The 56,830-nt window shown below is 63.2% G+C and carries 54 protein-coding genes (1 of these 54 cut by a window edge); 30 read left to right on the top strand and 24 right to left on the bottom strand.

What is annotated here, in order from left to right; all coding sequences use genetic code 11:
- On the bottom strand, positions 1–945 hold the 5' portion of the coding sequence (gene gorA / locus SMA01S_RS12625) for a glutathione-disulfide reductase (protein WP_066822416.1). 405 nt of this gene lie to the left of the window's left edge; 945 of the gene's 1,350 nt are visible here — the first part of the coding sequence; the start codon lies at positions 943–945; the stop codon falls past the left edge of the window.
- A gap of 85 nt (positions 946–1,030) precedes the next feature.
- Positions 1,031–2,521 (bottom strand): glucose-6-phosphate isomerase, encoded by a 1,491-nt coding sequence (gene pgi / locus SMA01S_RS12620; protein ID WP_066822412.1) that lies wholly within the window; start codon positions 2,519–2,521, stop codon positions 1,031–1,033.
- A gap of 120 nt (positions 2,522–2,641) precedes the next feature.
- Here pgi and lepB point away from each other — a divergent pair, with 120 nt between their 5' ends.
- Genes lepB through era form a run of 3 tightly spaced genes read left to right on the top strand, consistent with a single transcriptional unit; the run spans position 2,642 to position 5,123 of the window.
- Positions 2,642–3,532 carry a signal peptidase I gene (gene lepB / locus SMA01S_RS12615; RefSeq protein WP_066822594.1) on the top strand — a complete coding sequence of 297 codons (891 nt, stop codon included), beginning with the start codon at positions 2,642–2,644 and terminating at the stop codon, positions 3,530–3,532.
- 29 nt (positions 3,533–3,561) lie between these two features.
- Positions 3,562–4,233, top strand: a complete 672-nt coding sequence (gene rnc, locus SMA01S_RS12610) for a ribonuclease III (RefSeq protein WP_245649265.1) — start codon at positions 3,562–3,564, stop codon at positions 4,231–4,233.
- Positions 4,230–5,123 carry a GTPase Era gene (gene era, locus SMA01S_RS12605; RefSeq protein WP_066822406.1) on the top strand — a complete coding sequence of 298 codons (894 nt, stop codon included), beginning with the start codon at positions 4,230–4,232 and terminating at the stop codon, positions 5,121–5,123. Before rnc ends, era begins: the two co-directional genes overlap by 4 nt.
- Before the next feature lie 129 nt (positions 5,124–5,252).
- Here era and SMA01S_RS12600 read toward each other — a convergent pair whose 3' ends face one another.
- Positions 5,253–5,951, bottom strand: coding sequence for an NAD-dependent deacylase (locus SMA01S_RS12600; protein ID WP_066822403.1), 699 nt, complete (start codon positions 5,949–5,951; stop codon positions 5,253–5,255).
- Between the two features lie 89 nt (positions 5,952–6,040).
- Here SMA01S_RS12600 and SMA01S_RS12595 point away from each other — a divergent pair, with 89 nt between their 5' ends.
- The 3 genes from SMA01S_RS12595 (at position 6,041) to kynA (ending at position 8,452) form a co-directional block, all read left to right on the top strand.
- Entirely contained in the window at positions 6,041–6,283 is a 243-nt protein-coding gene (locus SMA01S_RS12595; protein WP_066822401.1) for a hypothetical protein, read from the top strand.
- Between the two features lie 139 nt (positions 6,284–6,422).
- Entirely contained in the window at positions 6,423–7,616 is a 1,194-nt protein-coding gene (gene kynU, locus SMA01S_RS12590) for a kynureninase (RefSeq protein WP_066822400.1), read from the top strand.
- Positions 7,613–8,452, top strand: a complete 840-nt coding sequence (gene kynA / locus SMA01S_RS12585) for a tryptophan 2,3-dioxygenase (RefSeq protein WP_066822399.1) — start codon at positions 7,613–7,615, stop codon at positions 8,450–8,452. Before kynU ends, kynA begins: the two co-directional genes overlap by 4 nt.
- Before the next feature lie 170 nt (positions 8,453–8,622).
- Here kynA and SMA01S_RS12580 read toward each other — a convergent pair whose 3' ends face one another.
- The 4 genes from SMA01S_RS12580 to SMA01S_RS12565 form a co-directional block, all read right to left on the bottom strand.
- Positions 8,623–10,071, bottom strand: coding sequence for an ATP-binding protein (locus SMA01S_RS12580; RefSeq protein WP_066822591.1), 1,449 nt, complete (start codon positions 10,069–10,071; stop codon positions 8,623–8,625).
- A gap of 112 nt (positions 10,072–10,183) precedes the next feature.
- Positions 10,184–11,593 (bottom strand): efflux transporter outer membrane subunit, encoded by a 1,410-nt coding sequence (locus SMA01S_RS12575; protein WP_066822588.1) that lies wholly within the window; start codon positions 11,591–11,593, stop codon positions 10,184–10,186.
- The gene (locus SMA01S_RS12570) at positions 11,593–12,708 is read right to left on the bottom strand and encodes an HlyD family secretion protein (RefSeq protein ID WP_066822398.1); all 1,116 of its coding nucleotides are present in this window, start codon (positions 12,706–12,708) and stop codon (positions 11,593–11,595) included. Before SMA01S_RS12570 ends, SMA01S_RS12575 begins: the two co-directional genes overlap by 1 nt.
- A 1-nt stretch (position 12,709) precedes the next feature.
- Positions 12,710–14,374 (bottom strand): efflux MFS transporter permease, encoded by a 1,665-nt coding sequence (locus SMA01S_RS12565; protein WP_245649264.1) that lies wholly within the window; start codon positions 14,372–14,374, stop codon positions 12,710–12,712.
- Between the two features lie 95 nt (positions 14,375–14,469).
- On the opposite strand from SMA01S_RS12565, the gene SMA01S_RS24850 reads away from it, so the two are divergent.
- Complete coding sequence (locus tag SMA01S_RS24850) at positions 14,470–14,820, top strand: hypothetical protein (RefSeq protein WP_169804230.1); 351 nt, start codon at positions 14,470–14,472, stop codon at positions 14,818–14,820.
- Positions 14,821–14,846: 26 nt separating this feature from the next.
- On the opposite strand, the gene kdsA is transcribed toward SMA01S_RS24850, so the two are convergent.
- Complete coding sequence (gene kdsA / locus SMA01S_RS12555) at positions 14,847–15,695, bottom strand: 3-deoxy-8-phosphooctulonate synthase (RefSeq protein ID WP_174543134.1); 849 nt, start codon at positions 15,693–15,695, stop codon at positions 14,847–14,849.
- Positions 15,696–15,852: 157 nt separating this feature from the next.
- Here kdsA and SMA01S_RS12550 point away from each other — a divergent pair, with 157 nt between their 5' ends.
- The 5 genes from SMA01S_RS12550 to SMA01S_RS12530 all read left to right on the top strand — a co-directional run bounded on the left by SMA01S_RS12550 (position 15,853) and on the right by SMA01S_RS12530 (position 21,269).
- A complete protein-coding gene (locus SMA01S_RS12550) occupies positions 15,853–16,848 on the top strand; it encodes a KpsF/GutQ family sugar-phosphate isomerase (protein ID WP_066822394.1) in 996 nt (331 codons plus the stop codon).
- The gene (locus SMA01S_RS12545) at positions 16,841–17,671 is read left to right on the top strand and encodes a 3-deoxy-manno-octulosonate cytidylyltransferase (RefSeq protein ID WP_066822585.1); all 831 of its coding nucleotides are present in this window, start codon (positions 16,841–16,843) and stop codon (positions 17,669–17,671) included. The genes SMA01S_RS12550 and SMA01S_RS12545 overlap by 8 nt, the downstream gene beginning before the upstream one ends.
- A complete protein-coding gene (locus SMA01S_RS12540) occupies positions 17,662–18,270 on the top strand; it encodes a histidine phosphatase family protein (RefSeq protein ID WP_066822393.1) in 609 nt (202 codons plus the stop codon). Before SMA01S_RS12545 ends, SMA01S_RS12540 begins: the two co-directional genes overlap by 10 nt.
- Before the next feature lie 495 nt (positions 18,271–18,765).
- Positions 18,766–20,076 (top strand): capsular polysaccharide export protein, LipB/KpsS family, encoded by a 1,311-nt coding sequence (locus tag SMA01S_RS12535; RefSeq protein ID WP_369405668.1) that lies wholly within the window; start codon positions 18,766–18,768, stop codon positions 20,074–20,076.
- Positions 20,076–21,269 carry a glycosyltransferase family 4 protein gene (locus tag SMA01S_RS12530; RefSeq protein ID WP_066822583.1) on the top strand — a complete coding sequence of 398 codons (1,194 nt, stop codon included), beginning with the start codon at positions 20,076–20,078 and terminating at the stop codon, positions 21,267–21,269. The genes SMA01S_RS12535 and SMA01S_RS12530 overlap by 1 nt, the downstream gene beginning before the upstream one ends.
- Before the next feature lie 39 nt (positions 21,270–21,308).
- Here SMA01S_RS12530 and SMA01S_RS12525 read toward each other — a convergent pair whose 3' ends face one another.
- Positions 21,309–21,866 carry a sterol desaturase family protein gene (locus SMA01S_RS12525; protein ID WP_245649262.1) on the bottom strand — a complete coding sequence of 186 codons (558 nt, stop codon included), beginning with the start codon at positions 21,864–21,866 and terminating at the stop codon, positions 21,309–21,311.
- Between the two features lie 200 nt (positions 21,867–22,066).
- Between SMA01S_RS12525 and SMA01S_RS12520 the strand changes: the two genes are divergently transcribed.
- A complete protein-coding gene (locus SMA01S_RS12520) occupies positions 22,067–22,843 on the top strand; it encodes an SDR family NAD(P)-dependent oxidoreductase (RefSeq protein ID WP_066822579.1) in 777 nt (258 codons plus the stop codon).
- Here SMA01S_RS12520 and SMA01S_RS12515 read toward each other — a convergent pair.
- Positions 22,824–24,203, bottom strand: a complete 1,380-nt coding sequence (locus SMA01S_RS12515) for an LTA synthase family protein (RefSeq protein ID WP_245649261.1) — start codon at positions 24,201–24,203, stop codon at positions 22,824–22,826. The genes SMA01S_RS12520 and SMA01S_RS12515 overlap by 20 nt on opposite strands.
- Before the next feature lie 322 nt (positions 24,204–24,525).
- On the opposite strand from SMA01S_RS12515, the gene SMA01S_RS12510 reads away from it, so the two are divergent.
- Positions 24,526–25,842, top strand: coding sequence for a capsule polysaccharide biogenesis protein (locus SMA01S_RS12510; protein ID WP_245649260.1), 1,317 nt, complete (start codon positions 24,526–24,528; stop codon positions 25,840–25,842).
- 39 nt (positions 25,843–25,881) lie between these two features.
- Here the strand turns inward: SMA01S_RS12510 and SMA01S_RS12505 are convergent, their stop codons facing one another.
- From SMA01S_RS12505 to SMA01S_RS12470, 7 genes are all read right to left on the bottom strand, one after another.
- Complete coding sequence (locus tag SMA01S_RS12505) at positions 25,882–26,673, bottom strand: DUF5672 family protein (RefSeq protein ID WP_157093926.1); 792 nt, start codon at positions 26,671–26,673, stop codon at positions 25,882–25,884.
- On the bottom strand, positions 26,655–27,860 hold the full coding sequence (locus tag SMA01S_RS24200; protein WP_169804229.1) for a glycosyltransferase family 2 protein: 1,206 nt from the start codon (positions 27,858–27,860) through the stop codon (positions 26,655–26,657). Before SMA01S_RS24200 ends, SMA01S_RS12505 begins: the two co-directional genes overlap by 19 nt.
- 351 nt (positions 27,861–28,211) lie before the next feature.
- Positions 28,212–29,087 (bottom strand): glucose-1-phosphate thymidylyltransferase RfbA, encoded by an 876-nt coding sequence (gene rfbA, locus SMA01S_RS12490; RefSeq protein ID WP_066822382.1) that lies wholly within the window; start codon positions 29,085–29,087, stop codon positions 28,212–28,214.
- The gene (gene rfbD, locus SMA01S_RS12485) at positions 29,084–29,986 is read right to left on the bottom strand and encodes a dTDP-4-dehydrorhamnose reductase (protein WP_066822379.1); all 903 of its coding nucleotides are present in this window, start codon (positions 29,984–29,986) and stop codon (positions 29,084–29,086) included. The genes rfbA and rfbD overlap by 4 nt, the downstream gene beginning before the upstream one ends.
- Entirely contained in the window at positions 29,983–31,041 is a 1,059-nt protein-coding gene (gene rfbB, locus SMA01S_RS12480; RefSeq protein ID WP_066822375.1) for a dTDP-glucose 4,6-dehydratase, read from the bottom strand. The genes rfbD and rfbB overlap by 4 nt, the downstream gene beginning before the upstream one ends.
- A 6-nt stretch (positions 31,042–31,047) precedes the next feature.
- A complete protein-coding gene (gene rfbC / locus SMA01S_RS12475; protein ID WP_066822372.1) occupies positions 31,048–31,611 on the bottom strand; it encodes a dTDP-4-dehydrorhamnose 3,5-epimerase in 564 nt (187 codons plus the stop codon).
- A 143-nt stretch (positions 31,612–31,754) separates the two neighbouring features.
- Positions 31,755–32,876, bottom strand: coding sequence for a polysaccharide biosynthesis/export family protein (locus SMA01S_RS12470; protein WP_245649259.1), 1,122 nt, complete (start codon positions 32,874–32,876; stop codon positions 31,755–31,757).
- Positions 32,877–33,121: 245 nt separating this feature from the next.
- Between SMA01S_RS12470 and SMA01S_RS12465 the strand changes: the two genes are divergently transcribed.
- The 9 genes from SMA01S_RS12465 (at position 33,122) to SMA01S_RS12425 (ending at position 42,323) form a co-directional block, all read left to right on the top strand.
- Positions 33,122–34,288 carry a KpsE/RkpR family capsule polysaccharide export protein gene (locus SMA01S_RS12465; RefSeq protein WP_245649258.1) on the top strand — a complete coding sequence of 389 codons (1,167 nt, stop codon included), beginning with the start codon at positions 33,122–33,124 and terminating at the stop codon, positions 34,286–34,288.
- Entirely contained in the window at positions 34,288–35,070 is a 783-nt protein-coding gene (locus SMA01S_RS12460; RefSeq protein WP_066822366.1) for an ABC transporter permease, read from the top strand. Before SMA01S_RS12465 ends, SMA01S_RS12460 begins: the two co-directional genes overlap by 1 nt.
- Positions 35,067–35,714: an ABC transporter ATP-binding protein gene (locus SMA01S_RS12455; RefSeq protein ID WP_066822363.1), complete on the top strand. Its 648-nt coding sequence runs from the start codon at positions 35,067–35,069 to the stop codon at positions 35,712–35,714. The genes SMA01S_RS12460 and SMA01S_RS12455 overlap by 4 nt, the downstream gene beginning before the upstream one ends.
- Before the next feature lie 296 nt (positions 35,715–36,010).
- Positions 36,011–36,199 carry a hypothetical protein gene (locus SMA01S_RS12450; RefSeq protein ID WP_066822360.1) on the top strand — a complete coding sequence of 63 codons (189 nt, stop codon included), beginning with the start codon at positions 36,011–36,013 and terminating at the stop codon, positions 36,197–36,199.
- Complete coding sequence (locus SMA01S_RS12445) at positions 36,196–37,488, top strand: phytanoyl-CoA dioxygenase family protein (protein ID WP_157093925.1); 1,293 nt, start codon at positions 36,196–36,198, stop codon at positions 37,486–37,488. Before SMA01S_RS12450 ends, SMA01S_RS12445 begins: the two co-directional genes overlap by 4 nt.
- Positions 37,485–38,162 (top strand): SDR family NAD(P)-dependent oxidoreductase, encoded by a 678-nt coding sequence (locus SMA01S_RS12440; protein ID WP_084250274.1) that lies wholly within the window; start codon positions 37,485–37,487, stop codon positions 38,160–38,162. Before SMA01S_RS12445 ends, SMA01S_RS12440 begins: the two co-directional genes overlap by 4 nt.
- A 213-nt stretch (positions 38,163–38,375) precedes the next feature.
- Complete coding sequence (locus SMA01S_RS12435; protein ID WP_084250273.1) at positions 38,376–39,350, top strand: phytanoyl-CoA dioxygenase family protein; 975 nt, start codon at positions 38,376–38,378, stop codon at positions 39,348–39,350.
- 66 nt (positions 39,351–39,416) lie between these two features.
- Entirely contained in the window at positions 39,417–41,234 is a 1,818-nt protein-coding gene (locus tag SMA01S_RS12430) for a glycosyltransferase family 2 protein (protein WP_066822354.1), read from the top strand.
- Between the two features lie 354 nt (positions 41,235–41,588).
- Complete coding sequence (locus SMA01S_RS12425) at positions 41,589–42,323, top strand: class I SAM-dependent methyltransferase (RefSeq protein ID WP_066822352.1); 735 nt, start codon at positions 41,589–41,591, stop codon at positions 42,321–42,323.
- Positions 42,324–42,530: 207 nt separating this feature from the next.
- Here SMA01S_RS12425 and SMA01S_RS12420 read toward each other — a convergent pair whose 3' ends face one another.
- The 3 genes from SMA01S_RS12420 to SMA01S_RS12410 form a co-directional block, all read right to left on the bottom strand.
- Complete coding sequence (locus SMA01S_RS12420; RefSeq protein ID WP_218016890.1) at positions 42,531–43,454, bottom strand: hypothetical protein; 924 nt, start codon at positions 43,452–43,454, stop codon at positions 42,531–42,533.
- A gap of 104 nt (positions 43,455–43,558) precedes the next feature.
- The gene (locus SMA01S_RS12415; protein WP_157093924.1) at positions 43,559–45,442 is read right to left on the bottom strand and encodes a glycosyltransferase family protein; all 1,884 of its coding nucleotides are present in this window, start codon (positions 45,440–45,442) and stop codon (positions 43,559–43,561) included.
- Positions 45,443–45,464: 22 nt separating this feature from the next.
- Positions 45,465–47,354, bottom strand: coding sequence for a hypothetical protein (locus SMA01S_RS12410; RefSeq protein WP_066822343.1), 1,890 nt, complete (start codon positions 47,352–47,354; stop codon positions 45,465–45,467).
- Between the two features lie 761 nt (positions 47,355–48,115).
- Between SMA01S_RS12410 and SMA01S_RS12405 the strand changes: the two genes are divergently transcribed.
- The 4 genes from SMA01S_RS12405 to SMA01S_RS12390 all read left to right on the top strand — a co-directional run bounded on the left by SMA01S_RS12405 (position 48,116) and on the right by SMA01S_RS12390 (position 51,222).
- Positions 48,116–48,862 (top strand): class I SAM-dependent methyltransferase, encoded by a 747-nt coding sequence (locus SMA01S_RS12405; protein WP_084250272.1) that lies wholly within the window; start codon positions 48,116–48,118, stop codon positions 48,860–48,862.
- Positions 48,863–49,306: 444 nt separating this feature from the next.
- Entirely contained in the window at positions 49,307–49,786 is a 480-nt protein-coding gene (locus tag SMA01S_RS12400) for an Hsp20 family protein (RefSeq protein ID WP_066822333.1), read from the top strand.
- A 106-nt stretch (positions 49,787–49,892) separates the two neighbouring features.
- On the top strand, positions 49,893–50,489 hold the full coding sequence (locus tag SMA01S_RS12395) for a hypothetical protein (RefSeq protein WP_157093923.1): 597 nt from the start codon (positions 49,893–49,895) through the stop codon (positions 50,487–50,489).
- A 100-nt stretch (positions 50,490–50,589) separates the two neighbouring features.
- Complete coding sequence (locus SMA01S_RS12390; protein WP_066822327.1) at positions 50,590–51,222, top strand: MarC family protein; 633 nt, start codon at positions 50,590–50,592, stop codon at positions 51,220–51,222.
- Positions 51,223–51,231: 9 nt separating this feature from the next.
- Here SMA01S_RS12390 and SMA01S_RS12385 read toward each other — a convergent pair whose 3' ends face one another.
- Genes SMA01S_RS12385 through SMA01S_RS12375 form a run of 3 tightly spaced genes read right to left on the bottom strand, consistent with a single transcriptional unit; the run spans position 51,232 to position 52,120 of the window.
- The gene (locus SMA01S_RS12385) at positions 51,232–51,618 is read right to left on the bottom strand and encodes a hypothetical protein (protein ID WP_066822324.1); all 387 of its coding nucleotides are present in this window, start codon (positions 51,616–51,618) and stop codon (positions 51,232–51,234) included.
- On the bottom strand, positions 51,615–51,884 hold the full coding sequence (locus tag SMA01S_RS12380) for an usg protein (RefSeq protein WP_066822321.1): 270 nt from the start codon (positions 51,882–51,884) through the stop codon (positions 51,615–51,617). The genes SMA01S_RS12385 and SMA01S_RS12380 overlap by 4 nt, the downstream gene beginning before the upstream one ends.
- Complete coding sequence (locus SMA01S_RS12375; RefSeq protein WP_066822319.1) at positions 51,881–52,120, bottom strand: hypothetical protein; 240 nt, start codon at positions 52,118–52,120, stop codon at positions 51,881–51,883. Before SMA01S_RS12375 ends, SMA01S_RS12380 begins: the two co-directional genes overlap by 4 nt.
- A gap of 268 nt (positions 52,121–52,388) precedes the next feature.
- Here SMA01S_RS12375 and groES point away from each other — a divergent pair, with 268 nt between their 5' ends.
- Positions 52,389–52,703, top strand: coding sequence for a co-chaperone GroES (gene groES / locus SMA01S_RS12370; protein ID WP_066822316.1), 315 nt, complete (start codon positions 52,389–52,391; stop codon positions 52,701–52,703).
- Positions 52,704–52,755: 52 nt separating this feature from the next.
- Positions 52,756–54,375, top strand: coding sequence for a chaperonin GroEL (gene groL / locus SMA01S_RS12365; RefSeq protein WP_066822310.1), 1,620 nt, complete (start codon positions 52,756–52,758; stop codon positions 54,373–54,375).
- Positions 54,376–54,456: 81 nt separating this feature from the next.
- On the opposite strand, the gene SMA01S_RS12360 is transcribed toward groL, so the two are convergent.
- Positions 54,457–56,538: an NHL repeat-containing protein gene (locus SMA01S_RS12360; protein ID WP_066822308.1), complete on the bottom strand. Its 2,082-nt coding sequence runs from the start codon at positions 56,536–56,538 to the stop codon at positions 54,457–54,459.
- A 30-nt stretch (positions 56,539–56,568) separates the two neighbouring features.
- Here SMA01S_RS12360 and SMA01S_RS25005 point away from each other — a divergent pair.
- Positions 56,569–56,830: hypothetical protein (locus SMA01S_RS25005; protein ID WP_218016889.1), on the top strand; the 262-nt coding region annotated here is incomplete at its 3' end.

Here is a 56,830-nt window from a genome sequence, read left to right as displayed (position 1 = left end):
GACCGGGGTCAGCTGGATGCGGTCGGTGACGTCGCCGACCGCATAGATGCTCGGCACGCTCGAGCGATTGTCCTCGTCGACCCTGATCGCACCTTTTTCATTGAGCTCGACTCCTGCCGCGTCGAGGCCGAGATTCTCCGTATTGGGCACGCGGCCGGTCGCGAACATCACGCAATCGACCTCGATCGGCGCGTGGTTCGACATCGAGACCTTGAGGCTGCCGTCGGCCTGCTTCTCGATCCCTTCGAACTTGGCGTTGAAGCGGAAATCGATCCCCTTCATCATGCTGATCTGGAGCAGGCGGTCGCGGATCTGCTCGTCATAGCCGCGCAGAATCTGGTCGCTGCGGTTGATCAAGGTCACCTTGGCGCCGAATTCGTGGAAGATGCCGGCGAATTCGTTGGCGATATAGCCGGCGCCCGCGATCAGGATGCGCTTGGGCACGCTCTCGAGATGAAACGCCTCGTTCGAGGTGATGCCATATTCGTGGCCCGGACAGGTTGGGACGTGCGGCCGCGCGCCGGTCGCGATCAGGATGTATTTCGACGTGACCTCGCGCCCCGACGCCAGGCGGATATTATTGGGGCCGGTCAGCTCGGCGCGCTCGTTGATGACCTCGACCTTATGGCTGTCGAGTGTGGTGTTGTACGCCTTGCTGATGCGGTCGACTTCCTCGAACACATTGCCGGTCAGCGTCTTCCAGTCGAACTTGCAGTCGGCGGGGACATCCCAGCCGAAGCGCCGCGCGTCCATCAAATCCTCGGCGAAATGCGCGCCATAGACGAGCAATTTCTTGGGCACGCAGCCGCGAATCACGCAGGTGCCGCCGACGCGATATTCCTCCGCCGCCGCCACGCGAGCGCCATGCGCCGCCGCCACCCGCGCCGCACGCGTGCCGCCCGATCCGATGCCGATGACGAACAGGTCGTAGTCGTATTCAGCCATTCCAAAACTCCGTTCGCCCTGAGCTTGTCGAAGGGCGTGTGTCCAAACCGTGCTTCGACAGGCTCAGCACGAACGGGGAAAGGGGTCAGCCAAACGCCCGCTTGATCAAATCCTGGGTCGAGGCGTCGAAGTCGCCGCCGCCCTTGGCCGCCGCCTTGGCCATTTCCTTGCCCAATTCGACCCCGAACTGGTCGAACGAGTTGATCCCGAGCAGCACGCCCGACACGAATACGCGATGCTCGTGATAGGCGATCAGCGCGCCCAGGGTCCGCGCGTCGAGCTCGTCGAGCAGCAAGGTGGTCGATGGCCGGTCGCCTGGATAGGCGCGAGCGAGGTCGTCGGGATTCTCCTTGCCCTTCATCAGCGCAGCGCCTTGCGCGAACATGCTGTTGAGCAGGGTCTTGTGGTGGTCCTCGCTCAGCGTGTCGGCCTGCTCGATCACGCCGATGAATTCGAGCGGGACGAGATGCGTGCCCTGATGGAGCAGCTGGAACACGGCATGCTGTTGGTCGGTGCCGACACCACCCCAGGTGATCGGCGCGGTCGGACGGCCGACGGGTTTGCCTTCGATCGTTACGCCCTTGCCGTTCGATTCCATCTCGAGCTGCTGGAGGTAGGAGGGCAGCAACCGCAGCCGCTCGTCGTAGCAGAACACGCCGCGCGTCTCGCAGCCGAACGCCTGGGTGTAGAGCAGGTCGGTGAAGGCGGCGAGCGCGGGGACATTTTCGTGCAGCGCCGACAGCCGGAAATGCCGGTCCATCTCGGCCGCGCCCTCGAGCAATTCGGAGAAAGCGTCCCAGCCGAGCGCCATCGCGGCGGGAAAACCGATCGACGACCAGAGCGAATAGCGCCCACCGACGGTGTCGGCGAACGGCAGCACCCGCGTCTCGTCGACTCCCCATTCGATCGCCTTGTCCGGATCGGCGGTCAGCGCGACGACGCGGCCATAGGGGTCCTCGACCCCGCCCGCCTGCATCCACTCGACGACGCTTTCGGCATTGAGCATCGTCTCGGTGGTGGTGAAGGTCTTGGACGCGATCGCCAGAACGGTCGCACTCGGATCGAACCGCTTGAACGCTTCCTCAAGTGCCAGCCCATCGACATTGGAGACGATCGCCACGTCATAGCGGTTGGAATCGCGCCCCAGCGCATCGACCAGCAGATCGGGACCGAGCGCCGATCCGCCGATCCCGACATGGAGGATATTGCGGATCGGGCCCAGCGCCTCGGCCTCGATCGCGTCGATCAGCGCGCGCATCCGGGCGTGGAGCGCCTGTGCGCTGGCGACGTCGTCCTTAGCGCCTTCGCCGCGTTCGGCGGTATGGGTGACGGCGCGGTTCTCGGTGACGTTGATCACCTGGCCGGTGAACAGGGCTTCGCGCTTGCCGGCCAGGTCGCTTGCCTTGGCCAGTTTCTCGAACGCCTTGATCGCCTCGTCGGTCAGATGCGTTTTCGACCAATCGAAATGGATGCCGCAAACGTCGGCCGAATATTTGCCCAGCCGCTCCGGATCGTCGGCGAACAGCTTGGTCAGGGGGATGCGCTTCAGCGCCTCGATCTCGCTCCAATCGGCCATATTTGGGTTCCTTATTCGACTCGGGGGTCTCAATGGGCGTTCCGGCCGTCCCGTTCAAGGAACCACGCCTGCCCCGAGCTAAGCTTGACGCGCGCAACGCGGATGCGCAAACCGCGCGCCATGACCGATACACCTCAGGCGACCCCGTCCGACGCCGCGCCCGATCCCATTGTGGCGCCCACCGGCACGCCTGCGCCCGCCGCGAAGAAACCCAAGAAGGAAGAGGATTGGAAGGACACGTTCAGCTTCATCATCAAGCTGGTCGTGGTCGTGGTGATCTTCCGCAGCTTCCTGTTCTCGCCTTTCTCGATCCCGTCGCAATCGATGCTGCCGCGGCTCTATGTCGGCGACTATCTGTTTATCTCGAAATGGAATTACGGCTTTTCTAAGCATTCGCTGCCGTTCAGCGTGCCGCTGATCCCGGGGCGGATCTTCGGCCGCAACCCGACGCCGGGTGACGTCGTGGTGTTCAAGGCGCCGCCGGGCAATGACCAGGATTACATCAAGCGCGTCATCGGCCTGCCCGGCGACACGATCCAGATGCGCCACGGCCAATTGATCCTGAACGGCGTCGCGGTGCCCAAGGTGCGCGTCGCGGACTTCACTATCCCGCTGACTCCCAATTATCCCGCCGGCAAGGAATGCCCCGCAGAATTCCAGGCGACCGACAGCGCGGGCAAGCCGATCTGCCGCTACATGCAATTCAAGGAAACATTGCCCAACGGGGTCAGCTACACTGTGCTCGACCGCGGCGAATTCCCCGACCGCGACGATACCGATGTCTATACGGTTCCCGCCGGCCACGTGTTCATGATGGGCGACAATCGCGACGATTCGGGCGACAGCCGCTTCCCGGCGCAGGAGAATGGCGCGATCGGCATGGTCCCGCTGGAGAATCTGGAAGGCAAGGCCGTCGTCACCTTCTGGTCGACCGACGGTAACGCGCAATGGCTGCTGCCCTGGACATGGTTCACCGCGGCGCGCTGGAGCCGACTGGGACAGGGCTTTTGACCACTGCCCCTCGATCGGGGAATAGCCAGGTGACGACCAAGGAACTTGCCGGCTGGATCGTCGCGACCTTTGGACGTGCGCCCGGCGACCTTGCGCGGTTCGAGCGCGCCTTGACGCATGGCAGCCAGGCGAGCGCGAATTACGAGCGGCTCGAATTTCTCGGCGACCGCGTGCTCGGGCTCGCCATGGCCGAATGGCTGTACGAATTGTTCCCCGACGAACCCGAAGGTAGCCTGTCGAAACGCCTCAACGCGCTCGTCACCGGCCCGGTCTGCGCCGATATCGCCCGCGAGATCGGGGTGCGGCCTTTCCTCGGACTGGGGAAGCAGGCGCGGGACGATGGCGCCGCCGACAGCGACAATGTGCTGGGCGACGTGATGGAGGCGCTGATCGGCGCGCTCTATCTCGATGGCGGGTTCGCGCCGGCGCGCGACTTCGTCCGCGCGCGCTGGGCCGATCGTGTCCATGCCGATGCTCGTGCGCCGCAACACCCCAAATCGGCGCTCCAGGAATGGGCCGCCGCGCACAACCGCAAGTCCCCGGTGTACGAGGTGGTGACGCGATCGGGGCCGCAGCACGCGCCGCGCTTCACCGTGCGCGTATCGCTCGGCAGCTACGCCAGCGCGGAGGCGGAAGGATCGAGCAAGCAGGAAGCGGAAACTGCTGCCGCTCGCGTGCTGCTCGCGCAGGTGCAACCATGACGCAGCATTGCGGTCTCGTCGCCGTGCTCGGCGCGCCCAATGCGGGCAAGTCGACCCTGGTCAATGCGCTGGTCGGGCAGAAGGTCGCGATCGTTAGCCCCAAGGCGCAGACCACGCGGACGCGGCTGCTCGGCGTCGCGATCGAGGGCGAGACGCAGATTCTGCTGGTCGACACGCCGGGCATCTTCGAACCGCAGCGCCGGTTCGACCGTGCGATGGTCGCCGCGGCCTGGGGCGGGACGGAAGGCGCCGACGTGACCGCTTTGGTGGTCGATGCCAAGGGCGGGCTCGGCCCCAAGGTGATGCCGATCGTCGAGAGCATCGCCGGCCGCCCCGAACGCAAATTCCTGATCCTCAACAAGGTCGATATCGCCGACAAGGCGCGGCTGCTGGTCCATGCCGAAAAGCTGAACGCGGCGGCGCATTTTGACGAGACGTTCTTCGTGTCGGCGTCGACCGGCGACGGGCTGGCCGAGCTCAAAAAGGCGTTGAGCTATGCCATGCCCGAGGGGCCGTGGCATTTCCCCGAGGACCAGGTCAGCGACGCGACCGAACGCGCGCTGGCGGCCGAGGTGACGCGCGAGCAACTCTATCTCCAGCTCCACGCCGAATTGCCCTATGCCAGCGCGGTCGAGACCGAGGCCTTCACCGAGCGCGAGGACGGATCGGTCGAGATCCGCCAGCAGATCCTGGTCGAACGCCCAACGCAGCGCGCGATCGTGCTGGGCAAGGGCGGTAGCCGGATCAAGGAGATCGGGGCGCGGGCGCGGGCGCAATTGAACGAATTGCTCGACCGCCCGGTGCATCTGTACCTGCACGTTAAGGTGAAGCCGGGCTGGGACGAGGACCGCGAGGTCTATCGCGACATCGGGCTGGATTGGGTCGACTGATCCTCCGGTCACTCCGGCATACTTCTGTCGCCGCAGCGTACCCTCCCGTCACCCCAGCGAAAGCTGGGGTCTCCAGCGGGTACGCGATGCTGCTTGAGATCCCAGCTTGCGCTGGGATGACGGAGTGGGTCAGGCGAGCATCTGACCCACCCACTCCGGCACCAGCGCCCCCGCCGGCCCCAACCGGCTCTCGTGAAACCACCCGCTCCCCTCCGACCGATCGAGGTTGAGCTCCAGCGTCCGCGCCCCATGATATTTGGCCGTCTGGACGAACCCTGCCGCCGGATAGACCGCACCCGACGTCCCGATCGACACGAACAGATCGGCCCGCGAAATGGCCCGCTCGATCACGTCCATCGCGTACGGCATCTCGCCGAAAAAGACGATGTCGGGCCGAACCGCCGCCGACCCGCACGAAGCGCAGATCGTCCCCGGTGGCATGTCGCCGTCCCACGCCTGCCGGTGCTCGCACGCCGCGCACAGCGCCGACTTCAACTCTCCATGCATATGGAGCAATCGCTTCGCGCCCGCGCGCTCATGCAAATCGTCGACATTCTGCGTGACGATCAGCAACTCGCCCGGCCATTCGGCGTCGAGCCTAGCCAGCGCTCGATGCGCCTCGTTGGGCTCGACCCCAGCCAGCGCCGCGCGCCGGAGGTCGTAAAATCGGTGCACCAATTCGGGATCGCGCGCCAGCGCCTGCGGCGTACACACATCCTCGACGCGATGCCCTTCCCACAACCCGCCCGGCCCACGAAACGTCGCGATGCCGCTTTCGGCGGAGATGCCCGCGCCGGTCAGGATCACGATGTTGCGGATGTCGGTCATTCCGCCACAGTAAGCGATGGCCGTTTTGACCGCTATTGGTGGAACGCTGTCATTGCCACGAAGCGACGGCCGACCGATAGTGCGATGCGATGAAGCCTTACTGGATTACCACTAACCAGCCGATGACGCTCGGCTACGGCATTACCGCGCATTCCGCCGAAGACGCTGAGACATTGCTGCGGCTAGTCGTTCCAGCCGAATATGCCATCAACGACATAATCTGGGTCCGCGATGTCCGGTCGCTCGATCAGGGTCACGTCGTTCCGAATATGGGCAACCTGCTAAAGCGGGGCATTTGGTTTCCCCTCGGACACGATCATTTAGCGGGCTGACAGGTCCGCCCAGCAATTGGGTCTATAAAGGACTTGCCGGTCACTCCTTCACGAAGTCGCCGGCCTCCGCCGTTGGCGATCAGGGTAGGCGGCCGTGCAATCCCTTTACAAAGCGGCGATTTCCGCGTGACACGGCACAATGACTGATTTCGCGACGACCCGGCGGCTGTTCCACCTGCCCGAGGGTCTAATCTATCTCGACGGCAATTCGCTCGGGCCGCTGCCCGTGTCGGCGGAGGCGCGGGCGCGCCACGTGATGATCCGCGAATGGGGCGATCAGCTGATCAAGGCGTGGAACACCGCGGATTGGATCGGGCTGCCGCGCCGCGTCGGCGATCGCATCGGCCGGCTGATCGGCGCGCCGGAGGGCAGCGTCGCCACCGGAGATACGCTGTCGGTCAAGGTGTTCCAGGCGCTCGCCGCGGCGCTGGCGTTGCGGCCCGAGCGCAGGGTCGTGCTGTCGGACACCGGCAATTTCCCCTCCGATCTCTATATCGCCAGTGGGCTGCTCCAGGCGCTCGGTGGCGGGTTCGAATTGCGGCTGGTCGCGCCGGAAGACGTCGAGAGCGCGATCGACGAAAGCGTCGCGGTGACACTGATCACCGAAGTCGATTACCGCACCGGTCGCCGCCATGACATGAAGTCGCTCACCGCCAAGGCGCATGCGGTGGGCGCGGTCACGGTGTGGGACCTCGCGCATTCGGCGGGAGCGGTGCCGGTCGACCTGACTGCCGCGGATGCCGATTTCGCGGTCGGCTGCACCTATAAATACCTCAACGGCGGCCCCGGCGCGCCCGCCTTCATCTATGTCGCGCCGCGCTTTGCCGAGAGCGCGCGGCCGATCCTGTCGGGCTGGATGGGGCATGAGGCGCCGTTCGCCTTCGATCTCGATTACCGCCCCCATGCGAGCGTCGAGCGGATGCGCGTCGGCACCCCGCCGGTGCTGGCGCTTGCGGTGCTCGATGCCGCGCTCGATGCGTGGGACGGGGTCGACATGGCCGATGTCCGCGCCGCCTCGATCCGCTTGAGCGAACGCTTCATCGCCGAGGTCGAGGCGCGTTGCCCTGACCTCACGCTCGCATCGCCACGCGATCCGCACGGGCGCGGCAGCCAAGTCTCGTTTCGTCACTCGCAAGGCTATGCGATCATGCAGGCGCTGATCGCCAACAATGTGATCGGCGATTTCCGCGCGCCCGATCTGATCCGCTTCGGCTTCACCCCGCTCTATCTGTCGGAGGAGGATGTCGTGGCGGCGGCGGCGGTGCTCGAACGGGTGATGACCGAGCGCTTGTGGGACGACCCCGCCTATGCCACGCGGTCCAAAGTGACATGACCGACGACCACCGATCAAATGCCGGCGACGCCGACGGGCCAGAAACCGACTTCGCCGGCAAGATGGCCTATGGCGATTATCTGCGCCTCGACCTGATCCTCGGCGCGCAGCAGCCGCGCTCGGCAGCGCATGACGAAATGCTGTTCATCATCCAGCACCAGACGTCGGAGCTCTGGATGAAGCTCGCGGTGCACGAGCTCGAATCGGCATGCGACGCGATCGCGAACGACCAGCTGCCGCATGCCTTCAAGATGCTCGCGCGCGTCTCGCGCATCCTCGAGCAGCTCAATAACGCCTGGGACGTGCTGCGCACGCTGACGCCGAGCGAATATACCGAATTCCGTGCCGATCTCGGCCAGTCGTCGGGGTTCCAGTCGCATCAGTACCGCGCGATCGAATTCCTCTGCGGCAATCGCAACGCCGCGATGCTCAAGCCGCATGCCCATCGCGCCGATGTGCTGGCGGGCCTGGAGGGCATCTTGTCGCGACCCAGCCTGTACGACGAGGCGATCCGCCTGCTCGCGCGCTCGAGCTTCGACGTGGGGGCGGAGCGTGCCGACCTTCGCGAGCAGCGCGTCGAAAACGACAAGCTCCGCGCCGCCTGGGCCGCGATCTATCGCGATCCCGATCGGCATTGGCCGCTCTACGAGCTGGCCGAGAAACTGGTCGATCTCGAGGATTATTTCCGCCGTTGGCGGTTCAACCACGTCACCACGGTCGAGCGCGTGATCGGCCTCAAGCGCGGCACCGGCGGGACGCAAGGCGTCGCCTATCTGCGCCGGATGCTCGAAGTCGAGCTGTTTCCCGAGCTGTGGCACGTGCGGACCGAACTTTAGCGCTTCGCGCCAATTCCCCTCCCATTTACGGGAGGGGCTAGGGGAGGGCGTGTTTCAATCGGCATCCACGGAGGCGACAAGCCCTCCCCCGACCCCTCCCGCAAGCGGGAGGGGAGATGATGCCGCCTGTCCAATCTTGCGGCCGCTATGGATCGCGAGCGGTCCTCACCTCACGCGTCGGTCGACGCGGTCGTCCAGCCGAGGCGCGGGATCGTCACCGACCGCCGTCCCGACAGATCGGTGCGCGTCACGATGACGTCGCGATCTTCCATATAGGCCAATACGCGCCGCGCGCGGCCGAGCGAGCTGGTGCCATAGATGCGCGCGATTTCCTCGTCGCTCGGACAGGGGGCATTCTCACGCGCTGCGCGGGCGATCAGCAGGAAGGCGCCGAGCATCTCGTCGGGCACGGCGGCGGCGGCGGTCATCGCCGGCGCCCATTGCTCGTCCTCGGGCTGGTAAATGCCTGCGCGCGCCGCGGCGAGCCGGCGAGCGAAGCTCGACGGGTCGAGCGCGATGCGGCGCAACCCGGCCATGCGGCACCGCACCTGGAAATCCTGGAACAGGGCGGCGGCGGGACGCAGCGCGCTGTCCGGATCGGCGACGATGCCATGCAGCGCGTCGGCCATCACCGCCTCGGCGTCGACCGGGTCGGCGTCGTCCGGCTCTGCCGCGGGTGTCGCCGCCAGCGCTTCGAGCAATTCGGCCGCCGGCGCCGGACGCGGCGGGGGAGGGGGTGGCAGCGGCAGCGACTGCGTTTCCTCGACCGGCGCGAGGATGAAGTCGCGCATGTCTTCGGCCGGGCTCTGGTCGGGGAGCGGCACCAGCTTGGGGCTCGAACTGCGCGCGCTGGTCTCGACCTCGCCGATGCGGATCGTCACCGGACGCCGCGCGACCGCCGGGCCAAGCCCCAGGAAGGTTCCCCGCGGCAAGTCGCGGATCGCCTCGGCCTGGCGCCGTTCCATGCCGAGCAGATCGGCGGCGCGCGCCATGTCGATGTCGAGAAAGGTGCGGCCCATCAGGAAGTTGCTCGCTTCCGCCGCGACGTTCTTCGACAATTTGGCCAAGCGCTGCGTGGCGATGATCCCGGCCAGCCCGCGCTTGCGCCCGCGCGACATCAAATTGGTCATCGCGCCCAATGAAGCGCGGCGGACGTCTTCTGCCACTTCGGCGCCGGCGGCAGGCGCGAAGATCTGGGCTTCGTCGATCACCACCAGCGCCGGATACCAATAGTCGCGCGGCGCATCGAACAGCGCCGACAGGAAGGTCGCCGCGCAGCGCATCTGCCCTTCCATCTCCAGCCCTTCGAGGCTGAGCACGACCGAGGTGCGATGCTCGCGGCAGCGCGCGGCGAAGCGCGTGATCTCGGCAAGCGAATAGTCGACCGCCTCGATCGCGACATGGCCATAGGGCCCGGCGAAGGTGACGAAGTCACCCTCGGGATCGACGATGACTTGCTGCACCTGCCGCGCGCTGCCTTCGAGCAGGCGGCGCAACAGATGCGACTTGCCCGATCCCGAATTGCCCTGGACGAGCAATCGGGTGGCGAGAAGTTCTTCGAGATCGACGCATGCCGGCCGGCCGGCCGAATCGATCCCCATATCGATCTGAAACGTCATCGCCCCGCGCATGGTGGCAACCGCCATCGAAGGGCAAGCCGTAGCGGCGAAAAAAGCTGCGGATTATCTGGCCGCTATGCCGGGCCGAGGTGCGACGATCCCATCTTGGCAATCAATAGCCGGCAATCTCCGGTACGCAGGTGTCTCCTGCGGTCGGGCATCGTTGCCAGCCGCCGCCCATCGCCTGGAACAATTGAACCCGCGCGGTCAGCGCATCAGCACGAAGTTGGATCAGCGACAGCTGGGCGCCAAGCAGCCCACGCTGCACATCGAGCTGTTCGAGATAGGGCGAATAGCCCTCGCGATAGCGGTTGGTCGCCAGTCGCAATCCTTCCGCCAGCGCGTCCTGTTGCGCGCGAGCCAGCCCAACCTGCTCGTCGAGCCGCTTGGCGCCGGCCAAAGCGTCCTCGACTTCGCGGAAGGCGATGAGCGCGGCGCGGCGATAGGCGAACGCCGCCTGGTCGCGTTGCGCGCCGGCCGCTTCGGCCTGCGCGGTCAGCCGGCCGCCTTCGAAAAGGGGCGCCAGGATGCTGCCGCCGATCGACCAGAGCGTGATCGGATCGGCGAGCAGAGTCGAAAACGCCGCGCCGGCCGATGCGCTCAGTCGGACCTGCGGCAGGAACCGTTTGCGCGCGGCGGCCAGCGACTTGTCCGACGCGGCGAGCTGAAACTCGGCCTGGGCGACGTCGGGCCGCCGCCGCAACAGTTCCGATGGCAGGCCGTCGGGGATCGCCGGTACCGTCAGCCGGTCAAGCGGCAGGCCGCGATCGATCGCCTGGGGCGTCTCTCCGGTGAGCAGGCTCAGTGCATTCTCGGTCCGCGCGATGGCGAGCTCGATCTGCGGGACGATCTGCGCGGCGGCGTCATATTCGGCTTCGGCCTGCTGCAACTCCAGCTTGGGCGAATAGCCACGCCCGACGCGCGAGCGGGCGAGCCGCAGCGATTCCGATCGCGCCGCGACCGTCGCCCGCGCGACCTCGAGCCGAGCGTCGAGCCCGCGCAATGCGATATAGCCGCTCGCCACCGCCCCTGCGACCGACAGCCGCACCGAATCGCGTGCGGCCTGGCTTGCGAACCAGGCGTCGCGCGCCGCCGCCTTGCTGTCGGCGAGCCGGCCGAACAGATCGACTTCATAAGCCGCCTGGACTTGCGGCTGTGCGGCATTCTGCTCGGAGGGCTGGCCGAAGGGGCTGACCGATCGCGACCGGCCGCCGGTGAGGCCGGCGTCGATGGTCGGCAACAGCTGCGCGCGCGCCAATGCGAGGTTGGCACGCGCTTCGCGCACGCGCCCCACGGCGATCGCGATGTCGGTATTGTTGGCCAGCGCCTGGTCGATCAGCGACGCCATCACCGGATCGCCGAACGATTGCCACCAGGCGCGGTCGATCGGCGCCGTCGGGCCGGCATCGGTGCGCCAGGCCGGCGCCGGCGCAACCGGCGGCACCGCGGCGGTCCTCACCGGGGGGCCGGCGCACGACGTGAGGAGAATCGCCAGCAATGGCGCGGCGTGCCGCCTTCTCATCATCGCCGTCCGCCACGGGTGTCGATGTTGACCTCGACCGACATGCCGGGCCTGAGCCGCGCCGCTGCAGCCTGTCCCGGATCGATCGCGATGCGCACCGCGATACGCTGCGCGACCTTGACGAAATTGCCCGTCGCATTGTCGGGCTTGAGCACCGCGAATTCGGAACCGGCGGCCGGCGACAGGCTTTCGATCCGCCCGGTGAGCCGCGCGCCGCCCAGCGCGTCGACCTTGAACGTCGCGCGCTGCCCGACCGTCATGTCGCGCGTCTGCGTCTCCTTGTAATTGGCGATCACCCAGACATTGTGCGGCACGATCGACAGCAATTGCGTGCCGGCTGTTACGTACGCGCCGTCGCGCACCCCGATCTCGGACAATTGGCCGTCGACCGGCGCGCGAATGATCGTGTTGTCGAGGTCGATCTGGGCGAGGCGGAGCTGCGCCTTGGCCGATTCGACGGATGCCTCCAGCCCGGCGCGTCCGACCACGACGGTGCGGACGTCCTGCGTGCCGATCGCGCGGCTGGCCTGGGCCTGGCGTACACCCGCTTCGGCGGCGAGCAAGGCGGCGCGCGTCTGGTCGAATTCGCGGGCCGAGATCGATCCGTCGGCGACCAGCGCCCGGGCGCGGCGCATATCGGCCTGCGCCTTGACCAATTGCGCCTGGGCGTTGGCGATGCCGGCATTCTGCGCCTCGGTCGCGACTTCGCGCGAGCGTTGCGCTTGCGCCGAATTGGCTAGCGACGCTTGTTGCGCCGCAACATTGGCTTCGGCCTGGGCGACGCGGGCGCGATAGATGCGGTCGTCGATCGTCGCCAGGACCTGGCCCGCTTTGACCTCGGCGAAATCCTGAACGGTGACGTGCGTGACATAGCCGCTGACTTGCGGACTGATGATCGTGACCCGACCGCGGACATAGGCGTTGTCGGTCTTTTCCGACCAGCCGACGAACGGCGGCAACCGCCAAGCGTAGAGGATCGCCAGGATCGCGCAGAGTGCCAGCACGATGATCACCGCCACGGTGGTCCGCGACTTGGCCGGCGGATTCCAGCTCGACGGCGCCGGATCGACCTGGGCGTCGGCTATTGTCTTGTCCGGCAGCGTTTGGTCGCTCATCTCATTGCCCCTTTTGAGCTTGCGCCTGAGCCTGCATCTGCTGCTGGAGCAACACAACCGGCGATGCTTCGCCCCGCCGCCAGATCGACCAGCGGATCACGAACCCCCACAGCGCCATCAGGATGGCAAGCACCCCGACCAGCAGGAAAACGTCGTTGAACGCCAGGATGTTGGCCTCGCGCGAGACCTGCTGGCTCAGCAATGCCGCGCCTTGCGCGCTGCGCAGCGTCGGATCGCCGACCACGCCGGCGATTGCGCCGCCGCTCGCGCGCAGCCGCGCCGCGACCAGGGGATCGGTCGCCACGATGCGCTGCACCAGCTCGTGCGAATGGAATTTCTCGCGCATGACCTGGAAGGTGCCGAGCAACGTGCTGCCCAATAACCCGCCGACGCTCTGGCTAAGGCCGAACAGCACGACGAAACTGACGAAGTTGCGCCCACCGGCGAGCAAGGTCCGTGCGATGCCGATCACCATCGCCTGCGCCAGGAACAGGAGCGAGGCGAAGCCGATCAGGGCCTGGCTGACATAGAAGCTGCTCGGCCGGGTCAGGTTGGTGGCGTCGGCATCCATGAACGCGCCGATCACGATCAGGATCACCGCGACGGTGATCGGCGGGGCGACGTCGTTCGGCCGAAACGTCAGCACCGCGGTGGCCAGCCCGGCGATCGAGGCGAGCACGATGATCCAGTTCAGGGTGACCATCTGGTCGTTGATCAGCCCCAGCACGTTGAGCAGACCGACCGATCCGAAGGCTTGTTCCGACAACAGGATACGCACCGATGCGGCGACCACCATCAGTCGCACGATCTCGCGGCTGCCCAGCCAGCGTGTGTTGATCAGCGGGTTGGCGCGATTGTGCTCGACGATCACCGCGGCGGCGATCAGCGCGATGCTCGCGGCGAGCGCCCAGCCGATCCAGGGTTGGTCGGTCCACCATTCGATCCGCCCCTCCGACAGGACGGCGATCAGCAGCCACAGGCCCGGCGCGAGCAGCCCGAAGGTCAGGAAATCGGCCGGTTCGAACACCTTCTCGCGTTCGCTCGGCGGCAAGGGTTGGCTCATCACCGCTGCCAGCGTCGCGAGCGCCAGGCCCAATTCCAGCCAATAGAGATTGTGCCAATCGCCCCATTCGAGCAAATGCGGCGACAGGATGCGCGCGAACGGCGTCGCCAGTTGCGGGATGCAGATCCCGATCATCACCCCGGCGAGCCGCTTCGCCGCGGGAAGCGACTGGAAGAAATAGAGAATGGTCAGCGTCGACAGGCCGCTCGCCGCGATACCGCTCATCGCCCGCACCGCGACTGACGTCCAGAAATCGTGGACGAACAAATGCATCAGCGTCGTCGCGGCATAGGCGACCAGCGAATAGCGGATGAACGGCTGCAGCCCGAATTGCTGGCGATACTTCACCAGCAACAGGTTCGCCGTGACATTGGTCATGAAATAGGCGCCGGTCAGCCACGCGCTTTCGTTGGTGTAGAGGTCGAGCGTGCCTTGCGCGAAGTTCAGGTTCACCGTGACCAGCGCATTGCCCAGTCCGCCGGTGATCCCGATCAGACAACCGATCAGGAAATAGAGCAGCCTGCGGCTCGTCGGGTGATCGGGATTGGCCGGCGACCCGGGCAGCGTCGGCCTTTCGTGCGGCTTGAAGACATAGTCCGTCACGCGTCTGCCCCTGGCATGCCGGTCACCCATCACCGACCGCCCAGCGTTACCAGCTTTCGCTCAATTCGCCAGTATCGCACCGCCGGCGAAGTCGCATGGCGCGCGCCTTCGTTGGCGACGCGCGCCGTCTATGCTCGCTTCGTCACGACAACGGCCACGATCACGCACGCCAGCACGGCCACGACCGTTTCCGAAACCGAATGGCTATTCCATTGCCATACTTCGATCCCGGCATAGCCTGGCATGTTGGCGCGCCGGCCGTGGCCGAACTGCTCGATCCACTGATATTCGCGCTGCGTGATTTCCCGCATGACGCACACTGCGGCGCCGGCGAAGCACCCGATCCAGATCGATGCCCGGGCGGGCGCGCCGAGCAGGTGGCCGATCCCCCAGCATATCAGCTGGATTCCTACCGCAATTGGAACATGGGCGAACATGGCGATTGAACGCTGCCAGTTATATGGCGTTCCGCCTAGAAGGCTTCCTCGAGACGCCCCTCTTTCACTACAGAATCGATCGCGAGCAGCCGTTCCAGCAACGGCTCAAGTCGATCGAGCGGCCAGCTATTGGGTCCATCGGACAGCGCCTGATCGGGATCGGGATGCGTTTCCATGAACAGCCCGGAGATGCCGGCGCCGACCGCCGCGCGGGCAAGGACGGGGACGAATTCGCGCTGGCCGCCCGAGCGGTCGCCTTGTCCACCCGGCAGCTGAACCGAATGGGTCGCATCGAACACCACGGGACATTCGGTCTCGCGCATGATGGCGAGGCTGCGCATGTCGGACACGAGGTTGTTGTATCCGAAGCTTGCACCGCGCTCGCACACCAGGAAATTGTCAGTCGGAACGCTGGCCGCTTCTGCGGCCAGCCGGGCCTTGGTGACGACGTGAGACATGTCCCCTGGCGCCAGAAACTGCCCCTTCTTGATATTGACCGGCTTGCCAGATGCAGCCACCGCCGCGATAAAATCGGTTTGCCGCGCAAGGAAGGCAGGCGTCTGTAGTACGTCCGCGACCTGAGCGACGGCCTTCACCTGGTCTTCGGAATGAACGTCGGTCAAGACGGGAAGGCCAGTCTCGTCGCGGACTTTCTCCAGGATGCGCAGCCCTTCCTCGATGCCAGGGCCGCGAAAGGAAGCGCCTGAACTGCGGTTGGCCTTGTCGAACGAGCTTTTGTAGATCAGCAGCACCCCGAGCCGCTCGGCGATGGCGCGAAGCCGCGCCGCCGTCTCCAGCGCGAAAGCCTCACTTTCGATAACGCAGGGGCCGGCGATGAAAAAAAGCCGCCGATTTGGACCAATCTCTTGCCCGCAAAGATGCATATTGCCCCTCAGATTACTTGCCATGCGATACGCCGGTCGCCTAGTGCGACGAATGCTCACATAGTGACGCCCTGCGCTTCAGAATCGCTGGAAGTCAATGTGATAGCGGACTAGAGAGCATCGACCCGTTGTCGATGTATGGCATTTGAGGAATTTTATGCAGGCCCCCGCTGCGAATCTCCTGGCCGAATCCGGTCTGCACTCTGCTCTCCGCACCACGCAAATCGAGATCGAAGCGCTGGAAGCTTTCGGAGAGGCGCTGCGGTCTCCTCCGTTGCGCGCGAGCTTCCTCGATGCAGTGGCGATGATCGCCGATCTGTCGGGCCGCTTGATCGTGACCGGCATGGGGAAAAGCGGGCTGGTCGGCCGCAAGATCGCCGCGACGATGAGCTCGACCGGCACGCCCTCGCTCTTCATGCATTCCAGCGAGGCAAGTCATGGCGACCTCGGCATGATCGGTCGCAATGACATTGTCATGGCGCTGAGCTGGTCGGGCGAAACGACCGAGCTCGGCGATGTCATCAGCTATTGCCGCCGCTTCGGCGTAAAGCTGATCGTTGCGACTGCGCATGCGGAAAGCACTGCGGGTCGAGCGGCCGACATCTGCCTGGTACTGCCTCGGGTTCGAGAGGCCTGCCCGAACGAATTGGCACCGACGTCGTCGACCACGGTGCAAGCGGTGCTCGGCGACGCCTTGGCGGTGGCGCTGATCGAGCGGCGCGGGTTCACCAGGTCGGACTTCCTGACGTTCCATCCCGGCGGCCGCCTGGGCGCGCGACTGACGACAGTCGCCCAGCTGATGGCGCGCGACGCCGACGTTCCGAAAGTGCTGGTTGGTGCCACCCTGGTCGACGCGACGATCGAGATGAGTCGCAAGCGCCATGGTTGCACCGCCGTGGTCGATGATGACGGCCGCCTTGTCGGCGCCTTCACCGACGGCGATCTTCGGCGAAGCTTTACGGCCAAGCATCTCGGCGACGATATCCGTGATCACATGACCGCGACGCCGATTTCGGTGTCTCCCGATACGCTCACGTCAGACGCCCTGCGCATCCTCAACGAGAATGCCGTTTCGGCGCTTTTCGTTTGCAAGGATGAGCGACTGGTCGGGGTGATCCACCTCCACGACATCCTTCGTGCTGGCGTTGCCTGAGGACGAGTCGCCCGCACTGATCGTTATTCCGGCTCGTTTCGCTTCCCAGCGCCTGCCCGGGAAGCCATTGATGCCGATCGCGGGCCGCACGCTATTGGAGAGAGTCGTCGCCGTCGCGCACGAAGGGGCGCGGCGGGTCGGCAATGCCGAGGTCGTCGTTGCGACCGACGATGGACGGATCCTGGATCACGCCCGGAGCCTGGGATGTGACGCAATCATCACCGACGCCGCGATCAGTTCCGGTTCGGGTCGTGCCTGGGCAGCCGCACGCGATCGCGAGATTGCGCCATCCGTGGTGGTCAACCTGCAAGGGGATGCGCCCTTTGTCCAGCCGGCGACGATCGCCGCGCTGATCGCTGCGCTGCGCGGTTCGACCGTGGGCGTGGCGACACCGGTCGTTCGCCTGTCGTGGGAGGCGCTCGATACACTGCGACGGCACAAGCAGACCTCGCCGTTCAGCGGTACGACTTGCGCCCGGCGTGCCGACCAATGCGCATTATGGTTTTCCAAAGCGGTGATCCCCGCAATTCGCGGTGAGGCACAGCTGCGGCAGGATGGCCCGCTATCGCCGGTTTTCCGGCATCTCGGCCTCTATGCCTATCGACTCGAGACGCTCGGGCGCTTCGAGGCGACGCCGCCCACGCCTTACGAGCTCCTCGAAGGACTGGAGCAATTGCGTTTCCTCGAATCGGGCGAGGATATTCTCACGGTGGAGGTCGCGGCCCTTCCTCATGCCATGTCCGGGATCGACACCCCGGCCGACGTTGCGATGGCGGAGCGCCTCATCGACGAGCACGGCGAGCCGCATCTGTCGTGGATCTGATCGTCACGATCGTCCGGCACGGCAATACTTTCGATGCCGATCAAGCGCCGCGCAGGATCGGTGCGCGTACCGACCTGCCGCTCGTCGCGAGCGGTCTGGGTCAGGTGCAGGCCCTAGGCCGCAGTTTTGCCGAGCAGGGAATGATTTTCGACCGGGCGCTGGCAGCCCCATTGCAGCGAACGCGCGCGACGATCGACGCCATTCTCGCCAGCCAGCCGCGAGCACCGGTCGTCGAATCCGCCGATTGGCTGACGGAGATCGATCATGGTCCCGACGAGGGGCGAATCGATAGCGATGTCGTAGCTAGGATCGGGCACGACGCGCTTGTCGCCTGGGATAGGGAGGCGCGGGCGCCGGACGGCTGGATCGTCGATTCCGACCGCCGGATCGCGGGTTGGCAGGGGTTGTGGAAGACTGGCCGCGGACACGTGCTGATCGTCACCAGCAACGGTGCGGCACGGTTCGCGCTACTTTCCGACGAACGGCTGCGTGGTCAGGCATCGGCGCTGCCATCGCTGAAGCTTCGCACCGGGGCCTATGGTTCGATCGCGCGCGCGCGGGGTGAACTCCGCCTGGTCGCGTGGGATCAGCGGCCATGACCCACCGCTTGCATCGGCAGGGGCATTAAGAGAAAGCCGGGCGATGAGCTGTGCCCGTTCGCTTCCGTCCACGAGACCGGGCTGCTGCCAGCTGCGCCGAAGGCGCGCGTGGGCGTGGCGCGATCGCCAGAAACGCGCGGACTGCGGCCGCCGATGAGCGCCCCCCTTCTCCGCGCGCCGCCATTCCCGGGCCTCGATGCGTCGGTCACGCGAGCAGATGCCGACGCCGTGACCGCACTGTCACCCGAGGCGATCGATCGCCTTTTCGTCGCGATTCGCGATGCCCGGGTCGGTGGATGCTTTTGGGCATCGCCGGGCGAAGGAGCCGGAGCGAGAGTGATCCTCCGTTGCCGTTCGGACGACGATGTCGAGCAGGCTCGATCGATGTTGACGGAGGTGGAGCGGGGTACCGCCATCCGACTCTCATTCGCAGAGGATGCGTGCGGCGCAAAGCGGCCGGCCCATCATAGGAACCGCCAGATCGATCCCTGGTCGGTGCTCGGCGGCGCGGCGACGTTGGTTGCGCATGGCGACGACGAATGGGTGGCGATCGCCGTGATCGCCGGTGCGCGCGTTCGCTTCTTGTCCGCCGGTCGTTTTGGCGCGCCCGGGGACGATGTCGCGCGGCTCCGCCGGATCGTTGCCGAAGACGTCGCGCGCGTGAGGTATCGCGATCCTTTCGACGGGACGGACGCGGATATCGAGGAGACGGTAACTCTGCTGGGGGACTGGCGCCGGGCACTCGACTCCAATCGGCGGATTGTCGCGGCATGCGGCTTCAGCTGGTGGAAGCGGCGCGAGATCGCACGGTTCCTGTGGACGCCTCAGCACCCGATGCGGTTCTTCCGGTCCGAGGCGCGCGCGCTTTCCTTTGCCGCGCGGCACGACGGCGGCGTCGCGATCTGGCCGTCGCGCGTGTCCGACAGCATGGCGGCGTCGGCGGCCGAGAAAAATGTCCCGCTGGTGCGCGTGGAGGATGGCTTTGTGCGTTCGGTCGGGCTCGGCAGCAACCTCGTGCCGCCCGCGTCGGTAACGGTCGATCGACGCGGCATCCATTATGACCCCACCCGGCCGAGTGATCTCGAAGACGTCATCGCCGGCGGCGACTTCTCGCCGGCGCTGCTGGTACGTGCCGCACGGCTGCGCGAGACCATCGTCGCGGCGGGAATCAGCAAATATGGCAATGGCGCGGCGCATGCCTTTCCAACTCGCCAGGCCGGGCGTCGACTGGTTTTGGTGCCCGGGCAAGTGGAGGACGACATGTCCGTACGGTTCGGCGGCGGCGGACTGTCGAGCAACCTCGACCTGTTGCGTCGCGTGCGCGTGCTCGAATCGGAGTCCGAAATCTGGTTCCGGCCGCATCCGGACGTCGATGCCGGCCACCGCAAGGGCGCGGTGCCCGACAGTGACGCGCTCGTCCACGCCGACCGCATCGTTCGTGGCGGCGGAATGGCGTCCCTTCTCGACAAGGTCGACGCGGTCCATGTGCTCACGTCGCTCACCGGGTTCGAAGCGCTGCTGCGACAGCGCGACGTGACCTGCCATGGCGTGCCCTTCTATGCCGGTTGGGGATTGACTCGCGACCTTGCCAAGGTGCCCGACCGGCGCGGGCGGCGCTTGACGCTCGACGAACTGATCGCGGCGGTCCTGATCGTCTATCCGCGCTATCTCGACCCCGTGACGGAGCTGCCATGCACGCCGGAAGTCCTGATCAGGCGGTTCGGCGACGGCGCCGCGCATAACCGGCTCGGCTGGGTCACCAAGCTTCGCCAGGCCCAGGGGCGGCTGGTGAGACGGTGGGCCTGATGGAGGGAGACGTCATTCTCGACCTGTCGCGGCTGGTGTCGCGTGCCCGGCATCACACACCTTCGGGCGTCGACCGGGTGGAGATGGCCTATGCGCGCGGGCTGCACGCGCGTTTCGGCGATCGCCTGCGGTTCGCCGCCGTCCATCCGTTCGGCCTCTACGGCCGACTCCCGAACGAGAAGGTCTTGCGCTTTCTCGACATGTTGGAAAGGCGCTGGGAAGCGGAGGAGGGCGGCGCCGAACCGCGCTCGCTGTTCGAGATTCTACCGTCGTTGCTCGGCCTGTTGCCGGAACGGCCGCGCGCATCCCCGGGGAGCGTCTATGTCCAGGCATCTCCGCATCATCTCACGCGCCCCGCGCTCGTCCGACGCATTCTCGAGCGCGAACAGGCGCGGTTCCTGTGCCTGGTCCACGATCTGATTCCCATCGAATATCCGGAATATGCGCGCCCCAATGGCGCCGATCTGCACAAGCGGCGGATCGAAACGATCGCGGCCCTGGCCGACAGCATCATCGTCAATTCTGGTGCGACGGGCGATTCGTTGCGGCCTTGGCTCGAGCGGGCGGGGCGCAATGTCGAGGTGCGCATCGCGCTGCTCGGCACACATGGCGATCCCGTGCCCGCCCCGCCGGATGCCGCACCGGGCGAGCCCTATTTTATCTGCATCGGCACGATCGAACCGCGCAAGAACCACCTGCTGCTGCTCAATCTATGGCGGGCCATGGCCGACAAGCTCCCCGGCGACGCCATTCCCCGCCTGATCATCGTCGGGCGCCGCGGTTGGGAGAACGAGCAGGTGATCGACATGCTCGAGCGCTGCACGGCGTTGCGCGGGCATGTCGAGGAACTCAACGGCTGTTCGGATCAGCGCATGCAAACGCTGCTGCGCGGTGCGCGCGCGCTGCTCCTGCCGTCGTTCGCGGAAGGCTATGGCATGCCAGTCGCCGAGGCGCTGTTGGTGGGAACCCCCGTAATCTGCAGCGATCTTACGGCGCTGCGTGAGGCGGGAGGAGAGGTTCCCGACTTCCTCGATCCGCTCGACGGTCCTAACTGGACCGCGTACATCCTCGATCATTTCCGCGGTGGGCCGCTGCACCTGGCACAAAAGCAGCGCCTGGCGCAGTGGCGGCCGCCGTCCTGGGAAGACCATATCGCAATCGTCTGCGATGCCATCGACGAATTGCGGCTATGATCGCGCCGCCGCGCGCTTTCTAACGCCGCTTGGCGGCTTCTAACGCCGCTTGGCGGCGATTTCGGTTCGGAACAGGCGATCCCAGAAGGTGGCGGTAATCGCGTAATTACCTTCCTGTCTGGCATGGTGGTGCCGGATATGGTGTCGCCGCAAATGGCGCAGCAGCGGGCTGCGCATCGGCAATTGATGGCAGGCATAATGGACGGTGTCGTACACGACATAGCCGATCCCGAAGCCCAGATAGAATACCGATCCGATCGGCCCGAGCAGCAGCCATAGCCCTGCCCAAATCATGGCTGATAGGACAACGCTCACCAGCGGCGGCATGATATTGCGATAACGATCGCCGGGCGCCGCGTGATGGTTGCCATGCGCGAGAAAAATAAACGCGCGGCCAAATGCCGACCTCGGCTTCAAATGAAAGATGAAGCGGTGCATCGCATATTCGAACAGCGTCCAGGTCAGCATGCCGAGCAGGACGAGCGCGATCGATACCGGAAGGCTTGCGACTCCCCAGCTCGCGTACACGGCAACGGCGAGGAACGCCGTCCATGTCAGCGCGAACACCGGCGGCGAAACCAGTGTGAGCTGCTCCATCAAATCGTTGCGAAACAACCTGATACGCGGCGAAGCGGACCCGTACTTCATATCGAACAGTCGTTTTTTCCCATCGACCACCCGGGCATGACCACCGCGCCGATCCCCGTCAAGTTGCAATGCAGCAAAAAGCCGCCGTTATGGTCGAAACACGGGCAGATCGCCTGGAATGCCCATCCTGAAGCCGTCATATGCCCACCATGAAGGCGCAACTACCGAATCGAATCCTGATCACCGGCGCGTCGAGCGGCTTGGGAGCGGCGCTGGCGCTTCATTATGCCGCGCCCGGCTGCACGCTGATGCTATGGGGCCGCGATCGCCAACGACTGGAAGCCGTCGCGACGAGATGCCGGAGCGCGGGGGCAGGAGTTGCGGTTCGCTCGCTTGACCTGTGCGACAGCGCGGCGGCGATCGCCGCGATCGAGCAAGAGGATGACGCGGGCGCGATCGGCTTGGCGCTGTTGGTCGCCGGCATGGGCGATACCCGAGCGCCGGGCGATCTGGTCGAGGATGCCGCGCAGGTCGCACGATTGGGTTTGGTGAACTTCGTCGCCACGAGCGCGATGGCCGCTGCGCTAGCGGGTCGCATGGCGCGACGGGGCGAAGGGAGGATCGTGCTGGTCGGGTCGGCGGCGGGGTTTCATGCGTTACCCTTTGCCGCCGCCTATGCCGGATCGAAGGCCGGGATCGCGCATTTTGCCCAGGCTCTGCGGCTGGGCGTGAAGCAATATGGCGTCCACATTACGCTCGTCTCACCCGGTTTCATCGATACTCCCAGCGGGCGAAAGGCTCCCGGCCCCCGGCCGTTCGTATTGCAACCCTCGGACGCGGCGGCGCGTATCGCAAGGGCGGCGACGCGGGGGCAGGCGCATGCGATCTTTCCCTGGCCGTTCATATTGCTGCGATGGGCCGATCGCCTGTTGCCAGGGGTGTTGAGAGACCGACTGTTGCTCGCGTTCACCCCTCCGAGTGATTGAACGCCGAATCGGGCATCGCGATATCAGGCTGCACACACCGGAGAACGAGATGGTGCAAGGCGGCGGGCGTGAGATCGATCGCCGCGGATTGGCCCTTCAGGATCCGTCCGTCGGCATCGAACCGTACGACAACATAAGGCGTGTGGCGCGCGCCGCCCGGTGCGGTCACGCCCGGAATGCTTGGCCGATGATCGCCGAAGAAGACGAGCAGCGCTGGCCGGCCGTCGGTCGATAGATATTGGATGAGGTCGCCCAACATGGCGTCGCTGCTCCGCAAGCGGTGCAAATAGGCGTCTAGCCGTCCGGCCGCGTCTCGCGCATTCTCGCTGTCCCATGGGCCGTGATTTTCCATCGTCACGGCATAGATCAGTCTCGGGGTGGCGGCCTGGTTCGCCAGATCGACGAGCGTCGCGCCCAGCGTCCGGTCATCGACGTAGCGACCGCCGCCCACGGGTACCGGCGCAATGCTCGATTCGCCGACCACCTCGTCGAAGCCGATCGCGGGCATCAAGCGATCACGGCTGTAGAAGCGCAGGTCGTGCGGATGGACGAAAGAACTCTGATACCCGGCGCCCGCCAACCGCGCCGGGAGCGCATAGGAAGCCTCTCCTTGCGCGGACAGGAAGGGATCGTAGCGCCGGAAACCGAGTGCGGTTTCGCTGCGGCCGAATAGCACGCCATATTCGGTGCGCATCGTATACGCGCCGAAGCCGCTGACATGAAGATCGCCATGCTGCCAGGCGATTGCCCTGGCGCGATCCAACCCGGGCAGGGCCGGCAACGCTTCCCCCGTGATCTCAACGGGATCGGCGAATGATTCGCATTGGACCATGACGATGAGTTGGGGCGCCGCTGGACTAGCGAGGTCGCCGATCGGGGCAAGCGTGGGGCAAGGCCGGGGGTCGGGTGTGCGCCGCCAACGCTGCCAATAGAGCAGCAACGCCGCAATCAAGCCGAACCGGGCGACGTCGCCCGTGAGGTCGGGCGACGTCGCCATCGAATCGAACCGTCCGGCGCGCAACAACCACCACACGGCGCCGCTCGTCAACAGCAATAGCCCGACTCCCATCAAATGGGGCTGCGGGCGGGCCGAGATGAGCGGCAGGAGCGCGATCACTGCTGCTGACGTGCCGATAGCCGCCATCCAGCGTTGGCGCGCCGGTATTGCGGTGAAATAGAAGCGCGGGTGGCGGAAGATGCCCGCGATCAACGCCAGATCGGAGAAGACGAGTGGCTCGCCCAGCATCTTGTACTTCGCGTTGGAGGCGACCGTGAAGAGCGCCATCGCCGCAATTGCCAGGACCGCCGCGGCCGTTGCGTTGCCGAAGCCGGCGAGCCACAGTGCGAACACGCTCGTCATGACCAGCAGGTGAAGCGATAATCCCTGCCAGCGTCGCAGGCGGGCCGAGCGCGGACGTACGGTCGCGTCGAGCAACACCGATGCCGCCAACATCGCCAGAAATGAAATCAAACCGTTCGTCACAGGATGGTCGCGCCGTCAGTCTCGATTGAGCCACGCCGTCCGGCCGCGGTTACAGAAGGTGATCTTCCATAGCGGGCAGCCCAGCGGCTGTCACGGCCCCGGTCGGTCGAGACACGACTTGGAAATGGGCGCGACGATCTATATCCGCCGGGTCGGCACGTGAGGGGTCGCTGCCGGTTTGGAAAAGAGAAAAGTACTAATGCCAGAAATGTTTACCGGTGGCCCGGAAGTGATGCCGCAGGTCGCGGCGCCCGGCGAGGCGCGCCCGCTTGCCCGACGAAATGTCCTGCTGTTGCAGGGCCTGATGGGGCCGCTGTTCCGCCGCCTCGGACAGGCGTTGCGGTGCGATGGCTATGGCGTGCACAAGGTCAACTTCAATGGCGGAGACCGGCTGTTCTGGAGATTGCCCAACGGCATCGACTATCGCGGATCGCCCGCGGAATGGCCGGCGGCGCTTACGTCGCTGATCGCGGACCGTCAGATCACCGACGTCGTTCTTTTCGGCGATTGCCGTCCGATGCATATGGTGGCGATCAGCGTCTGCCGCGATCTCCATATTCCGGTTCACGTGTTCGAGGAGGGCTATATCCGTCCCGACTGGGTCACGCTCGAACTCGGTGGCGTCAACGGGCATTCGACCTTGCCGCGCGACCCGGCCTGGTATCGCGCCCAGGCCGCCGCACTCCCTCCAGCGCCCGAGCACCATCCGGTGCCATCTTCGTTCCGCCGTCGTGCCACGGAGGGCTTGATCTATAACGCTGCCGACGTGCTGACGCGGTGGCGCTATCCTTATTGGGAGAATCATCGGCCTTGGCACCCGCTGGTCGAGGGCATGGGCTGGACGCGTCGATTGATGCGGCGCAGGGTTGCGGCTGCACGGACGCACGAGGTGCTTGCCGCGCTCGAGGCAAGCGGCGGCCCCTACGTGATCTTTCCGCTACAGCTCGATTCCGACGCCCAGATCCGTCTCCATTCGCCCTTCGCGGGGATCGCCGATGCGTTGCGGCTGGTGATCGCGTCGTTCGCCGCCAACGCGGCGCCCGAGATGCGATTGGTCGTAAAGGAGCATCCGCTCGACAATGGCGTGCGCGATTGGCGGCAAGAGACCGCGGCGCTCGCCGAGCTATATGGGCTGAACGACCGCGTCGATTATCTCGAGGGCGGCGACATCGTGGCGGTTGCGCAACGCTCCAAGGGCATGGTGACGATCAACAGCACAAGTGGCACATTGGCGCTGGCGCTCAATGTGCCGGTGATCGCGCTCGGAGAGGCGGTGTACGACATCGAGGGCATTACCTATCAGGGGCCGCTCGACGATTTCTGGCGTGATCCCGGAAAGCCCGACCCGGAGACCTTCGCCGCGTTCCGGCGCGTGCTGATCGATCGCTGCCTTGTGGCGGGTGGTTTCTTCTCCGAACAAGCCCTCGCAAAGCTGATCCCGGGAGCGATCGCACGGTTGGAGGCTGCAAGCCCGTTGAAGATTGCGGCGAGTGCAGACCATATCCGTCACGGATAAGCGAGGGTTTTTGCAACAGATCAGACGCTTCCACGGGATTCAGCGCCTTCTCGACCCCGCCTTGTACAGCCGCTGCCAAATGACCGCTGCCAAACGCAGATCTCGCCGGCGGAGCGCGCTGTAAAGAAGCTCGCGGTGTTCGCGTCGATTCAACAGGCTGGGTTCGAGCTCGCTCAGCAAAGACCTGAGCTCGCGGGACGGTACAAGGCCGACCATGTTGAGGGCGCCGTGGAAGCCGAACTCTTCCCCAGTCGGACTCATGCGCTCATATGCGAAGCGCCGAGCTATCTCTTCCGGTGCAAAGCGCAGCCCGAAGCGCTTCTCCAGCATCGGACGATGGGTGCGGCAGATCGCAACGTCTTCAGCCTCATTGGCGATTGGGATTGCCGCGCAGGCTTCGACAAGTCGACGAGATCGCAGCGAAAAGCCGCCGTTGCCGACGCGCATGCCATCCGCGAAATGAGGCCAAGGCGCACCGATATAATCATAGTCGAGGAACACCGGGTCCCACTGGTCGGGGTTGAGGACATACCCGTCCCACTGAACGCAGAGGACGTGTTGGCTCGCGACATGGACTGCGAGGTCTCTCAACATGAAGCGGGAATATTCGGATCGCGACCCGATCGGCGGGATTGGTCGCCATTCCGCCGCCGTGTTCGGCGGTGGCGGGCGATTACTCAGGAAAAGTGTTTCACCAAAGCGCAGTCGGCGTTGAGACACGTTCAGAGCGCGTGCTGTGGCAGACAATGCAACGCCGGTTACCGCCAGCAAGGTCACGTCTGGCAAGTCGCGGATCGCCGCGTCCTCCCGGGTTAGAATGCCAGCAGGCATCGTTCAGATTGCCGACGAAACAAGGGGCTGTGATGTGGATCGGCAATAGCGCCGGTGCCCCAGCGGGCGCGCAATGCGGCCAACTCCTTCTCGAACCGTGCGAGGTCCGCACCCTGATGAGTTTTACCGCGCGAGCGTGACTCATGATGAACCAGTGTCGCCTGCGCGCAATAGATAGTGTGCCAGGAACGTGCCGCGAGCTTAAGGCACAAATCGACATCGTTGAAATCGACGGCGAATGTTTCTTCGTCCATTCCGCCGACCTCGACGAACTTCGCTCTACCGACAAGGAGGCATGCGGCGGTGACCGCGGATACCGTGCGGGTCTCACCATGCCACGGCGCGAATTCGCCCGGAACGGGTTTGACGCCCTTATCCACATGTCCGGCGGCATCGCCGATGCCCAACGCCACGCCGGCGTGCTGAATCGCTCCGTCGGGATAAAGCAATCGAGCGCCTACCGCGCCAATGTCTTCGCGCACCGCCAACGCCGCCATCGGCAGCAACCAATCCGGCGCGGTAATCTCGACGTCATTGTTGAGCAGACATACCAAGTCACCTCGCGCCGATGCGACGCCGGCATTGATCAAGGCCGCGAAGTTAAATGGACCTGGCCGTGCAATCACTCGCACGTCTTCCGCTTCCAGGCGCTCGAAAAGCGCCTTTGTCCGGGGCTCGCGGCTGTCATTGTCGACCACGATGATCTCGCGCTCTCCGGGGAATCGGGTACTCACGAGACCGCCTAGACACGATTCGAGCAGTTCGGCCCGATCGCGCGTCGGAATGATCACGCTGATCGCGACCGGTGGCGCAGGGACGGCCGCTGGTTGTGCTGCTTTAGGGCGCGGCTCGCTTCGATGCGTGAGGACAAGGGGTAAATGCAGAGGAGCTGAGCCGCTCTCAGCGATCGTCAGCGAGAGTGCGGACCAGTCCGCGACGGTTTCTTGCCCTATAACATCGGCGCGCAGCACGCAGCTGCCGACAAGCCCATCATGAGTTGCGAACAGCAGGGGGTCCCAATCCGGTTTTATCCAAGGTTTGCTCCGAAGTCCCTGAATCTGCTGATCCTCGTCCCAATAGACGAGCCGCGCTGGGCAGCCGTTCAATTGGACGGCCAATACCGCCCCGAGCGCTGGTGAAACCTCATCTCCCGCGCGGATCGGAAGCAGCCAGGTCGGACGGTTCAATGAGGGCAGGGCTGACGACGAGTCGAAAACGGCCAGACCGGGACCAAAGGACGCAGCGAGGCTCGCACGCGTCGTCGCACTGTCGCCGCCAAGGATAATCGCCCCAATAAGGCCAGGCTCGACCCCTCTTGCGCCTGGCATTAGACGAGGTTCTGCTATCCTAATCCAATGAGTATAGTATTTTGGGTGCTCGGCGGCGGCGAGGCAGAGCCGATTCCAGGCGCGCACTCTTTTCCCGCGCAAGAGAGTAATCAGACCACTCAACGCCAGGGTCGGTCTTCTGGTGAGGGCAAGGCGCAATACGGTGAGCCAAGCTCGCGGCACCGTACCGGCCGGCGAAGTCGGCATGGGCTAAACGCGCTCGCCCATCACGACACGTCGGATATAGGCGGCATATTCGCTCTTGCCGAGCCGCGCCGTAGCGCGCTCCAATGCGGCCTTGTCGATAAAGCCCATGTGGAACGCGATTTCCTCTGGGCAGGCAATCTTGAAGCCCTGTCGCTTCTCGAGCGTGGACACGAATTCTGCCGCGGCGAGCAAACTGTCCGGAGTCCCGGTGTCCAACCAGGCATAGCCGCGGCCCATGATTTCGACGGATAGCGCGCCACGCTCAAGATAGACACGATTGACGTCGGTGATCTCAAACTCGCCGCGCGCCGAAGGAGCGATACTGGCGGCGATATCGACTACCTGCTCGTCGTAGAAGTACAGGCCGGTGACGGCCCAGTTCGACCGCGGTCGTGCCGGTTTCTCTTCGATCGACATCGCGCGCATCGTATTGTCGAATTCGACGACGCCGTAGCGTTCCGGATCGGCCACGTGATAAGCGAACACCGTCGCCCCTGACGGCTTCGCCATGGCGTTCTGAAACAGCTCGTCCATGGCGTGGCCGTAATAGATATTGTCGCCGAGGATCAGCGCCGACGGGCCACCGCGCACGAAGTCCGCGCCGATCGTATAAGCTTGGGCGAGGCCTTTCGGTTCCGGCTGGACGGCGTATTCGATCGCCATTCCCCATTGCGATCCATCACCCAGCAAGGTCTGGAACGCTGGCGCGTCATGCGGCGTGGTGATCACCAACACCTCGCGTATCCCCGCCAGCATCAACGTCGACAATGGGTAATAGATCATCGGCTTGTCATATACGGGCATCAGCTGTTTCGATGCCGCAAGCGTCATCGGGTACAATCTGGTGCCGCTGCCGCCGGCGAGGATGATACCCTTCATGCCGCGATCTTTTTTTCGTGCAGGAGCCGCGCGGTTACCGCGGCCACGCTGATACGCCAGTCGGGGAGGCGCACGCCATGCCGCTCGAACAATGCAGTGCAATCGAGCCGCGAATTACTTGGGCGTCGGGCCGGGGTCGGATAGTCGGCGGTAGTGATGTGCTTGACTCGCGCGCTCGGGCCACCGTTCGCCGCGGAGGCGGCGAAGACCGTTTCGGCAAGACCGGCCCAGGTCGCATCACCATCCCCGGTCGCATGAAAGATACCACGGTGCCGCGCATCGCTCCCCTCGGCCAGATGTTGAGCAACAGCGATCACCGCATCGGCGAGATCTAGCGCACTGGTCGGGTTGCCGTACTGGTCGCCGACCACGCCGACCTCGTCTCGGGACTCGGCGAGCCGCAGCATCGTCTTGACGAAATTGGCGCCGAACGGGCTATAGACCCAGGCCGTTCGAAGGATCGCGACGTCCGCGCCACTCGCCAATACTGCTTCCTCGCCAGCCAATTTCGACGCTCCGTAAACACCGGTGGGGCCGGTCGAGTCGCTTTCGACATAAGGCTCCGCCTTGTCACCGGAAAACACATAGTCGGTCGATATGTGTACCAGCGGCACGCCGATCCGTGCCGCCGCGCGTGCCACTGCACCGGCGCCGACGGCATTGATCGCGAACGCGAGATCGGGCTCGCTCTCGGCCTTATCGACGGCAGTATGCGCCGCTGCGTTGACGATGACATCGGCGCGTGCGGCCTCGAGTACCGCATGCACGGCTTCGTCGACGGGCAAGGCGAGGTCGAGCACAGGCGGCCCCACCGCGATGACGTCGTGACCCGCGAGCGGTCCGCGCTCCGTCATCGAGTTTACCAGCTGTCCGGCCCCGCCGGTCACGGCAATCCTCATGCTTTAACGTCCTCTCGCATCAATCCAAGGCGTTCACCATCGTAGCGCTCGCGTAACGGGCGCCACCACCAATCATTGTCGAGATACCAGCGGACGGTCTTCGAGATGCCGGTGTCGAAAGTCTCCTGCGCCTGCCAGCCTAGTTCGCTCTCCAGTCGGCTCGCGTCGATCGCGTAGCGCGCGTCATGCCCGGGGCGGTCGGTGACGAAGGTGATCAGGCGATCATGCGGCGCGCCGGCGGGCGCGAGCTCGTCAAGCACGGCGCAGATTCGCCGCACGACGTCGATATTGCGCCGCTCGTTGCGTCCGCCGACATTGTAGGTCTCGCCCGGCCGCCCCTTGGCGGCGATGAGGTCGAGCGCGCGCGCATGGTCTTCGACATACAGCCAGTCGCGCACATTCTCACCAGCGCCGTAGATCGGCAGTTCTCGCCCAGCCAGCGCATTGAGGATGGTGAGGGGAATCAGCTTCTCTGGGAAGTGATAGGGGCCATAATTGTTCGAACAGTTGGAAACCACCACCGGCAATCCGTAGGTGCGATACCAGGCTTTGGCGAGATGGTCGGAGGCTGCCTTCGATGCCGAATATGGCGAACTTGGATCATAAGGCGTGGTTTCGTGAAACAGGCCTTCGTCACCCAGTGAACCATATACTTCGTCGGTTGAAACGTGGAGGAAGCGAAACGCCGCTTTCGAATCGGCTTCAAGCCCCTGCCAATAGCCGCGCGCCGCCTCCAGCATATTGAACGTACCGACAATATTGGTTTGCACGAAGTCAGCAGCGCCGGTGATCGAGCGATCGACATGGCTCTCTGCCGCCAGATGCATGACCCGCTCGGGACGGAAGGTGGCAAAGGCGGACGCCATTCCATTGCGACTACAAATATCGGCGTGCAGAAACTCGTGGCGTGAATTGGCTTCGACCTCGCGCAACGAGGCTCGGTTGCCCGCATAGGTCAGGGCGTCCACGGTAAGCACGTCGTGACCGCTCGCGATCAGGTGCCGCACCACCGCCGAACCGATAAAACCGGCGCCGCCGGTGACCATTATACGCATTTGCGATCAGCCTTTGTAATCGAAATAGGCAGGAAGCTCAGCCAGCTTGGGCTGCACGCGGTCTTTGGCGGAAAGCGTTTCGGGGTCCGCTAGGCTGGGCCATTCGATGCCGATAGCGGGATCGTCCCATGCCAAGCCCTTGTCATGCTCGTGGCTGTAATAGCTGGTCACCTTATAGGTAAGCACCGTATCCGCCACCAAAGTACAGAAACCGTGGGCAAACCCCGGCGGCACCCATAATTGGCAGCCATTAGCAGCTGACAGTTCGACTGCGATCCAGCGGCCGTAACTTGGCGAGCCGGTACGGATATCGACGGCAACGTCGAGCAGCGCGCCGGCCACGCACCGGACGAGTTTTCCCTGCGCGAACGGCTCGGTCTGAAAGTGAAGACCGCGCACCGTCCCGACCTTGGCGCTCAGTGACTCATTCTCCTGGACGAAATCGACATTACCCACCGTTTCGGTGAACAAGTCGAGGCGGAAGGTCTCGGCAAAATAGCCCCGAGCATCGCCACGCCGGTGCGGTTCGATCTTGATGGGGCCGGAAAGATCAAGTTTTTCGAATTGCATGCTATCGACACATCCCGGTTTAGCGTTGTTTCGCAACACGCCAGCAACTGAGCTAATCGGCTGGGGTGATCGGCAACGTCAGAAGCAGAAGAGGCCCGGTCTAGAAAGTTGGCCGGAGCGAAGCCAAATGCTTTCGGACGAGATCATTGCTTCAAGACCTGAACCGCGCTCGTAACCGTGACGATCGGGGCAAACAGCTGGCTGATGATTTGAATGAGCTTGCTTGGCTGGTTCGCTCTCGCATTTCCGACATAAAGGACGTCTTTGTCTTGCATTGCGAAGCGTTGCGCTAGGAAGTAGTTTCCTGCTTTCATCATATTGATGTGATAGACCACCGGTTTGGCGATATTGTCCTTGTCGGCGACGTAACGAAAGACAAAGATGGCTGCGGGGTCGCCAAATGACGGATGCGACCCTCCAGCTTGCGCTACGGCCTCGGCTAGTGAGACGTCGGGCTTTCCGAACGGGAAAAGTTGGACCTGACCAGGCGCGCCCATGACCGAGAAGGATTGAGGCGCCCGCAAAACTGATAACCGGTCGCCGGGATAAACGCGGAGTTCGTTCTCATCGCCGCTAAGGGCGTCGCTCAGGCGGAACTGGTCGGTAACGCCTTGTCGCTGCAAACGTATCGCAAGATCCTTGGCATCGCCACGATAGCCCCCCGCCAACGCGATCGCGTCGGCGACCGTTTCGCGATTCGTCGGCAGGACTAGCCGCCCAGGCTTATTGACCTCTCCGCCAACGATCACGCTGTTGGTGATCATCTCGCGGACTGAAACGAGGACCTGCGGATTCTGCGAATATCCGCGTAGCGCCGCACGAATCTGACGCTCCACCTCACCAACGGTGTGCCCCGCGACGTGCAGGCGACCGGCATAAGGCACTTGAATGTCGCCCGCATCGTCGACCCGGTTACCTAGGAGCCGTTCGCCTTTAGCGGCGGTATCGAAAGATCCGCCATCGGGCGCGAGCTTGGTCGCGCTGTTGCCGAACAAGGTGATGCCCGATTCATAGACCGTAATGTCGATCACGTCACCCGGACCGATCAGGTCTGTCGGCGGCGGCGCAAGGTTGACGAGCGAAAGCGGCACGCGCGCCGGCGGCGCGGGCAACGAGGCGATATCCTGCAGTTCGACCAACTGGATATCCGACTGCGACGTAGCGATGGAGCGCTGTACCTCGCGACCAGTCGGCCCGCTCGACGGCAATGTCGCGCAAGCCGAAAGGCTGATCGAAGCCAGAATCGCCGGAATGATCTTATTCAAACCACAAGCCATTCGAGAATCTAGATAAAACTTCATCGTCTCCGGCAGTCGCTTTGGTGCAATCGATCGCGGCGCACCCCCTAGCACTTAGTTTTGGAGGGGCGCAATGACGTCGACTCGCCCGTCGTGTCGCTTGCTCCCGCGCTGGCAATGCCGGTTGCCCGCCACGTTGCTTGCCTCTAGAGGGGCGAGCAATCGACACGTGCCTTTTTCGCAGTGTCTGTCCTGCCGAGGTATCGTTAGAGATGTTGATGGAAGGGTTGAGCGCCAGCGTATCGGCGGAACCAGAGAAGGGATTCGGCGCGCGGACGATTGACTGGATTCGCAGGCACTTGTGGTTCATCCTGCTGGTTGTTCTACCCGTGCTGGTCAGCGCGATCTATTACGGCTTGATCGCCTCCGACGTGTATGTCTCCGAAGCTCGTTTCGTTATCAAGGCGCCTGACCAGAAGAGGTCGTCGACGTCGACCCTTGCAAACCTGATTCAAACCACCGGGCTCTCGGCCGGGCAGGAGCAGACCAACGAGGTGCTGGATTATATCCGCTCGCGCAACGCGCTGGCAGACCTGTCAAAACGCGTCAACGTGCGCGCGACATATATGAGGCCAGGAACCGATTGGGCTAGTCGCTACCCTTTCTTCCGGCGGGACAGCTTCGAGAATCTTTACAAATATTACGGGCGGATGGTGAATGCGCACCTTGACCACGATACCGGCTTGGCTGTCGTCACGGTAAAAGCCTTCACGCCGCAGGACGCTCACGCCATCGATGCCGCGTTGCTGGATATTAGCGAGAAGCTCGTCAATCGGTTGAACATTCGAGCGCAGGCGAAGCAGATCGCAGAGGCCGAGGGGCGTGTGCAGGAAGCCGAGGCACGGGTCCGCAACGCCCGCTTGGCCATGCGTGGCTACCGCAATACCGAACGCCTGCTTGATCCAGCCAAGGAGGCAACAGGCGTCCTTCAGCTTTCTACTGAGCTCACCGGGCAACGCGCCGCGCTACAAGCGCAATTGCAAGCGACTCTGGCGGGCGCCCCGAGGAACCCCGCCATTCCGGCATTGCGAAGCCGGATCGCGGCGATCGACGCACAGATCGCCGGCCAGGCAGGACGGGCGACCGGTACCAACACGGGCCTGGCGTCCAAGCTGACGCAGTATGAGAACCTGCTGGTCGAGCAGGAATTCTCCACGCAGATGCTCAACACCGCAAACGCCTCGCTCGAGCAAGCTCGAGCCGAAGCGCTGCAACAGCAATTCTATCTCGAACGCGTCGTCGAACCGAACACGCCCGACATGGCGCTGTTTCCACAGCGGCTCTACGAGATACTAACGGTGGCCGGCGTCTGCCTGTGCCTCTATTTGGTCGGCTGGATGCTCGTCGTCGGAATCCTTGAGCACAGGCCTGAGAACTGATGTCAGCGCTTAGCGAGGGCTGGAATAGCCAGATCCGGGTCGTCAAGGCTCTGATGGTACGAGAGCTGACGACCCGCTTCGGACGTGAGAATATCGGCTTCCTGTGGATGATGGCCGAGCCGATGCTGTTCGCCGTGCTGGTGGGCGTCATGTGGACGTACCTCAAGGGACCTGAGGAGAACGGCATTGGCATGATCGCCTTCGTTGCCAGCGGCTATGTTCCGCTGACTTTTCTGCGCTCATCGTTCACCCGAAGCACTAGCATCTTCGTGGCCAACGGTAGTCTCCTGTATCATCGCCAAGTCAAAGTGACTGACTTCGTCCTAGTACGTGTGTTGATCGAGTTCGTCGGCGCAACAATGGCGTGGGTCTTTATTTCGCTCGCCTTGGGTATATTGGGATATATACCTGTGCCGGCTTATCCTGGCATGATGGTCGCTGGCTGGCTGCTTTATGGCTTGGTCGTCTTGTCGGTCTGCATGGTGATTGCGCCGCTTTCCGTGATGTCCGAAGTTGTCGAAAAGATTATGCCGGTGTCAGTCTACATCGCCATACCGATTTCCGGAACATTTACGATGGCTTCCTGGGCTCCTCCGTCAGTACGCGACTATCTCCTGATGTCACCGATGGTGAACACTATGGAGATGATCCGCTATGGGTTGTTCGGTGATTATGTGGAGCCCTATTACAACGTCTGGAATCCGATACTCGTGTCGATTGTATTCCTAATGATCGGCCTCGTTCTATGCCGACGGATGCGGCGGGATTTGGTGGTAGAATGATCGCCTGTGAATCGCTCTACAAATCGTACCGCGCTGGCCATGGGCGCAAGCGTGTGCTCGAAAACATCAACCTGACCTTCAATCGCGGCGACCGGGTCGGTTTGCTGGGTCGCAATGGCGCCGGGAAGACGACGCTGATCAAGATGATCGGTGGCGTTGAAATGCCGACATCCGGACGGATCGTGCGCGAGATGAGCTGTTCGTGGCCGCTCGGGTTTAACGGTGGTTTCCAGGGCAGCCTCACCGGATACGATAATGCCCGCTTCATCGCTCGCATCTACGGCCGGGATTACAAGGATCTGCGAAGTTTCGTCGAGGATTTTACGGAGCTCGGCGGGCAATTGCGCATGCCGGTCAAGACCTATTCAGCGGGCATGCGCGCGCGCCTGGCCTTCGGTCTTTCATTGGCGATCGAATTCGATTGCTACCTGATCGACGAGGTTATCATGGTCGGCGACCGCAACTTCCAATTGAAATGCCACACCGAGATTTTCGAGAAGCGGCATGACCGCGCCCTGGTGCTCGCCACGCATGGCGCGGATTATATTCGTGAATATTGCAATCTGGCGGTGGTTCTGCGGAACGGCCGGGCGGAAGTTTACCAAGACATCGAAGAGGCCTTGGCGATCTACGAAGCGTTGTAGCGGCCGATGCCTAATCAAGTATCATGTCAGGGTTGCCGGGGAGCGGCAATGCTCGATGCCGTCCGCGACGGTGAGGACCGCGCCGCTACACGCCACGCCCGCTGCGCACACATCTTCATGTCCGCCATCCCCATCGCCGCCACATGCTGCTACTGGCTCTAATCGGTGAGTTCTGAGCCTAGGTCGCGTTAACCCGATCGCCTATACGATGATGCGGCGCTATGCTCGCGACCAAATGGCGGGCTGTTAGTTGTTGCGGTGGAGGTGGCCGCGTCGCGGGGAATCCCCGATAAGTCTTGGGATTCGGCAAACTTGGCGGCGGCAGAACGATTGATAAGTTCTGCCGCCTTCTTTATCGAGATCGCGTCAATCTACAGCAGGCGTTTCCCGATCTCTATGCCGACGGATTCATCGGACTTTCGAATGGCTCGTGGGCGAAGGCCTCGCTGCTTGAGGAACGCGAATACATGAGGGAAGCAGTGTGAAGCCGGGCTTGCTGCGGCGGTTGCATAGCGTTGTTGTCCCGTCAGCCAAAAAAACACCCCAAATGGAGAATGCTACGATGGGCACGCCTGGAATGTCTCTTCTCGGCATAGGGAACAGGTCGGATCAAGTACGGGTGTTTGGACTTATAAGGCTGGTCGGCCACGTCTCGGAAGCCAGCTCCGATCCAGTGCGCATCGATGTTTCGGTGGGTGGCTTCGAGGTTTCATTCGGAGCGGCGGAGTGCGTTGTCTCTTCCTCGCCGAACGATTTCCGCGTCGAAGTCAATCTGATGTCGCATCTACTCCCAAACGGCCCGACGAACGCCACAGTATCGGTCGATTTCGCGGATGGCAGCCGGGCGGCGTTTCCTGCAAAGCCACTCATTGTGAACAACAATACTCCGCTGGGTGTCCAAGTTGCGGAAGATCTGCGCGTTCACGGTACTGGCCCCATCCAGCCACGTGTGATCGACAGCAAGATGTTCCCTTACGAAAAGGGCAAGGCCAAGGCATGGTTTGACGAAATCGAGCCTATCGACACCCCCTTGAGCTTCGATCAGCCAGCCGACATGGAAAGTGCGCACCGTCACCTGGAGAGGTGGGGCTTTTGCATCCTGCCAGAGCGGCTGCCTGCTAGTCTGATCGAGGAGTTCACAGCCGATCTTGAGGAGGCGATCGAAAGTGGCCGCCTGCAATATGAAAAAGGTACAAGCCAGCGCATCCATGAAGCACATCGACTTGAATCTGGCAGGAAGATATGGCTGAATCCCGAAGTTATGGCGTTCCTTAAGTCGCACTTTCGCGACACGCCTTGCGCCTGTCAGACCTTAACTTATGTTAACGGTTCGGAGCAGGATGCTCACCAGGATACGATTCATCTCACGCCCTATCCTGCCGGTTTTATGTGCGGCGTATGGGTCGCCTTGGAAGACGTTAAGCCGGACTCCGGCGAGTTGTTCGTCTATCCTGGCAGCCACAAGTCCAAGAGGTTGCGGGCTGGCGACCTGGGCTTGGATAAGGTGGATCAAGATTACTCCTCTTATGTAATCTTTGACGCTGAGGTTCGAAGATTGATGGAGGAGGGCGGCTACGAACGTGCGGCCTATCGACCGAAGGCTGGCCAAATCCTGGTCTGGCATGAGAATCTTGTACACGGTGGCAGTCCGCGCATCGACCGGGAGAAAACGCGCCTCTCGATCGTGAGTCATTACTTCGCGAAAGGCGCCGTCGCTTATTACGACAGCCGTGGTGAAGCAGGGGCACTCGAGCTTCTGCCCGAAAACGCATGAAGACGGTCGTTCTGTCCGGAGTGAATCGGGGCATTGGGGAGGCTGTCGCGCGCACTTTTCTGCGCGCTGGATGGTTCGTGGTGGGCATTGGGCGTTCTCCCCCACCATGGACAACGGAGGAGCATGAGCGCCTGTCTTTCCATCCATGCGACATGGCCGATCACGAAGCTGTGCAGACAGCCTGCGCGAGCATCCAACGACCAGTCGACGTGCTCATCTGCAACGCGGCCAGTTTCGGACCGCGGGCCTTTCATACACGCGAGTTCGATCCCGGCGATTTTGTAGCGACCTTGTCTGTAAACGTCGTAGCGCCGATGGTGTTGGCGAATTCCCTGCGGCCACAGTTGCTAGCTGCCGAAGGGAGGCTGATCGTCATGATGAGTACCGGCAACGCCTCCCTGTCTGGAAACGTCGATGGATCAATGCTGGCTTATCGGGCGAGCAAAAGCGCCCTCAACCAGGTTGTCCGAAACATCGCGGCCGAGTGGGGCCCAGAGGGTTTCGTGGCGACGGCTCTCAATCCGGGCTGGGTTAGGACGGATATGGGGGGTGAGCAGGCGCCTCTAAGCCCCGATGAAGCTGCGGCCGAGATCGTGAACTTCGTGGAAGCCGTGGCTACCCCTGCGCTCAACGGCTGCTTCGTCAATACCGATGGGTCCCCACTGCCCTGGTAGCCTGATCTAGTCGATGAAGACGATGCGGGCGCAGTTGGCGCAGTGCTTTGCCCGGTTGCTTGCTGTGGCGCTTATTCGTAGAAGGAGCCCGGAAAAGCGACGCATTCCAAGGTAATGACCGGCTTCTTGGGTGCCGGGCGGAATCGGTGCGAGCTTAGGTTTCTATTGCCGACAGGGTTAATTCTTCTGGCGGCCTCAGGTTAGACGGCAGGCATGAGCGAGACGGTTTATAAGTCGGTATTGCCCGGCGTCCCCAGAATTGAGTCACCGGCCTTCCGCGCCGAACTCCCGCATTTCGGCCTGTCTGAAGCCGAACAGGCGATTGCCACCAAGCTGCATGTCGATGGCTTCGCCGTCATAGATTTTGAGGATGTCGAATTCGACCAGCGGGTGGATCGCATTCGTGCGTCGTTGATCCCGCGTTTGGGCGCCGATCTGAACGATCCTGAAAGCGACAAGACGAGAGGTGACCGACGGATCCAGGACGCCTGGAAATTCGACGAAGACGTCCGGGCGATCGCGGTGAATCCCGCCATCTTAAATCTGCTTTCGCGTCTCTATGGTCGTCGCGCGTTTCCTTTCCAGACGCTCAACTTTCCGGTCGGCACGCAACAGGCGGTGCACGCCGACGCGGTTCATTTTTCAAGCCTGCCAGAGCGCTTCATGTGTGGCGTCTGGGTCGCGATGGAAGATGTACCCGCTGAAGCCGGCCCGCTATTCTATGCGCCGGGGTCGCATCGCTGGCCAATCGTCAGCAACTCCTTGATCGGGCGCCGCGGCTATGCCAGCCAGCTGGAATCTGCGCAGGAGCCCTATGCGGACGCCTGGAATGCGATGATTGCGGCCCATGGCGCGTCCACCGAAACTTTTCTGGCGCGCAAGGGCCAAGCCCTAATCTGGTGCGCAAACTTGCTTCACGGCGGCTCGCCGCAATCCGATCCACGGCTGACCCGCTGGTCGCAGGTCACGCATTATTATTTCGAGGATTGCATATATTATACTCCGGCCTTCTCGGACGAGGCTCTTGGTCAGTTGCAACTGCGCGATATCGTCGGGATCGACGACGGCAAGCTGCGTCCGAACTCCTATCTCGGTACGCCATTGCCGGCGCAACTGCCTCCGCTGCAGAAGCGCTCGCGAATGGGTCGCCTGCTTCGCAAGATCGTCCCCCGGCGGAGCGGGAATTGATCGCAGAGAGCCGCTAACGCGCGCCTCATTGTCGCGCGTCGCACTGAAAGGGACACTGCAGCGGTGATGATCCCGACGGTTCTGGAATCGCTGCTGTTGCTGTTGCTGCGTCCCTGGAAGGCGCTGAAGATCGGGTATTGGCGGATCACCGGCCGGCGCGTCCGCGCGCGTCTGCAATTCAGAGAGGCCGCCGCTGCATTGCCCTTTGCCTATGCGCAATGGAATGGCCGATGTGCGCGCGCCGATCGTGCCGTCTTGGCGTCGGCCGTTACCGAAGCGAACGATGTCACCGTGCACCTGCACTTTGCCCGGTCAACTCTACCGAGGGATTTCACCCGCGCCGTACGTTCGGTCACCCGACAGGCATGGCCGCATTGGCGCCTGCTCGTTACGAGCCAGGGCGGGAATATGCCCGAATTGCCGGATGACCCGCGGATTTCGGCGCTCGACGGCGCGTTCCACAGTTATGGAGCGGGTCTCAAGGCCGCGCTGGCCGCAGCGGCGACGCAGTATTTGGTGCCGGTGCAGCCGGGGTGTCGCCTGCCGCGCATGGCACTGGCGACATACGCCATTCATCTACGGACGGTGCCCGCCGGCAGCTTTCCGATCCTCTATGGCGACCAGGATGAGATCGACCGGTTCGGCTGGAGGCGCAATCCGTGGTTCAAGCCGGCATGGGATCAGGAGATGTTTCTGGCCCAGGATTATCTTTCGGCAGCGCTGGCCGTTCCCGTCGCGACTGCGCGCGAGCTTCGGGACGATGAGAGCGACGAGGTCGTGGTCTATGGGATGTTGCTCCGCGCGACACTGCGGCCAGGTCAGGAGGTGCAACACCTCCGCCGGATAACCGTATCGGCTCCGCGCAATCATTGGTGTCGACCCGATGCGGGGCGGCTCGAGTTGTTGCGCGGCGTGTTGGCGGTGGTGCCTGGAACCGAAGTCGTCGCAGGCCCTTTCGGGACGGCGTCGATCCGCTGGCCGCTGCCCGTATCGGTGCCGCCGGTCAGCATCATCGTGCCGACACGCGATCAGGTTGCGTTGCTGAAGACCTGTATCCGGGGCCTGCTTGACCGAACGCGCTATCCCAATCTTGAAATCGTGATCGCCGACAATGATAGCAATGAGCCGGCAACCCACGCCTTTCTGGCCGAAATCTCCGCCGATCCGAGGGTGCGAGTGGTGACCTGGCCGCATCCGTTCAACTATTCGGCGATCAACAATTTCGCTGTCAAAGCGGCGCGCGGTGCGTATCTCTGCTTGCTCAACAACGACATCGAAATCATCTCCGAAGAGTGGCTATGCGAGCTCATGCGTTATGCTGTGCGGCCCGAGGCAGGGGCGATCGGCGCCCGATTGCTCTATCCCGATCGCACCATCCAACATGCTGGCGTGGCCGTGGGAATGGGCAATGCCGCCGGCCATGCACATCGCGGTCTCCCCGAACATGCCGCAGGCTATTTTGCGCACGCTCTTGTCGCGCATCGCGCCATCGCCGTCACGGCCGCCTGCCTCGTCGTGCGGCGAGATAGGTTCGAAGCAGTGGGCGGGTTCGACGAGGTGGCGCTTCGCATTGCCTATAACGATGTGGATCTGTGCCTTAAGCTGCACCACGCCGGCTTCGAGAATTACTACGTGCCGAGCGCAGTCCTGATCCATCACGAGAGCAAGTCGCGCGGGCTCGACATGGCGCCCGGGCATATCGAACGGTATCGTGCAGAGCTCGCTACGCTGCAGGCGCGATGGGGAACCGAAACCTATTGCGATCCGACGCACCATCCAGTGCTGAACCGCGGTAGTGAAGTCTACAAACCTGAATTCGTCTTCTGCGCCTCGCCGTCTGACGGGTCGATCCCGGCAGATGATCTCGCTGCCCTTCGGCATTGACGCGCTTTAATTCGCCGATCGCATCCGCAATCGCGTCGGGCCGCTCGGGTTGCACGAAAATGAGGAAGTTGCCCTAGCGGCCGTGAATTTCGCCTTTTCGAATCCGTCCTGGAATCCTGTCCAAACAAATCAGACCAACCCATAACCGCAAGTGCATTGGATGCTGACGAGTGTACGAGGGTGGGCAATCGAAGGTCCGTCTTCGAACAAAACGCTTACCGCCACGATTGCTGCCTCTGCATATTCCCGCAGACCCCGCCGGCGAGGGCTGGACACGCAGGCCGAGCCTCCCTAGCGACCTAATAAGCGAGGTTTTTTCATCTCCCACTAGACAATAAAATAGGCAGCGAATTTATGGTTAACGAGATTGACTGGGCGGCGCTTGATCAAATCGAGGGTTGGATGTTGCCGGACGCTGCGGATCTGATGAAGCGAATAGCTTCCCATGACGTGGGCCCGGGTGTCTTGGAGCTCGGCGTTTTCAAAGGAAAGCTGCTGGCTGTTGCCGCCGCATTGTTTGCCGGCCCGGTGGTTGGCGTCGATGCGATGTGGAATGGACTGAATAATCCGCTAGAAAGTGCTGATATTGAAGACGTTAAGAAATTAATTCGGAATAACGTGGCCAAGTTGGCGCCGGGCGTTAATATCGAGATCGTTGTTAGTGACACAACCTTACTTACGCCAAACGATATTTCTCCATTATCTGCAAATGGATTTGGATTTATTTCAGTCGACGCGGGTCACGACCCCGACCCTGTTGTGCATGATTTGGGCCTTGCTACCGAATTGCTAGCACCCGGTGGCGTCATTTTCCTTGACGACGGCTTTAACAGCGCTTGTCCCGGCGTCGGAGAGGGCATGTTTCGCTTTCTTTCTGAAGATCGGCGCCTCAAAGCCTTTGCGACGGGTTACAACAAGACCCTCTTTACCGACAGTGAGAGTCATTCCCTCTGGCTTTCGCGTGCTTATGAATGGGTGCGGTCGGGTGAGGAGCCCATGTTTGAGCGTACCCGCGCACAAATATCCGCAAATATCGCCGCACGCTGGGCGCCAACGCTTTGCGGAAGTGAAATCGTTCCGTTCGTCTAACAGGCGGTCTCGACCTGTAACCATACTCCAACTATCGGGTGGCGTGCACTTGGACGGTGCCCCGCCACCTCAAAGGCGCGGTAATTTCAGCGACCGAATCAGCGTCTAAGGACCCGCACGTCAATTACTGCCTCGGTTTTGAGCCGATCTCTCGGATGTGGGGCGTTTAAGCCGCAGAGCACGCGATTCACTTAATTCCTACCTATCCTATAAGAGCCCTTCGGCTCTCAACCAGGCAGAGAACTCGCCAGACGGCCCAGTTCCGAACGGATCTGGAAAAGCCTTCTGCAAGTCTACTCGTTCGCGATACAATAGGCGGTGCGAACGCTGGATCGGCGTGCCGTCGGCAAATTGATTGAACGCCCAGTAGCGATCGGGGATGCCCTTAGAGGTAGCTGCGGCAACCTGCGCGCGATACCAGCGCCACAACTCGTAAACGACGATCTGGTCCTTGGCATAGCGCCTCGTCATCGTGTCCCCGAGCGGGCCCAGCTTGGTGAAGTGCCAGAATCTCAGAAGGCTGTCGTTCGAGCGCACATTGCCCATATCGTCGACCGTGATCCGGCGCTGATTGATGTTCCAGCTGGCCGTGTTGTAGCCCGGGTCCTTCAGGATTTTCACCTTGTCGAAGAATACCGGCACGTGGTCACACCATTTCTGGTCGACGAAAAGGCCCTTTGCCGGCGCATCGTGGCAGAATTCCAGCAAGCGGTCGCTCCACCACTGGGCGAAGCGCGCGCCCTCCCCGGTGGTTCGGATCGCCACGAACCCGAGGTTGAAGATTCCCGCCCACATCGGGCAGATTTCGTTGTCGATAATTGCGCCCAGTTCCTTCTCCGGCTCGAGCAAATGCGGAGTAAGGACGATATCGTGATGCTCGAGCAGTTCGAGCAGCGGGGAGAGCGGGTTGAACAGACAGGTGTCGGGGTCGAGGTAGATTACCGCGTCGAAATCGCGACGGGTCGCCTCGGCCAGGAAGGGACCTTTCACCGCCGTACAGATCTCGACGATGTCGTGTTTGAACAGCCAGCCCTCGACATTGTCGATCCCCAGCTCGTTATGCCAGACCACTTCATCGAAAGGCTCGTCGGCGACATCAAAGGCAAAGCCGGCGGGCACCTCATCGGTCATCAGCGCGACGAGGTGCCAGTCGGGATGGTGGCGACGCAGGCTCTGATAAAGTACGCGCGCACGGTTGAGGTAGCTGAAGCTGAAACTGGAAAAGCAGAGGACTTTCACGCGCCGCCCTCCAGAAGTTCGAGGGTCATGGCGCTATATTCCAGATGACAATGTTGTACACTGCGGCGCGCACGCGCGAACCTGAGGATATCGCCCGTTTCGAAAGCGGCAAAGAGGTCGGCCTCATTCTTGAGGACCACGCCCGGGCCGATCTCCTCGACCAGATCGACGACATTGCCGGCGCATTTGTTAGTCACGATCGCGGCGCCGCCGGCCAGCGCCTCGTACGCGGTGAGGCAAAAGGTCTCAGGCCAGATCGACCACATAATCGCTACGTCGAGACGGGTGACGGCCGTCGCCTTGCGCATAAGGTCAGGCTCACTCTCGCAAGCCACGACCTCACGATAGGTGACCGGGAGCCCGCCCCGGCGGCCCTTGCCCAGGTGATGGAACTCATAGCGGGGGTCATCACCCAGCTTCAGGACCAATTCCTCGAACACCGACCAGCCCTTGTGATCGGCCGGATAGCCGATGAAGCCTACTCGTAACGGTTGTCCCTCCTCCGCCTCGTGAGATCGGGGTGCGCCAGCTTCTCGTAGTGTCACATGGGGGATCACTCGACTGGAACGCGGCACATGGATGCCCGCTTCCTCCCAGATCGCCAACGCTGATCGCGAAGGCGAGAGGAGGTCGATTGCGAACCTGTCGAACAGCTTTGCGAATTCGTCGCGGTGGGAAAAATCGGCCCGTGCGAACTCGCACAGCTCCCATGACAGGGTGCCCGGCTTCGGCACGCCGGTATATTCCACATCGTTCCGCAACAATTTGAAATTATTATACAAGGCCGCGAAATCGTGAATCCAGAAACTGCCTTGATGCGCGTCGCTGGCGGTAATGATGGCGATCACCTGATCCATGTTGTGGCCAAGCAGGTTGTGGATCACGAACCGGCGATCGTGGGCGAGGGCATCGGCATGGGTCAGGCATGCGACGATATCCTCCGGATCGAAGACGCCGACCGGCTCGCCATCCAGCAACACGCCCAACTGCACCGGCTCGCCCGAGGTATCGAGAAATGGCAGGGGATGCACCGGGTAGAAGTGCATCTGCAAATAGCCATCAGCGCGCAGCAGTTCCACCTCACGGCGGAGCAGAAGCTGTACGCCGCCGACGTGCTGTGTGTAGTCGTCGTGAGAGAACGACAGGAGCAGTTTCGTGCGATACTTCGCCAACGCCTGTGCAAGTCTGCTTTGCAGCAGCGCGCGTGGATCGCTGGCGACCGGGCTGCGGTGCGACTTGTACTCGGCGATCTGATCGGCCACGGGCTTAAGGCGCGAGAGGATATCCCAACGAAATCCGAGCTCGTGCCGCCCGATGCGGCCCTCAGCCTTTCCCGCCGTCAGATAGTGGTGGAAAGGATTGACCTCGGCCGCAGCGACGTCCGGATAATTCTCAAGATAGAACCTCGTCGAGAAGGCTAGTGACGGGTTACGCCCCTCACGCCAGCCGTGACGCAGGTAATGCTCGACCGGATCGACACCCGCCGCCGCGATGTCGGGATAGGCGGTAATGTAATAGTCGACGTCGAAGCCTTTTTCGACCGCATCGACCACGTTTGGGTCGATGTCGCTCTCACGGCGCCTGAACCGCGACGCCGCTTTTTTGACCAACCGGGCAGCAAACGAGGTGGTATCCGAATCCGAAGGAGCGGCAGCACGGACCACGGTAGACTCCCCTTCGGCCAACACGGCTGACGTTACGGCGGTCGACGTATCACTTGCGGAAGGCCGCCGTCCCAACCGCCGGCCGATCCACAAATAGTGCCGCGCCGGATCGATGCCGGTGATTGCAACGTCGGGATATTCGTTCAAATACCACGAGGCATCGAACACGCCCGAAGCTTGAAGGGCTGCGACGTCTTCGTCTGAAACATCAACCACTATTTAGCCCCCAGAAAAATTGTCACCACGAGCGGCCTTCAAAAATGCCATGGCGGGTATAATGTACCAGTGGATCCATCCCAGATTGGGCAACGTCTGGATGTTTCGATAGGTACGCTGCTGCGTCGAACATGCCCGACGCCTCCACCTTGGCGAGCCGCCGACGGGCACGCTCTTTGGCCGGCAGCATCGCCCACCAACGCGGAAATCGTTGCTGCAGATCGGAAAGGTCTCGCAGCCATTCGGCGCGGCTGTGCAAATCGCTGACGCGCTGCGCGTCATCCGCGACCATTCGGGTCAGTTGGACGATCTCTCCGCGCTGCCGGGCGACATCGGAAGAGGCTACGCGTTCGGCAGAAGCGGCTCGCTCAACAGCGTCGCGCAACGCAGCTTCCAGTTCCAATTGCAGTCTGACCAACTGCGCCATTTCGGACTCGTACCGAGCCAACCGGCTCAGATGGTCGCGTTGGTCCAGCGCCAACTTGTCCATTTCCCCCTGCTGGCGAGCAATCAAATCTTGCGCCTCGGTTTCTCGGAGCGCTGCTTCCTTGGCGATCCATCCGCTTTCGACGATGCGGGTTTCGGCGGCCAGAATTGCCTCAGCCTGGTCGCGCAATCGCCTATCCATCTCGTTGGAACGAAGATCAAGCGCGTCGTAGCGGGCCTGCATGCGGTCGAGCTCACCACGCAGCAGTTCGTTCGTCCGCCGCTCGACCGTGGCGTCTGCCCAAGCCTGCCGCGCTTCTTCCTGGCGCTGCAGAAGAGCGCTTTCCAACTCGGATAGGCGGTTCTTCAGGTCGCCGAGCGCATTGTCGCCCTGCTCGCGATGACGCGCGAGATTATCTTCGTGTGCAACAAGTGCTTGCGACGCCTTGGCAAGCTGATCGCGCAATGTTTCCACCTCGTTCTGCGCCAGCGCCAGTTCCGCGCCAAGTTGCGAAACTGTTGAATCCCGGTCCGCTGCCGTTTCCGCTAAAACGCGCTCCAGCTCGGCGCATTCGTTGCGCGCCGACTCGACGGCGCGCTCGGCTGCTGCAAGACCGTGGCTCACCGCCTCATGACGCTGTTCAGTCTGCGATAATTCCTGGGCTAGGCGAGCGACTTCCTCCTCCAGTTGTCGGCGCTGCCGACCCGCCTCACCCACACCTTCGCCACGCACGGTACCTTGCGTGATCAACTGGGCGAAAGTTGGCGCCGAGGCATCGAAGTCCGCGCGGATGCCGTCCAGGCGGGCGTGATCCTCACGGTCTTCGCCCTGTTTGCACCACTTCGTCAGAATGGCATAAGTGTCGCGAACCCAGGCCGGCGTACGCGGACCGAGCGCGATCTTTTCGTCATATTGCTGATGACGAGCATGGGGCGTCAGAAAGGCATCGATTTCCGAGTCCGTCAGCACCGACTTCCGGGGCCACGCGATTGCGGTCGCGCTTCCCATCTTTTCGGCAACCGTGCTCCAGTCGCTCAATAGATCTTCGTAGCTGAACACAAAGCGCGGCAGGTCGCGGCTGGCAAATTCGGCGTCGAGCACGTTGCGCAACCAAACCAGCAGGCCGTGTCCCGGTGCAGATCCATCTCGCGCCGCCAGCGATTCGGCCACTTCGACCGGGTTCCGCACCGGAATGGCCGCGACCGGCCGGACGTCGAGCACGTTCAGCGCTTCCAGCCACAATGGCACTATCCGGCAAATGCGCGGGTCCTTGAGAACGAATAACGATGATTGGCCGTATTCCTGACGCAACGCCTCCACCGCGCGATCAAGGAATTCTTCACGCAGCACCGAGTTGTTCCAATCCTTGCTCAGCGAGAGCCAGTCGTCCCAGCGGCTGCCCGCAGACGCTAGCAACTGATCATTGAGGGTCGTGACGACATTCGATTCCCAGTGACCGAGCGCATTACCTTCGCTGGCAGCCATTAGGTCGCTGGGTAATGCGCAGCCAAGCAGGTTCGCTATGCGAGCGAAAGCGCTGGTGCCAGATCGATGTACACCCAACACGACGATGCACGTTCGTCGCCGGTCAACCGCTTTCCTGGCCTTGCGGTCTGTAACTGATTTTGAGGCGGCACTGCTCGGCACCTCCGGCCTGGAATGTGTCGTGTTCAGAACCACCTCACCTCAATCTTCATCAACGAAGCGCCTAGTGCACCTAGCCGAGGTTTCCCCGCAACCTGCAAGCGCAATACTTCGGCACCCGCGATTAGGCGTCGCGCGCGATCTGACTCAGCAGAGGTCGACCTATGTCAACAAACGGAACGGCCAGCGCCACACATCACCGGCCGCGCGTATGAACCATCTTCACTTCAACCTCAAGGATCATCGGCCCTGAAATGTCAGGCCTTTTAGTTATGAAGGGAGGTTCGGCGTGTTAGTTATGAAGGGAGGTTCGGCGTGTTAGTTATGAAGGGAGGTTCGGCGTGATCGTCGGCGTAAAGGTCTTTGAGGACCGCTTAGGTTTGAGGACCGCTTAGGGAAGTTTCGGAACCGCTGAATGATCGACCATTTCCCGTCAGTCGGTTTGTAACGTCGCCGCGCACCAAGCCTCCCTCGAATGGAGAGTCAGAATCGTGCGGAGCCACAAAACTCAAGCCAGCTTATGAGTTTAAGGCCTAGCTTGGCTGCTTGACGCTGCGACCACGGGTCAGGCAAGGCAAACAGGATATTATGTAGAGGGGCGCATGGCCAGCCTGGTTCAACATCTTCTCGCGCGGGCGAACCGCGCGCATTCCGTGCGCTCCTACAACGCGCTCGTGGCGCGTTTTCGACGGCAATATCGCGGCGATTACGACATGGCGATGATCGCATCGATCGGCGCCCTGTCGCCGATCGAATTTGCACAGCAGGGCGATGGCCATGTGGCGGTGCTGCGACACCACGGACTGCAGGACGGAATGTCGGTCTATGACCTTGGCTGCGGCTCGGGACGCACCGCGATGGCGCTGCAACGATCGGGGTGGCAGGGCCATTACAAAGGCGCCGACATCGTCAAGCCACTGGTCAACTATCTGAAGTCGAAATGCCCCGGCTACGATGCGGTCGTGCATCGCAAGCTGACGATCGCGGCGCCCGACGAATCACTCGACATGGTTTTCCATTGGTCGGTGTTTACGCATCTGTATCCGGAAGAGTGCTTCCTCTACATGGAGGATACTTTCCGCGCGCTGAAGCCCGGCGGCCGCTTGGTCTTCTCGTTCCTCGAGCTCGAAGATGCCAAGCATCATGGTGTATTCGACAGCCGGATTGGTCGTTTTCGTAAACACGGCTGGTCGGATACGCTGGATGTCTTCCTGCACCGTGACTGGATAGCCTATTGGGGGCAGCGGATCGGGTTTGAGGATATTTCCTTCACAGACGGCACCGATGGAACGCACCATCCGGAGTTTTGGCAGGCGCTGGCAGCGATGACCAAGCCGGGGAGTTCCTGACCGGATGCCCTACCTGCGGAACGCGCGACTGGCTAACCCACAGGGTGAGCGGGTCAGAACAGGGCCCCGAAGCCCTGATCCTCAAGATTCCTTGGGCAGGAAGCGCTTGAGATGCTCGATCATTTCCTTGAATCGGCTATAGGGTGCAAGACTATACCATTCATTTGGTCCGATGCGCGATTGCAGAGTTCCTCACCCCCCGTTGACATAGCGGGTATAGCGTCAGGTACCCTTGCGGACGGAATGATTGCCCCTGTCCCAAACGGTACGTTCGTCCCGCCCTCGTCCAATGTTTTACGCCCCGATTGAAGGGTCTTGATCCCGAAGAATCATCACCTACCTCAACACCGCCGGACGCCTCGCCGGGTCCGGTTGGACATGGAGAGCGTCGGCTCTTCCACCGGCGCGTCTCATGCCCAGATTGCTCATGAAGAGGATTTGGAGATGAGAACCAACTTCGATTTTGCGCCCTATCGGCGTTCGACGGTCGGCTTCGACCGCCTTTTCGACCTGCTCGAGACCGGAATGCGTAGCGATGGCCTCGACGGCTATCCGCCGTTCGACATCGCGCGCGACGGAGAGGACAGCTATCGCATCACTGTCGCTGTCGCCGGCTTCCGCCCCGATGAGATCGAGGTGATTGCCCAGCAGAACCAGCTGACGATTATCGGTAAGCGCGCCGAGGACAAGGACCAAGGCGAGTATCTGCACCGCGGTATCGCCGCGCGCCCGTTCGAGCGCCGCTTCCAGCTGGCGGACTTCATCGAGGTCAGATCGGCCGATTTCGAGAACGGGCTGCTCACGATCGCTCTGCAGCGTGTCATTCCCGAGGCGATGAAGCCGCGCAAGATCGAGATCGGCGGCGGTTCGACTGCGCCGGAACGGCTCGAGACGCACGCCGAGAAGGTCGCGCAAGCGGCGTAACGGGCCGAACGCGCCGTCGCAACGCCGCGGCGCGTTCGGTCATCGGGCGTTCAGCTACGCCGGATAGATTTTGCGGACCCCATGTCATCTTGATGGAGGACGATTGATGCGAAAACTTCGTACGGCCGTCTTGGCGGGAATCGCGACGCTGGGCGTCGCGGGGACCGCGATGGCGGCGAGCAACGACACTCATGTGATGGCGGTCGGCTTGCCCGACGGATCGGTGGCGCAGATCGAATATCAGGGTGCGGTCGCTCCAAAGGTGCGGATCGAGCCGTCGGCGCCGACGATGAGCATCGTGCCGGTTCGGTTGGCCGATCCGTTCGACGCGGCACCGTTCGCGATGATCGACCGGATTTTGGCCGACATGGACCGTCAGGCCGCCGCGATGACGGCCGCCGCGCTCCAGCCGGTTCCGACCGATAAGGCGGGTCGGCCCGACCTCGCCGCGTTCGGCAACCTCCCGGCCGGGACGGTCAGCTATCGCTTCGTCTCGACCAGCGACGGCAACCGCGTCTGCAGCCGGTCCTGGCAAGTGACCTCGCAAGGGCCTCAGCAGCCGCCGAAGCTGATCTCCGCCAGTTCGGGCGATTGTGCAAGCAACGGCAATTCGCCGGCCGGAACGGCGGGCCCGGCGGCCAAGACCGCAGCCGCGAACAACGGCGCGGCGGCACAGCCGCACGACGCGACGCCGACGATCTGACATCGCGAGAGCGGCCTTCGGGCCGCTCTCCATTTCCCTTTATCGATGACCAGTCAGCGCTCGAAGCCACGATCGCGATCTTCAGCGTACCCCGCTCCCGATGCACGTCCCCCCGAGCATCCTGTCGAGTTTCGTCACACTCTTCGTCACGATCGGACCGGTCGAGACGGCGGTGGTCTTTGCCAGCCTGACCGCTGGCATCCACCGCAGTAAGCGCCGCAGCCTGGCATTGCGTTCCATGGCGATCGCCGGGTTCGTCCTGTTGCTGTTCGCGGTCGGCGGCGCGCTCGTGCTGTCACTGCTGCACGTCTCGCTTCCCGCGTTCCGCGTCGCCGGCGGCTTGCTCTTGTTCCTCCAGGCGCTGACGCTGACCTTTTCCAGTCCGGGCCTCTCGTCGATCAACGAAGGCGAGAAGCACGACGCTGAGCAACCCGGCGACATCGCGGTATTCCCGTTGGCGTTCCCGCTGATTGCCGGGCCGGGGAGCCTCTCGGCGGCGGTGCTGGTGATGGGAAGGACCGAGGGATGGATCGAGGCCGGCGGCGTCATCGCCATGCTTCTGTTATGCGTGATGCTGACCTTGGGCGCGATGCGCGCCGCTGAACGGCTGATCGCCGTGCTCGGCCGAACCGGCGCCGACGTGGTCAGCCGCGTCTCGGGTATCCTGCTCGCCGGGCTGGCGGTGCAGTTTGTGTTCGATGGTCTGGCGCAGGCGCCGTTCGTGCACGGATAGGCGGTCCGGTCACTTGGCGTCTCGTGCCGCCGGCCGGTGCGACGCCACGTCCAGGGCGGCGAGTACACGGTCCAGCATCGCGGCGTTGCTTGCTGCCTTGGGGAGCTCGCGCCGTGCGAAGAGTTGCAGCCGGGCGACGTCGCGTTGCGGTACGGCAAGGTCGATCGGCATGGTCGGCAGCTGCTCGGGCCGCGCGCCTTGCGCGACTTTTCCTGAGGCAAGAAAGTGATCGAGCAGGCGCTTGCGGTCGGCGAAGCTCCAGCTGAGCGCCTGAAGCTCGGCTGGGGTAAGCGACAACAGCGCCAGCGCGAATTCCATGATGTCGTCGAACGTCAGCAGCAGCCGCACGGTCCGACCGCCGCGTTCCCGCCAGCGCCGGATCGGACCGCGCGTCACTGGATCGGGATGACGCCGTCCACCGCTCGCCACTCGGTCGGACGGATCAATCGTTCGTGCGCGATCCGCACCGAATGAAGCGCGGCCTCGATGTCACGCCGCCAATGGTCGAGGAATTCGAGCAGCACCGGAAAATCGGGCGCCAGGTCATATTCCTGCCAGACGAACAGCTGGAGCAACGACGGCGCGTCGGGACGATAATAATGCAGCTCCGCCGTGGTCAGCCCATAGCCATCGAGCTGGGCAAGGAACGCGCGGTCGCTCATTGGTGGGGCGGCCCGGCGGCACCGGATTGGACATCGATCGAGCGCAACGCCGCGAAAACATCGTCGACTGGGACGGTACGTCGCATGCCGGGCGGTTTGCGCAAGGCGGGTTTTCCTTCGACCGCTGACCGGTCGGATGCCCAACGGGCGAGAATGGCGCGCTTGACCTCGGGTTCGAGGCTGGGATGGCGCGCGACATCGATGGGATGAAGATATCGGGAGACGGGTTGCGACATGGCTGTCCTCCTTTCCTCTGGTCGCTCCTTTCTCATGGGCCAGCCGGCCCGACGCTGAATTTCGGTCGGTCGCGCGGTCTCGTCAAGAGGGTGCGCCCCGTCCTGGCCGGCCGATGTTCCGCGTTTTGGCACTCTATGCCAGCGAGCGCCAAAAAAATCTCGTTCCGGCTCTTGACCGAAAAAATCGGCCTTCCTAATTTTCGGCCGCTTCCCGTTCGCCGCGAACGGCAAGCGCCCTAGCATCATGTTTTGCAACTGGAGGTTATGCATGCATTTCCGTCCCTTGCACGACCGTGTGGTCGTCCGCCGGCTCGAAGCGGAGGAGAAGACTTCGGGCGGCATCATCATCCCGGACACCGCCAAGGAAAAGCCGCAGGAAGGCGAGGTCGTCGCCGTCGGCCCCGGCGCCCGCGATGACAGCGGCAAGCTGGTCGAACTGTCCGTCCGCGCCGGCGACCGCATCCTGTTCGGCAAATGGTCGGGCACCGAGGTCAAGGTCGAGGGCGAGGACCTGCTCATCATGAAGGAGAGCGACATCCTCGGCGTGATCGAGACCCCCGCCGAACTCAAACGGGCGGCGTGACGCCCATCATTCCCACAAATCTCAGGAAGGATAGAGAAAGGAGTTGAGCCAGATGGCTGCCAAGGAAGTGAAATTTGCGTCGGACGCGCGTGATCGCATGCTGCGCGGCGTGGATACGCTTGCGAATGCGGTCAAGGTCACGCTGGGGCCGAAGGGCCGCAACGTCGTGATCGAGAAGAGCTTCGGTGCCCCGCGCATCACCAAGGACGGCGTGACCGTCGCCAAGGAAATCGAGCTCGCCGACAAGTTCGAGAATATGGGCGCGCAGATGTTGCGCGAGGTCGCCAACAAGCAGAACGACAAGGCCGGCGACGGCACCACTACCGCGACCGTACTGGCCCAGGCGATCGTTCGCGAAGGATCGAAGGCGGTCGCCGCGGGGATGAATCCCATGGACGTCAAGCGCGGCATCGACCTTGCCGTCAACGCCGTGGTGAAAGACCTGGAGGGTCACGGCAAGAAGGTCGGCGCCAATAGCGAAATCGCCCAGGTCGCGACCATTTCCGCCAATGGCGATGCCGAGGTCGGCCGTATCCTGGCCGAGGCGATGGAGAAGGTCGGCAACGAGGGCGTGATCACCGTCGAGGAGGCCAAGAGTCTCGAGACCGAACTCGAAACGGTCGAGGGCATGCAGTTCGATCGCGGCTACCTCTCGCCCTATTTCATCACCAATGCCGAGAAGCTGAAGGTCGAGCTCGACGATCCCTATATCCTGATCCACGAGAAGAAGCTCTCGAACCTCCAGGCGCTGGTGCCGCTGCTCGAAAAGGTCGTGCAGTCGGGCCGCCCGCTCCTGATCATCGCCGAGGACGTCGAGGGCGAGGCGCTGGCGACATTGGTGGTCAACAAGCTGCGCGGCGGGCTCAAGGTCGCGGCGGTCAAGGCACCGGGATTCGGCGATCGCCGCAAGGCGATGCTCGAGGACATCGCCATCCTGACCGGCGGCAACGTCGTCAGCGAGGATCTCGGCACCAAGCTCGAGAACGTCACCGTGTCGATGCTCGGCCGCGCCAAGAAGGTCACGATCGACAAGGACAATACGACGATCATCGATGGCGTCGGCGCCAAGGCCGATATCGACGGCCGCGTCGCGCAGATCCGCCAGCAGATCGAGACGACCACCTCCGATTACGATCGCGAGAAGCTGCAGGAGCGGCTCGCCAAGCTGGCGGGCGGCGTCGCCGTGATCCGCGTAGGCGGCGCGACCGAGGTCGAGGTCAAGGAGCGGAAGGACCGCGTCGACGACGCACTGCACGCGACGCGCGCCGCGGTCGAGGAAGGCATCCTGCCCGGCGGCGGGATTGCCCTGCTGCGCTCGCTAAAGGCGCTGGACGGCCTCAAGCCGGCCAATGACGACCAGCAATCGGGCATCGATATCGTGCGGCGCGCGCTCCGCGCACCGGTGCGTCAGATCGCCGAGAATGCCGGCGAAGATGGCGCCTATATCGTCGGCAAGTTGCTCGAAAGCGCCGATTATAATTGGGGCTTCAATGCCGCGACGGGCGAATATGAAGACCTCGTCAAGTCGGGCGTGATCGATCCGGCCAAGGTGGTGCGTACGGCGCTGCAGGATGCGGCGTCGGTGGCGTCGTTGCTGATCACGACCGAAGCGTTGGTCGCCGAACTGCCGAAGGAGGAAAAGTCCGCGCCGATGCCGGCGATGGATTATTGATCGAAAACCGTGGAGCGCGGCGTGGCCGCGCTCCACATTTGCGGCCGCCGCGATCGAGGCATCGCATTACGCTTTCCGGGCTCAATGGATCGTGATCGGGAGATCGCGGCCGGACGATGCGACATTCCCCGCGCGGTCGGCGGCGTGAATGCGGATCGTGTAATTGCCGGGAGCGACATCCGCCGGGTTCCAGCCGCCCGGACTCACGCGGCCATGCCGCACGACATTGGTGACGACGTAGAGAAAGCGCGTCCGCTGGTCGCTATGGACCGTATCGCCGCTGTCGGGCGCGTAGGCGATTTTCGCCGCCAAGGGCGCGGTCGGCATGCGGTCGAATTCGATGGTGATGCGCGGCCGTTCGAACCCGGCTACCGGCGTGCCGTCTTGCCTCAGGATCTGAAAGCCCGCTGCATAGAGACCAAGGCGGCGGCGCGCGGCATTGTCGTCGACCTGGTCCCAGGCCTCGGCGACGATGCCGACGGCGCCGCCGGCTGCGGGAACGACCAGTCGCCCGTTCTGCTTTTCGCTCAAACGCAGACCGTTGGCATCGAGCACATAGATATCGTCGATATGCGGCGCGATGTGATCGCCAAAATTGGGAAAGCGCAGCAACAGCGCATTGACCTTGGCGCGCGGGGCTCCGAGTTCGAGATGGACGTGCGCCATGCGGTTGATCGTGCCAAGCGGATCACCGACCCGGAAACGGGTGCCGCGCTTGACCCGGACCCGGACGACATGGCCCTCGCCATCGCGGATGATCTGGAACCGGCTCGTATCGAGCGGCTCACCGGTCGCCGTGCGGCCGACGCGCATATGGATATAGGTCATCTGATCGACGCGCAGGCCTTCGCTGAGATCCTCGACACCCCAATTGGGCAGCGGATCGCGCACCGTTTCGTCCGCCGAGGCGAGCACCGTTCCTCCCACCGGCGCGCTGATATCCAAGCCGGCATGGAGATGATCGCGGCTTTCTCCGTCATAATTGCCGCGCACCTCGCCCATGTCGCCGACGACTTCATGCCAGCCAAGTTGCGGACCGACCGGCCAAGGGAAGACCGGCTTGCTGACGAGCGCCGAGACAACAGGTTCGGGAATCGTCGCAGGGATCGCGGCGGCATCGGCGCGACGAGGGCTGAGCTTGCGAATGGCATAAGCCGACGCATCGGCAATATAGAGACCGCCCGAACCATCGATCGCGAGCCCCGCCGGCCCCGTTAGCGGCAGCGCGGCATTGCCGTCGATTGTCGATCCAGGCCCGGCGAGCACGCGCAACGATCCCGCGGGCGACATCTCGATGATGCGCCCGCGGCGATAGGATGCGACATAGACGAACCCGTCCCACGTAGGCGCCAGCCCGACGATCCCTTGCAACAGGCCGGCGCCGTCATTGGGATCGGTCCGGGCGAGCGTCGAAACCCGCCCGTTTTTCCCGACCTTGCGGATCGCCGTGTTGCCCGAATCCGCGACGAGCAGCGCGCCGTGCCGATCGAGCGCGATCCCGGTCGGCGTGTCGAACGCCGCGCCCGGACCCTGTCCATCGGCAAAGCCTGGCGCGTCCTGCCCCGCCAACGTCCGCACCTGACCGTCCGGTGTGATGATGCGGATGCGATCATTATAGCTGTCCGCGACATAGACATTGCCTTTGTCATCGGCCGCCACGCCGATCGGCCCGTTGAAGCGCGCCGTTGCGGCGGGACCGTCGCGGAACCCCGCGGTTCCGTCTCCGGCGAGTGTCGTCACGATCCCGGTGGGAGTGATCTTGCGGATCGCGTTGGCGCCGGTGTCCGCGACGAAGAGGTTACCGGCGGCGTCCAGCGCAAGGCCCGATGGCGTATCGAACGATCTCGGCAAGGTGGTCACATCGCCGTCGGGGTCGATCCTGCGGATGCGGCCGGTGTCGCCGGCGTCCGCCACGAACAGCGTGCCGCGCGCATCCAGGACGACTGCGAAGGGGTCGCCGAAGCGGGCCTTTGCCGCTCCGCCATCGGTCTGCCCCCGCATTCCCTCGCCGGCAACATTGGTTATGGCGACCGGCCAACCGAACCGCGTCGGCGGCGGCGTGAACCAGCCCAGCGTCATCAGTAGCCAAACCACGCTTCCCGCTACCGCCAGGGCGATCAGACCAAGGGCGATGGCGGTCTTGCGGGGGTATTTCATCAGCATGCGAGCGCCCTAGCAACAAACCGGCCGGCGTTGGAACACCTGCAGCGCTGGTCAGCCGACGCAGGCAGGTCGGCGATTTTCGCTGAGAAAGACAGTAAACCAGCCGCGATGTGCGACCGCCACGCGCCCCAAATTCGTTGGAGTGGACGCCCCCTGACGGCATCGATGTGCCAGAGTGGAGGTGTTGAAGCACCACTGCAGGAGGCGTCCATGGATGAGGTTAGCACAGTCGGCATCGATCTGGCCAAATCGGTTTTCCAGGTATCGACCCCCTTGAATCCGATGGGGCGTT

The organism is Sphingomonas mali NBRC 15500 (assembly GCF_001598415.1).
In the GTDB taxonomy this organism is placed as follows: domain Bacteria; phylum Pseudomonadota; class Alphaproteobacteria; order Sphingomonadales; family Sphingomonadaceae; genus Sphingomonas; species Sphingomonas mali.
The sequence above is the reverse complement of the archived record's forward strand: the minus strand, read 5'-3'. Positions and strand labels throughout refer to the sequence as shown.

Bases quoted from the DNA above. Each gene is read 5' to 3' on its own strand.
- SMA01S_RS12400 (WP_066822333.1), top strand. From the start codon at position 49,307: ATGAGAACCAACTTCGATTTTGCGCCCTATCGGCGTTCGACGGTCGGC.
- SMA01S_RS12515 (WP_245649261.1), bottom strand. From the start codon at position 24,203: ATGACGAGCGTGTTCGCACTGTGGCTCGCCGGCTTCGGCAACGCAACG.
- SMA01S_RS12425 (WP_066822352.1), top strand. From the start codon at position 41,589: ATGGTTAACGAGATTGACTGGGCGGCGCTTGATCAAATCGAGGGTTGG.
- SMA01S_RS12455 (WP_066822363.1), top strand. From the start codon at position 35,067: ATGATCGCCTGTGAATCGCTCTACAAATCGTACCGCGCTGGCCATGGG.
- SMA01S_RS12380 (WP_066822321.1), bottom strand. From the start codon at position 51,884: ATGAGCGACCGCGCGTTCCTTGCCCAGCTCGATGGCTATGGGCTGACC.
- SMA01S_RS12375 (WP_066822319.1), bottom strand. From the start codon at position 52,120: ATGTCGCAACCCGTCTCCCGATATCTTCATCCCATCGATGTCGCGCGC.
- lepB (WP_066822594.1), top strand. From the start codon at position 2,642: ATGACCGATACACCTCAGGCGACCCCGTCCGACGCCGCGCCCGATCCC.
- SMA01S_RS12405 (WP_084250272.1), top strand. From the start codon at position 48,116: ATGGCCAGCCTGGTTCAACATCTTCTCGCGCGGGCGAACCGCGCGCAT.
- SMA01S_RS12395 (WP_157093923.1), top strand. From the start codon at position 49,893: ATGCGAAAACTTCGTACGGCCGTCTTGGCGGGAATCGCGACGCTGGGC.
- SMA01S_RS12520 (WP_066822579.1), top strand. From the start codon at position 22,067: ATGAAGGCGCAACTACCGAATCGAATCCTGATCACCGGCGCGTCGAGC.
- SMA01S_RS12390 (WP_066822327.1), top strand. From the start codon at position 50,590: ATGCACGTCCCCCCGAGCATCCTGTCGAGTTTCGTCACACTCTTCGTC.
- groL (WP_066822310.1), top strand. From the start codon at position 52,756: ATGGCTGCCAAGGAAGTGAAATTTGCGTCGGACGCGCGTGATCGCATG.
- SMA01S_RS12420 (WP_218016890.1), bottom strand. From the start codon at position 43,454: ATGACCGATGAGGTGCCCGCCGGCTTTGCCTTTGATGTCGCCGACGAG.
- rfbD (WP_066822379.1), bottom strand. From the start codon at position 29,986: ATGAGGATTGCCGTGACCGGCGGGGCCGGACAGCTGGTAAACTCGATG.
- rfbB (WP_066822375.1), bottom strand. From the start codon at position 31,041: ATGCGTATAATGGTCACCGGCGGCGCCGGTTTTATCGGTTCGGCGGTG.
- SMA01S_RS12505 (WP_157093926.1), bottom strand. From the start codon at position 26,673: ATGCCTGCTGGCATTCTAACCCGGGAGGACGCGGCGATCCGCGACTTG.
- groES (WP_066822316.1), top strand. From the start codon at position 52,389: ATGCATTTCCGTCCCTTGCACGACCGTGTGGTCGTCCGCCGGCTCGAA.
- SMA01S_RS12440 (WP_084250274.1), top strand. From the start codon at position 37,485: ATGAAGACGGTCGTTCTGTCCGGAGTGAATCGGGGCATTGGGGAGGCT.
- SMA01S_RS12600 (WP_066822403.1), bottom strand. From the start codon at position 5,951: ATGACCGACATCCGCAACATCGTGATCCTGACCGGCGCGGGCATCTCC.
- SMA01S_RS12465 (WP_245649258.1), top strand. From the start codon at position 33,122: ATGTTGATGGAAGGGTTGAGCGCCAGCGTATCGGCGGAACCAGAGAAG.
- kynU (WP_066822400.1), top strand. From the start codon at position 6,423: ATGACTGATTTCGCGACGACCCGGCGGCTGTTCCACCTGCCCGAGGGT.
- SMA01S_RS12435 (WP_084250273.1), top strand. From the start codon at position 38,376: ATGAGCGAGACGGTTTATAAGTCGGTATTGCCCGGCGTCCCCAGAATT.
- rfbC (WP_066822372.1), bottom strand. From the start codon at position 31,611: ATGCAATTCGAAAAACTTGATCTTTCCGGCCCCATCAAGATCGAACCG.
- SMA01S_RS12360 (WP_066822308.1), bottom strand. From the start codon at position 56,538: ATGCTGATGAAATACCCCCGCAAGACCGCCATCGCCCTTGGTCTGATC.
- kynA (WP_066822399.1), top strand. From the start codon at position 7,613: ATGACCGACGACCACCGATCAAATGCCGGCGACGCCGACGGGCCAGAA.
- SMA01S_RS12575 (WP_066822588.1), bottom strand. From the start codon at position 11,593: ATGAGAAGGCGGCACGCCGCGCCATTGCTGGCGATTCTCCTCACGTCG.
- pgi (WP_066822412.1), bottom strand. From the start codon at position 2,521: ATGGCCGATTGGAGCGAGATCGAGGCGCTGAAGCGCATCCCCCTGACC.
- SMA01S_RS24850 (WP_169804230.1), top strand. From the start codon at position 14,470: ATGGCGCGCGCCTTCGTTGGCGACGCGCGCCGTCTATGCTCGCTTCGT.
- SMA01S_RS12460 (WP_066822366.1), top strand. From the start codon at position 34,288: ATGTCAGCGCTTAGCGAGGGCTGGAATAGCCAGATCCGGGTCGTCAAG.
- SMA01S_RS12410 (WP_066822343.1), bottom strand. From the start codon at position 47,354: ATGGCTGCCAGCGAAGGTAATGCGCTCGGTCACTGGGAATCGAATGTC.
- rfbA (WP_066822382.1), bottom strand. From the start codon at position 29,087: ATGAAGGGTATCATCCTCGCCGGCGGCAGCGGCACCAGATTGTACCCG.
- SMA01S_RS12595 (WP_066822401.1), top strand. From the start codon at position 6,041: ATGAAGCCTTACTGGATTACCACTAACCAGCCGATGACGCTCGGCTAC.
- SMA01S_RS12580 (WP_066822591.1), bottom strand. From the start codon at position 10,071: ATGACGTTTCAGATCGATATGGGGATCGATTCGGCCGGCCGGCCGGCA.
- era (WP_066822406.1), top strand. From the start codon at position 4,230: ATGACGCAGCATTGCGGTCTCGTCGCCGTGCTCGGCGCGCCCAATGCG.
- kdsA (WP_174543134.1), bottom strand. From the start codon at position 15,695: ATGCATCTTTGCGGGCAAGAGATTGGTCCAAATCGGCGGCTTTTTTTC.
- SMA01S_RS12510 (WP_245649260.1), top strand. From the start codon at position 24,526: ATGCCAGAAATGTTTACCGGTGGCCCGGAAGTGATGCCGCAGGTCGCG.
- SMA01S_RS12530 (WP_066822583.1), top strand. From the start codon at position 20,076: ATGGAGGGAGACGTCATTCTCGACCTGTCGCGGCTGGTGTCGCGTGCC.
- SMA01S_RS12430 (WP_066822354.1), top strand. From the start codon at position 39,417: ATGATCCCGACGGTTCTGGAATCGCTGCTGTTGCTGTTGCTGCGTCCC.
- SMA01S_RS12570 (WP_066822398.1), bottom strand. From the start codon at position 12,708: ATGAGCGACCAAACGCTGCCGGACAAGACAATAGCCGACGCCCAGGTC.
- SMA01S_RS12525 (WP_245649262.1), bottom strand. From the start codon at position 21,866: ATGGAGCAGCTCACACTGGTTTCGCCGCCGGTGTTCGCGCTGACATGG.
- SMA01S_RS12550 (WP_066822394.1), top strand. From the start codon at position 15,853: ATGCAGGCCCCCGCTGCGAATCTCCTGGCCGAATCCGGTCTGCACTCT.